The sequence below is a fragment of the Kitasatospora sp. NPDC089913 genome (genome assembly GCF_044748625.1).
Lineage (GTDB): Bacteria > Actinomycetota > Actinomycetes > Streptomycetales > Streptomycetaceae > Kitasatospora.
On sequence record NZ_JBIVGI010000004.1, the window covers coordinates 142,702 to 199,511 of the forward strand.

Annotated in this window: 48 protein-coding genes; 18 read left to right on the top strand and 30 right to left on the bottom strand. The window is 75.3% G+C overall.

The window, feature by feature from the left end; translation table 11 throughout:
• Positions 1–145 precede the first annotated feature (145 nt).
• The 12 genes from ACIPYS_RS08825 to ACIPYS_RS08880 form a co-directional block, all read right to left on the bottom strand.
• Positions 146–1,246, bottom strand: coding sequence for an LLM class flavin-dependent oxidoreductase (locus ACIPYS_RS08825; protein ID WP_400744890.1), 1,101 nt, complete (start codon positions 1,244–1,246; stop codon positions 146–148).
• Between the two features lie 6 nt (positions 1,247–1,252).
• Positions 1,253–1,807 (bottom strand): flavin reductase family protein, encoded by a 555-nt coding sequence (locus ACIPYS_RS08830; RefSeq protein WP_400744892.1) that lies wholly within the window; start codon positions 1,805–1,807, stop codon positions 1,253–1,255.
• Positions 1,804–2,670 (bottom strand): alpha/beta hydrolase, encoded by an 867-nt coding sequence (locus ACIPYS_RS08835; protein ID WP_400744894.1) that lies wholly within the window; start codon positions 2,668–2,670, stop codon positions 1,804–1,806. The genes ACIPYS_RS08830 and ACIPYS_RS08835 overlap by 4 nt, the downstream gene beginning before the upstream one ends.
• Positions 2,667–3,842 carry an LLM class flavin-dependent oxidoreductase gene (locus ACIPYS_RS08840; protein ID WP_400744896.1) on the bottom strand — a complete coding sequence of 392 codons (1,176 nt, stop codon included), beginning with the start codon at positions 3,840–3,842 and terminating at the stop codon, positions 2,667–2,669. Before ACIPYS_RS08840 ends, ACIPYS_RS08835 begins: the two co-directional genes overlap by 4 nt.
• Before the next feature lie 129 nt (positions 3,843–3,971).
• A complete protein-coding gene (locus ACIPYS_RS08845; RefSeq protein WP_400744898.1) occupies positions 3,972–5,162 on the bottom strand; it encodes an acyl-CoA dehydrogenase family protein in 1,191 nt (396 codons plus the stop codon).
• Entirely contained in the window at positions 5,159–6,238 is a 1,080-nt protein-coding gene (locus tag ACIPYS_RS08850; protein ID WP_400744900.1) for an ABC transporter ATP-binding protein, read from the bottom strand. The genes ACIPYS_RS08845 and ACIPYS_RS08850 overlap by 4 nt, the downstream gene beginning before the upstream one ends.
• Positions 6,235–7,326 (bottom strand): ABC transporter ATP-binding protein, encoded by a 1,092-nt coding sequence (locus ACIPYS_RS08855; RefSeq protein WP_093858376.1) that lies wholly within the window; start codon positions 7,324–7,326, stop codon positions 6,235–6,237. Before ACIPYS_RS08855 ends, ACIPYS_RS08850 begins: the two co-directional genes overlap by 4 nt.
• Positions 7,307–8,323: an ABC transporter permease gene (locus ACIPYS_RS08860; RefSeq protein WP_400744903.1), complete on the bottom strand. Its 1,017-nt coding sequence runs from the start codon at positions 8,321–8,323 to the stop codon at positions 7,307–7,309. The genes ACIPYS_RS08855 and ACIPYS_RS08860 overlap by 20 nt, the downstream gene beginning before the upstream one ends.
• A complete protein-coding gene (locus tag ACIPYS_RS08865) occupies positions 8,320–9,417 on the bottom strand; it encodes an ABC transporter permease (protein WP_400744905.1) in 1,098 nt (365 codons plus the stop codon). The genes ACIPYS_RS08860 and ACIPYS_RS08865 overlap by 4 nt, the downstream gene beginning before the upstream one ends.
• Positions 9,414–10,973, bottom strand: coding sequence for an ABC transporter substrate-binding protein (locus ACIPYS_RS08870; RefSeq protein WP_400744907.1), 1,560 nt, complete (start codon positions 10,971–10,973; stop codon positions 9,414–9,416). Before ACIPYS_RS08870 ends, ACIPYS_RS08865 begins: the two co-directional genes overlap by 4 nt.
• A 622-nt stretch (positions 10,974–11,595) precedes the next feature.
• Positions 11,596–12,459: a DsbA family protein gene (locus ACIPYS_RS08875; RefSeq protein WP_400745201.1), complete on the bottom strand. Its 864-nt coding sequence runs from the start codon at positions 12,457–12,459 to the stop codon at positions 11,596–11,598.
• Between the two features lie 89 nt (positions 12,460–12,548).
• Positions 12,549–12,968 carry an Rrf2 family transcriptional regulator gene (locus ACIPYS_RS08880; protein ID WP_093858374.1) on the bottom strand — a complete coding sequence of 140 codons (420 nt, stop codon included), beginning with the start codon at positions 12,966–12,968 and terminating at the stop codon, positions 12,549–12,551.
• Between the two features lie 204 nt (positions 12,969–13,172).
• Between ACIPYS_RS08880 and ACIPYS_RS08885 the strand changes: the two genes are divergently transcribed.
• Complete coding sequence (locus tag ACIPYS_RS08885; RefSeq protein WP_400744908.1) at positions 13,173–13,739, top strand: cupin domain-containing protein; 567 nt, start codon at positions 13,173–13,175, stop codon at positions 13,737–13,739.
• A 34-nt stretch (positions 13,740–13,773) separates the two neighbouring features.
• On the opposite strand, the gene ACIPYS_RS08890 is transcribed toward ACIPYS_RS08885, so the two are convergent.
• Positions 13,774–14,679: a TauD/TfdA family dioxygenase gene (locus tag ACIPYS_RS08890; protein ID WP_400744910.1), complete on the bottom strand. Its 906-nt coding sequence runs from the start codon at positions 14,677–14,679 to the stop codon at positions 13,774–13,776.
• A gap of 254 nt (positions 14,680–14,933) precedes the next feature.
• On the opposite strand from ACIPYS_RS08890, the gene ACIPYS_RS08895 reads away from it, so the two are divergent.
• The 3 genes from ACIPYS_RS08895 to ACIPYS_RS08905 all read left to right on the top strand — a co-directional run bounded on the left by ACIPYS_RS08895 (position 14,934) and on the right by ACIPYS_RS08905 (position 16,607).
• On the top strand, positions 14,934–15,116 hold the full coding sequence (locus tag ACIPYS_RS08895) for a hypothetical protein (RefSeq protein ID WP_159424721.1): 183 nt from the start codon (positions 14,934–14,936) through the stop codon (positions 15,114–15,116).
• A 352-nt stretch (positions 15,117–15,468) separates the two neighbouring features.
• Entirely contained in the window at positions 15,469–15,798 is a 330-nt protein-coding gene (locus ACIPYS_RS08900) for a UBP-type zinc finger domain-containing protein (RefSeq protein WP_400744911.1), read from the top strand.
• A gap of 80 nt (positions 15,799–15,878) precedes the next feature.
• Positions 15,879–16,607 carry an NDP-sugar synthase gene (locus ACIPYS_RS08905; RefSeq protein WP_400744912.1) on the top strand — a complete coding sequence of 243 codons (729 nt, stop codon included), beginning with the start codon at positions 15,879–15,881 and terminating at the stop codon, positions 16,605–16,607.
• Positions 16,608–16,728: 121 nt separating this feature from the next.
• On the opposite strand, the gene ACIPYS_RS08910 is transcribed toward ACIPYS_RS08905, so the two are convergent.
• Both ACIPYS_RS08910 and ACIPYS_RS08915 read right to left on the bottom strand, forming a co-directional pair.
• A complete protein-coding gene (locus ACIPYS_RS08910) occupies positions 16,729–17,250 on the bottom strand; it encodes a dihydrofolate reductase (RefSeq protein ID WP_400744914.1) in 522 nt (173 codons plus the stop codon).
• Positions 17,247–18,044, bottom strand: coding sequence for a thymidylate synthase (locus tag ACIPYS_RS08915; protein ID WP_400744916.1), 798 nt, complete (start codon positions 18,042–18,044; stop codon positions 17,247–17,249). The genes ACIPYS_RS08910 and ACIPYS_RS08915 overlap by 4 nt, the downstream gene beginning before the upstream one ends.
• Positions 18,045–19,113: 1,069 nt before the next feature.
• Here ACIPYS_RS08915 and rho point away from each other — a divergent pair.
• The 3 genes from rho to ACIPYS_RS08930 all read left to right on the top strand — a co-directional run bounded on the left by rho (position 19,114) and on the right by ACIPYS_RS08930 (position 26,235).
• Positions 19,114–20,610, top strand: a complete 1,497-nt coding sequence (gene rho / locus ACIPYS_RS08920; protein WP_400744918.1) for a transcription termination factor Rho — start codon at positions 19,114–19,116, stop codon at positions 20,608–20,610.
• A 72-nt stretch (positions 20,611–20,682) separates the two neighbouring features.
• On the top strand, positions 20,683–21,570 hold the full coding sequence (locus tag ACIPYS_RS08925) for a hypothetical protein (protein ID WP_400744920.1): 888 nt from the start codon (positions 20,683–20,685) through the stop codon (positions 21,568–21,570).
• 384 nt (positions 21,571–21,954) lie between these two features.
• Positions 21,955–26,235: a hypothetical protein gene (locus ACIPYS_RS08930; protein WP_400744922.1), complete on the top strand. Its 4,281-nt coding sequence runs from the start codon at positions 21,955–21,957 to the stop codon at positions 26,233–26,235.
• A 33-nt stretch (positions 26,236–26,268) separates the two neighbouring features.
• On the opposite strand, the gene ACIPYS_RS08935 is transcribed toward ACIPYS_RS08930, so the two are convergent.
• Genes ACIPYS_RS08935 through ACIPYS_RS08945 form a run of 3 tightly spaced genes read right to left on the bottom strand, consistent with a single transcriptional unit; the run spans position 26,269 to position 27,688 of the window.
• Positions 26,269–26,535 carry a DUF2610 domain-containing protein gene (locus tag ACIPYS_RS08935; protein ID WP_400744924.1) on the bottom strand — a complete coding sequence of 89 codons (267 nt, stop codon included), beginning with the start codon at positions 26,533–26,535 and terminating at the stop codon, positions 26,269–26,271.
• A gap of 2 nt (positions 26,536–26,537) precedes the next feature.
• Positions 26,538–27,341, bottom strand: coding sequence for a hypothetical protein (locus ACIPYS_RS08940; protein WP_400744926.1), 804 nt, complete (start codon positions 27,339–27,341; stop codon positions 26,538–26,540).
• Positions 27,338–27,688, bottom strand: coding sequence for a hypothetical protein (locus ACIPYS_RS08945; protein WP_400744928.1), 351 nt, complete (start codon positions 27,686–27,688; stop codon positions 27,338–27,340). The genes ACIPYS_RS08940 and ACIPYS_RS08945 overlap by 4 nt, the downstream gene beginning before the upstream one ends.
• 72 nt (positions 27,689–27,760) lie before the next feature.
• On the opposite strand from ACIPYS_RS08945, the gene ACIPYS_RS08950 reads away from it, so the two are divergent.
• Positions 27,761–31,585 (top strand): CHAT domain-containing protein, encoded by a 3,825-nt coding sequence (locus tag ACIPYS_RS08950; protein ID WP_400744930.1) that lies wholly within the window; start codon positions 27,761–27,763, stop codon positions 31,583–31,585.
• A 53-nt stretch (positions 31,586–31,638) separates the two neighbouring features.
• On the opposite strand, the gene ACIPYS_RS08955 is transcribed toward ACIPYS_RS08950, so the two are convergent.
• From ACIPYS_RS08955 to ACIPYS_RS08970, 4 genes are all read right to left on the bottom strand, one after another.
• On the bottom strand, positions 31,639–32,337 hold the full coding sequence (locus tag ACIPYS_RS08955; protein ID WP_400744932.1) for a hypothetical protein: 699 nt from the start codon (positions 32,335–32,337) through the stop codon (positions 31,639–31,641).
• Between the two features lie 113 nt (positions 32,338–32,450).
• Positions 32,451–33,044, bottom strand: coding sequence for a DUF6461 domain-containing protein (locus tag ACIPYS_RS08960; RefSeq protein WP_400744934.1), 594 nt, complete (start codon positions 33,042–33,044; stop codon positions 32,451–32,453).
• 118 nt (positions 33,045–33,162) lie between these two features.
• Positions 33,163–33,462: a hypothetical protein gene (locus ACIPYS_RS08965; protein WP_093858361.1), complete on the bottom strand. Its 300-nt coding sequence runs from the start codon at positions 33,460–33,462 to the stop codon at positions 33,163–33,165.
• Positions 33,463–33,716: 254 nt separating this feature from the next.
• On the bottom strand, positions 33,717–34,115 hold the full coding sequence (locus ACIPYS_RS08970) for a YidH family protein (protein WP_197698694.1): 399 nt from the start codon (positions 34,113–34,115) through the stop codon (positions 33,717–33,719).
• Between the two features lie 437 nt (positions 34,116–34,552).
• Here ACIPYS_RS08970 and ACIPYS_RS08975 point away from each other — a divergent pair, with 437 nt between their 5' ends.
• From ACIPYS_RS08975 to ACIPYS_RS08995, 5 genes are all read left to right on the top strand, one after another.
• Positions 34,553–35,815, top strand: a complete 1,263-nt coding sequence (locus ACIPYS_RS08975; protein WP_400745203.1) for an NAD(P)/FAD-dependent oxidoreductase — start codon at positions 34,553–34,555, stop codon at positions 35,813–35,815.
• Positions 35,816–35,973: 158 nt separating this feature from the next.
• Entirely contained in the window at positions 35,974–36,747 is a 774-nt protein-coding gene (locus tag ACIPYS_RS08980) for a DUF1365 domain-containing protein (protein ID WP_400744937.1), read from the top strand.
• Positions 36,744–38,099 carry a class I SAM-dependent methyltransferase gene (locus tag ACIPYS_RS08985; RefSeq protein WP_400744939.1) on the top strand — a complete coding sequence of 452 codons (1,356 nt, stop codon included), beginning with the start codon at positions 36,744–36,746 and terminating at the stop codon, positions 38,097–38,099. The genes ACIPYS_RS08980 and ACIPYS_RS08985 overlap by 4 nt, the downstream gene beginning before the upstream one ends.
• Positions 38,096–38,929, top strand: a complete 834-nt coding sequence (locus ACIPYS_RS08990) for a DUF1295 domain-containing protein (RefSeq protein ID WP_400744941.1) — start codon at positions 38,096–38,098, stop codon at positions 38,927–38,929. Before ACIPYS_RS08985 ends, ACIPYS_RS08990 begins: the two co-directional genes overlap by 4 nt.
• 343 nt (positions 38,930–39,272) lie before the next feature.
• Positions 39,273–40,388 (top strand): DNA gyrase subunit B, encoded by a 1,116-nt coding sequence (locus ACIPYS_RS08995; protein ID WP_400744943.1) that lies wholly within the window; start codon positions 39,273–39,275, stop codon positions 40,386–40,388.
• 136 nt (positions 40,389–40,524) lie between these two features.
• On the opposite strand, the gene ACIPYS_RS09000 is transcribed toward ACIPYS_RS08995, so the two are convergent.
• Positions 40,525–41,019, bottom strand: coding sequence for an SRPBCC family protein (locus ACIPYS_RS09000; protein ID WP_093858358.1), 495 nt, complete (start codon positions 41,017–41,019; stop codon positions 40,525–40,527).
• Between the two features lie 287 nt (positions 41,020–41,306).
• Between ACIPYS_RS09000 and ACIPYS_RS09005 the strand changes: the two genes are divergently transcribed.
• The 3 genes from ACIPYS_RS09005 to ACIPYS_RS09015 all read left to right on the top strand — a co-directional run bounded on the left by ACIPYS_RS09005 (position 41,307) and on the right by ACIPYS_RS09015 (position 44,016).
• On the top strand, positions 41,307–41,909 hold the full coding sequence (locus tag ACIPYS_RS09005) for a VOC family protein (protein ID WP_093864565.1): 603 nt from the start codon (positions 41,307–41,309) through the stop codon (positions 41,907–41,909).
• Positions 41,910–41,989: 80 nt separating this feature from the next.
• The gene (locus ACIPYS_RS09010) at positions 41,990–42,883 is read left to right on the top strand and encodes a LuxR C-terminal-related transcriptional regulator (RefSeq protein ID WP_400744945.1); all 894 of its coding nucleotides are present in this window, start codon (positions 41,990–41,992) and stop codon (positions 42,881–42,883) included.
• 95 nt (positions 42,884–42,978) lie between these two features.
• Positions 42,979–44,016, top strand: a complete 1,038-nt coding sequence (locus ACIPYS_RS09015) for an alpha/beta fold hydrolase (RefSeq protein WP_400744946.1) — start codon at positions 42,979–42,981, stop codon at positions 44,014–44,016.
• Here ACIPYS_RS09015 and ACIPYS_RS09020 read toward each other — a convergent pair.
• The 3 genes from ACIPYS_RS09020 to ACIPYS_RS09030 all read right to left on the bottom strand — a co-directional run bounded on the left by ACIPYS_RS09020 (position 43,994) and on the right by ACIPYS_RS09030 (position 47,928).
• Positions 43,994–44,179 (bottom strand): hypothetical protein, encoded by a 186-nt coding sequence (locus ACIPYS_RS09020; RefSeq protein WP_400744947.1) that lies wholly within the window; start codon positions 44,177–44,179, stop codon positions 43,994–43,996. The genes ACIPYS_RS09015 and ACIPYS_RS09020 overlap by 23 nt on opposite strands.
• 31 nt (positions 44,180–44,210) lie before the next feature.
• Positions 44,211–47,039 (bottom strand): AAA family ATPase, encoded by a 2,829-nt coding sequence (locus ACIPYS_RS09025; protein ID WP_400744948.1) that lies wholly within the window; start codon positions 47,037–47,039, stop codon positions 44,211–44,213.
• Positions 47,040–47,157: 118 nt separating this feature from the next.
• The gene (locus ACIPYS_RS09030) at positions 47,158–47,928 is read right to left on the bottom strand and encodes a glyoxalase (RefSeq protein WP_400744950.1); all 771 of its coding nucleotides are present in this window, start codon (positions 47,926–47,928) and stop codon (positions 47,158–47,160) included.
• A 419-nt stretch (positions 47,929–48,347) separates the two neighbouring features.
• On the opposite strand from ACIPYS_RS09030, the gene ACIPYS_RS09035 reads away from it, so the two are divergent.
• Complete coding sequence (locus ACIPYS_RS09035; protein WP_400744952.1) at positions 48,348–49,745, top strand: CARDB domain-containing protein; 1,398 nt, start codon at positions 48,348–48,350, stop codon at positions 49,743–49,745.
• Between the two features lie 58 nt (positions 49,746–49,803).
• Here the strand turns inward: ACIPYS_RS09035 and ACIPYS_RS09040 are convergent, their stop codons facing one another.
• From ACIPYS_RS09040 to ACIPYS_RS09050, 3 genes are all read right to left on the bottom strand, one after another.
• Positions 49,804–50,121 carry a hypothetical protein gene (locus tag ACIPYS_RS09040; protein WP_400744954.1) on the bottom strand — a complete coding sequence of 106 codons (318 nt, stop codon included), beginning with the start codon at positions 50,119–50,121 and terminating at the stop codon, positions 49,804–49,806.
• 131 nt (positions 50,122–50,252) lie between these two features.
• Complete coding sequence (locus ACIPYS_RS09045; protein ID WP_093858351.1) at positions 50,253–51,197, bottom strand: hypothetical protein; 945 nt, start codon at positions 51,195–51,197, stop codon at positions 50,253–50,255.
• A 118-nt stretch (positions 51,198–51,315) separates the two neighbouring features.
• Positions 51,316–52,194, bottom strand: coding sequence for an alpha/beta fold hydrolase (locus ACIPYS_RS09050; RefSeq protein ID WP_400744956.1), 879 nt, complete (start codon positions 52,192–52,194; stop codon positions 51,316–51,318).
• Between the two features lie 112 nt (positions 52,195–52,306).
• Here ACIPYS_RS09050 and ACIPYS_RS09055 point away from each other — a divergent pair, with 112 nt between their 5' ends.
• Complete coding sequence (locus tag ACIPYS_RS09055) at positions 52,307–54,244, top strand: BTAD domain-containing putative transcriptional regulator (RefSeq protein WP_400744957.1); 1,938 nt, start codon at positions 52,307–52,309, stop codon at positions 54,242–54,244.
• Positions 54,245–54,801: 557 nt separating this feature from the next.
• Here ACIPYS_RS09055 and ACIPYS_RS09060 read toward each other — a convergent pair.
• Positions 54,802–56,586, bottom strand: coding sequence for a penicillin-binding transpeptidase domain-containing protein (locus ACIPYS_RS09060; protein ID WP_400744959.1), 1,785 nt, complete (start codon positions 56,584–56,586; stop codon positions 54,802–54,804).
• Positions 56,587–56,810: the final 224 nt, after the last annotated feature.

Below are 56,810 nucleotides of genomic sequence, written 5' to 3' on the forward strand. Positions count from 1 at the left end.
CGGGGGGGGGGGGGGGGGGGGGGGGGGGGGGGGGGGGGGGGCGGGGGGGGGGCGCGGGGGGGGGGGGGGGGGGGGGGGGGGGGGGGGGGGGGCCCCCCCCCCCCCCCCCCGACCTGACCCGAGCGGACGCCTCCGGCGGCCGCCGTCAGGCCCCGCGCTTCCAGAGCCCCCGCTCGGCGAGGATCGGCAGCACGTTCTCCCCGACCCAGTACGCCTCCTCCAGGTGCGGGGCACCGGAGAGGACGAACTCGTCCACACCCAGCCGGTGGTACTCCTCGATCCGGTCGGCCACCTCGCGGTGGTCGCCGACGAGGGCGGTGCCCGCGCCGCCGCGCACCAGGCCGATGCCGGCCCACAGGTTGGGCGAGACCTCCAGCCGGTCGGTCGAGCCGCCGTGCAGCAGGCGCATCCGCCGCTGCCCCTCGGACTCGCTGCGGGCCAGTGCCGCCTGGGTCTCGGCGATCCGCGCCGGGTCCATGCCGGCGAGCAGCCGGTCGGCCTCCGCCCACGCCGCCCGCGCGGTGTCGCGGGTGATGACGTGCAGCCGGATGCCGAACCGCGGCGCGCGGCCGTGCCGGGCGGCGAGTTCGCGGACGTGCCGGATCTTCTCGGCGACCATGGCCGGGGGCTCGCCCCAGGTGAGGTAGACGTCGGCGTGCCGGGCGGCGACCTCGACGGCCTCCGGCGAGGAGCCGCCGAAGTACACCTCGGGCACCGGTTCCGGCAGCCGGGTCAGCCGGGCGCCCTCCACCCGGAGGTGGGTGCCGCGGTGGTCGACCTGTTCGCCGCGCCACAGCCGCCCGGTGACGGAGAGGAACTCCCCGGTGCGGGCGTAGCGGCCCGCCTTGTCGAGGAAGTCCCCGTACGCGCGCTGCTCGGCGGACTCGCCACCGGTGACGACGTTGAGCAGCAGGCGGCCGCCCGACTGGTTCTGGTAGCTGGTGGCCATCTGGGCGGCCAGCGTCGGGCTGAGCTGACCGGGGCGGAAGGCCACCAGGTACTTCAGGCGCTCGGTCTCCCGGGTGAGCATCGCGGTGGTCAGCCAGGCGTCCTCGCACCAGGCGCCGGTCGGCGTCAGCGCCCCGGTGAAGCCGAGCTGTTCCGCACTGCGCGCGATCTGGCCGAGGTAGGCGACGCTCGGCGGCCGGTCGGTGCCGGCGGTGCCGGGCGTCGAGCCGTGGCCGCCGCCGACGACGTGCCGGCTGTCCCCGGTGGTCGGCAGGAACCAGTGGGCGGTGAGCGTCATGGCGGCTCAGCTCTCCTGGAGCGGGGTGAACCCGCCGTAGCCGCCGTCGTGGTGGACCAGCGGCGGGCCGTCGGTGGTGTCGACGGCCAGTACCTCGCCGACGACCAGCAGGTGGTCGCCGACCGGCCGGAGCAGGAACGGGCGGGCCGTGAGCCGGGCGGCGGCGCCCGCGAGGACGGGTGTGCCGTACGGGCCGGTGTGCCACTCGGTACCGGCGAAGCGGTCGGTCCCGCTGCGGGCGAAGCGGTTCGCCAGCTCCCGCTGGTCCTCGCGCAGGATGTGCACGGTGAAGGCCTCGGCCTCCCGTACCGCGGGCGCGGCCGAGGCGGTGGCCGACAGGTAGAAGGACACCAGGGCGGGGTCCAGGCTCACCGAGGTGAACGAGGTGGCGGTGAAGCCGGCGGGGCCGCCGGGCCCGGCCGCGGTGATCACCGTGACACCGGCCGCGTGCCGGCGCAGGGCACGGCGGAGCAGGTCGGCACCGTGGGTGCCGCCGAGCGCGGACGGCCGGGCAGGTGCGGACGGCTGGGTGCGGACGGGCCGTTCGTCGAGGGTGGTCATGCGGGACTTCCTTCCGGGGCACGCGGGTGGGGGGTGCGTCCGCCCGCGTCGGTGGTGACGATCCGGGCGGGCAGGTGCGGGCCGCCCCGCAGGCGTTCCAGCCACTGGACGACGGCGGCGGCGACGCTGCGGTGGGCGGCGTCGTTGAGCGCGTCGTGACGGCCGTCGGCGACCAGGACGAGCCCGGCGGCGAGGCGGTCGGCGAAGCGCCGTGCGGTGGCGGGCGGCGACACCGGGTCGGCGGACCCGTGCACCACGAGGACCGGTACCCCTACGGAGCCGATCGCGGTGGCCGCGTCCTCGGCGGCGTGGGCGAGGGCGGCGGACACGTCCTGGGCGAGGGCACCGGACCGGAACTCCGGGTCGGTGGCCAGCAGGTCGCGGTGCATCGGGCAGGACGTCCGGGCGCCGAGCTCGTCCGTCCAGGTCTCGGCGGTGTCCGAAGCCCCGGTTGCGGCACCCGCGGTGGGCAGGCCGACGAGCAGCAGCCCGTCGGGCGCGGCCTGCCGGGCGGCGGCCAGGGCGAGCAGAGCGCCGGTGTCCGAGCCGGCCAGGACCACGGGCGTGCCGGACGGGGCACTCGCGCGGGCCTCGGTGACCTGACCGGCCAGGTCCGGCGGGACGGATCCCGCAGCGGGGACGGATCCCGCAGCGGGAACGGCCGGGACGGCCACCCGGTAGCCGTCGAAGGCCAGCCGCCGCCCGAAGCGGCCGTACACACCGGGGTGCTCACCCCGGCCGGGCAGCAGCAGGACGGTGCCGCGCACGGTGACGCCCACGGCGGGCTCCCAGACGGCGGGCTCCCGGAGGGCGGGGGACGGGCCGGCCAGTGGCACGGGGGCGGCCGCTGCGGTGGTGGTCATCGGGCGGCACCGGACACTGCGACGGCGGCCTGCTCGGACTGCCGCACCCGGGTCTCCGCAGCGTCCCGCGCAGCCAGGGCATCGCGGCGGGCGACCTCCTGGCGCACCAGCGGGATGAGCTCCTTTCCGTAGTCGAGCGCGTCGTCCAGCGGGTCGTAGCCGCGGATCAGCAGCGTGGTCGCGCCGAGGTCGACGTAGTCCAGCAGCGCCTGGGCGACCGTCTCCGGCGTGCCGACCAGCGCGGTCGAGTTCCCCGCGGCGCCGGTTGCCGCGGCGGGGGCCGTCCACAGCGCGCGGTCGTGCCGGTCGCCCTTGGCGGCGGCGGCCAGCAGGCGCTGGGAGCCGACGTTCTGCGGGGCGGCCCCGGGGCCGGTCGGCAGGATCCTGCGGCGGCCGCCGAAGACGTCGCCGCCCTGCTTGATGGTGGCCAGGACGCGGTGGGCGCGCTCCCAGGCCTCCTCCTCGGTGCGGCCGAGGATCGGGCGGAAGGACACGCTGATGCCCTGGACGTCGGTGCGCCCGGCGGCGGTGGCGGCGGCGCGGACGGAGGCGATCTGCTGGGCGGTCTCGGCGAGCGGCTCGCCCCACAGCGCGAAGGCGTCGGCGTGCCTGCCGCCGACCCGGTAGGCGGCCTCGGAGGAGCCGCCGAAGAACAGCGGGATGCGCGGCCGCTGGACCGGCAGCACCTCGGACTTGAAGTCGGCGAAGCGGTAGTACGGGCCCTCGTGGTCGAACGGTTCCTCGGCGGTCCAGGCCTTGGTGAGCACGGTCAGGTAGTCGTCGGTGCGTGCGTAGCGCTCGTCCTTGGTGAGGTAGTCGCCGTCGCGGCGCTGCTCGGCGTCGTGGCCGCCGGTGATGATGTGGACGGCGACCCGGCCGCCGGAGAACCGGTCCAGGGTCGCGAAGGTGCGAGCGGCGACGGTGGGTGCGACGAAGCCGGGGCGGTGCGCGATCAGCAGGCCCAGCCGCTCGGTGTTGGCGGCGGCGAAGGCGGCGACCTGGTTGGGGTCGGGGCTGGCCGAGGAGTGGGCGATCAGGATGCGGTCGAAACCGGCCTCCTCGTGGGCCCGGGCGAACCGGCGGGTGTAGTCGGGGTCGACCACCGGGCCGTGCGCGGGGCGGGTCTCGGAGACGTCGTGGGTGGAGATCATGCCGATGAACTCGACGGGCATGGCGGTCTGCCTTTCGTGGCGAGGGGACTTCTTGGCAACGGGACTTCTTGGCGAGGGGACTTCTTGGCAAGGGGACGGGGAGGAGCGCCGCGGACGGCGGGGCCGGTGGGAAGGGGAAGGAGCGAGCCGTCAGCCGACCGTCGGGCGGTGCAGGGCGGCCCGGCCCCGGGCGAGCAGGACGGTGTCGTCCTGCGGGGTGTGCACCCGGGCGCACAGCACGTCGCGCAGATGCCGCTGGAGCGGGTGGTGCCGGGTCAGGCCGTGGTTGCCGACCAGGGCGACGGCCCGTTGGACGGACTCCACGGCGGCGCGGGTGCCGAGCAGCTTCGCTCCGGGGGCCTCCTCGACGGCCGGCGGCTCGCCCGCGTCGACGGCCGCGGCCAGGGCGGCGACCAGCCGCTCGGCGCCGCCGAGTTCGACGTCGATCAGGCCGAGTTCGCTCTGGAAGCGGGGCAGGCTCGCCAGGGGCGCGCCCAGGGCGCTCGGGGTGCGCTCGTGCAGGAAGGCGGTGAGCCAGGACTGCGCCGCGCGGGCGACGCCCAGGTAGAGGGCGGCGAGGCCGAGCGAGTTCCAGGCGGCGCCGATCGGGTCCCGGCCGCCCTCCGGGGAGGGGGCGGCGAGGCGTGCGGTGTGGTCGAGCGGGACCCGTACCGCGTCCAGCAGCACGTCGTCGCTGCGGCTGGCCCGCAGGCCGAGGTGGTCCCAGGTCGGCTCGACGGTGATGCCGGGCAGGTCGCCGCGGACCAGGAACGAGCCGACCCGGGGTCCGGGCTCGTCGGTGCGGGCCCACACCAGCAGCCAGCGCAGCGCGGGCGCGCCGGTGGAGAAGATCTTGCGCCCGGTCAGTTCCCAGCTGTCGCCGCGCCGTCTGGCCACAGTCGCCGGCAGCCCGCCGCGTACGGGGGTGCCGAGCTCCGGTTCCACCCGGACGTGGTTGACCAGGGTGGGGCGCTCGGCCGACTCGGCGAGCAGCTGCGCCAGCGGACCGGCCGGCCAGTGGGCCTCGCGCGCCTCGGCTGCGTGGACGAACAGGGTCATCGCGGTGACCAGGGCGACCGCCGGGTCGCCCGCGCCGAGCGCGCGCAGGATCCGGACGGTGTCGGCGAGCCCTCGGCCGGGGCCGCCGTGCCGTTCGGCGACGGTCGCGGTGAGCAGACCGGCCCGGTGGACGAGCGCGATGCCTTCGGCGGGGAAGGTGGCGTCCCGGTCGTGTTCGGCGGCCCGCTCCGCCAGGGCGGCGGTCAGGGCGGGCAGCCCGTCGAGGTCGGGCGGTGGGGGCGCGGGTCGGGCGGGGGCGGCCGCTGCCGGTGCCGGGGTCATCGGGGCTGCTCCGAAACGGTGGTGGGGGCGGGGGCGCCGTGGGCGTTGCCCGGGTCGAGCCGGGCCCGCCAGTCCGGGCTGTGGTGGCAGGCGGCGGTGTGCGTGTGCTGACCGGTGCCGGGGACCGCGAGCGCCGGTCCGAGTTCCGGGACCGCCGCGCAGGCCGCGTCCGCGAACGGGCACCGGTGTGCGAACCCGCAGCCCCCGCCGGGGACGGCGGCCGCGGCGGGCGCCCGCAGGATCCGCAGCGCGGCCCGCCGGGAGGGGTCCGGGCCCGGTGCCGAGGCGGCCAGCAGCGCGCTGTACGGGTGCAGCGGCCGGTCCAGCACCGCCGGTGCCGGTCCCTGCTCGACGATCCGGCCCCGGTACAGCACGGCGATCCGGTCGGCGATCCCGGCCAGTGAGTCGAGGTCGTGCGAGATCACCACGACGGCCAGGCCCAGTTCGTGACGGAGCCGGTCCAGCAGGCGCAGGACGTGGTTGCGGTTGGAGGCGTCCAGGGCGCTGACCGGTTCGTCGGCCAGCAGCAGCCGGGGCCGTCCGACGATCGCCCGGGCCAGGGCGACCCGCTGGCGCTGGCCGCCCGACAGCGCGCCCGGGGTGCGGCCGGCGAGTGCGGCGTCCAGGCCGACCCGGTCGAGCGCCTCCCGCACCCTCGGCCCGCGCTCGGCGCGGGGGAGGCCGGCCACGGCGAGCGGTTCACCGACGAGGCGGGCGACCGTCAGATCGGGGTCGAGGGAACGCAGCGGGTCCTGGAACATGTACTGGACGGTCCCGGCCCGCCGCGCCGTCCGCAGGGCCCGGCCGCGCAGGACGGTGCGGTCGGCGCCGTCCACCGTGATCCGGCCGGAGGTGACGGGGGCGAGCCCGGCCACGGCCCTCGCGAGGGTGGTCTTCCCGGAGCCGGTCTCGCCGATGAGGCCCAGGATCTCTCCGGAGCGTGCCTCCAGGTCGACCCCGCCGAGCACGGTGCTGCGGCCGTAGCGGACCTCCAGGCGCTCGATCCGCAGGGCGGGGGACCCGGCGGCGGGCGCCGGCCCGTCCGCGATCGAAGAGGCGATGGCGGTGATGCTCATACCGGGACCTCCGTTCGTTCCGTGACGTCCGTCCGTTCGCGGACGCCGCTGAGGGCCAGTTCGGCGCTGCGCAGGCAGCGCGCCGCCCGGCGGCCGGTCCCGGGGACGGGCGTGAGCGGGACGGTCTGCTCGGCGCAGGCGGCGGTGGCGTACTCGCAGCGCGCGGCGAAGCGGCAGCCGGCCCCGGTGGTGCCGGGCTCGGGCGGCCGGCCGGGAATGACGGCGAGCTCCCGGCGGTCCCGGCGGCCCAGGCCGGCGACCCGCAGCAGCGCCTCGGTGTACGGGTGGGCCGGGGCGGCGGCCACCTCGGCGGTCGGGCCCTCCTCGACGACCTCGCCCGCGTAGAGCACCAGCACCCGGTCGCACACCTCGGCGACCACCGCCAGGTCGTGACTGACCAGCAGCAGTGCCAGCCCGTGCCGGTCGCGGAGCACGCCCAGCAGGTCCAGCACCTCGGCCTGGACGACGGTGTCCAGCGCGGTGGTGGCCTCGTCGGCGACCAGCAGCTGCGGGTCGCCGGAGATCGCGACCGCGATCAGGACCCGCTGGAGCATGCCGCCGGAGAGCTCGTGCGGGTAGCTGTCGTGGACCCGCTCCGGGTCGTGCAGGCCGACGGCCCCGAAGAGTTCCACTGCCCGTCGGCGGGCCTCGGCCCGGCCGAGTCCGCGCCGGCGCAGCGGTTCGCCGAGCTGGCGCCCGACGGTGAGGGTGGGGTTGAGGTACGAGCCCGGGTCCTGGAAGACGGCGCCGATCCGGGTGCCGCGCACCTGCTGCCACTGGCGGTCGGTCAGGCCGACGAGATCCGTGTCGGGGCTCCCCGGGCCGTTGCCCGCCGTGCCGCCGAGGACGATCCGGCCGGCGGACACGGCGACCCCGGGCGCGGGCAGGCCGAGCACCGAGCGGCAGGTGAGCGTCTTGCCGCTGCCGGACTCGCCGACGAGCCCGACGGCCTCGCCGGGGAGTACGTCGAACGAGACGTCGCGGACGGCCTCGGTGCGGCCGTGGCCGACGGTCACGTGCAGCCCCTCGACCCGCAGGGCGGCGGTGGTGCGAGCGGGAGGGCCGGGTTCAGGCGGGGTGCGGGACATGGTCGTGCTCCTTCCGGTCCGGCGCGGCCGGGGTTCCTGGCGCGGCCGGGGTTCCTGGCGCGGACGGGGTTCCTGGCACGGACGGGGTTCCTGGCACGGACGGGGATACCGGCCCGGACGTCACGCCCGACGCCGCGCGTCTCCTCGCGGCCCGGCGGGTGCGGGTGGCGGCCGGGGCGGCGCCGGTCCGGTCGCTGTCGGCGAGGACGTCGGCCAGCAGGTTCAGCGCCCCGACGGTGAGCATGATCAGCACGGCCGGCGGGACCGGTGCCCACGGCTGCTGGGCCAGGAAGCCGAGGTCGCTGGCGAGCATGCCGCCCCAGGTCGGCGCCGGCGGCTGCACGCCGATCCCCAGGAAGGTGAGCGAGGAGACCGTGAGCAGACCGGTGGCCAGCGCGTGCGCGGTGGTGACGGCGACGGTCGGAAGTACCTTGCGCCAGATGTGCACCCGCAGGATCCAGGACCGGGAGGCGCCCATCAGCTCGGCGGCCTCGACGTACTGGGCGCGGTCCAGTCCGAGCGCGGCGGCCCGGGTGACACGGAAGAACAGCGGCGCGAGCAGGACACCGAGCGCCAGCATCGCCTGGTGCAGCCCGTTGCCGAGCAGACCGACGGCGGCGATCGCGAAGAGGGTGAACGGCAGCGTCATCAGGGAGTCCACGGCGCGCAGGGCCAGCCAGGACGCGGCCGGGCCGAACCGCGCCGACAGCAGTCCGGGGACGACGCCGAGCAGGGCGGCGACGGCCACCGCCTCGACGGCGGCGAGCACGGAGAGCCCGGTGCCGGCCAGCAGTCGGCTCAGGACGTCGCGGCCCAGGTAGTCGGTGCCCAGCAGGTGCTCCGCGGAGGGCCCGCCCAGGATGTGGGCGGTGTCCTGGGCGAGCGGGTCCGCCGGGGCGATCCGTGCGCCGAACAGGGCCAGCAGCAGGACGAGGGCCAGCACGGCCAGCGCGGCGCGGGCGACGGGCACCCGCAGCGAGGCGCTCAGCGTGTTCACGTGTTCACTCCCACAGCCGGAGCCACAGCCGGAGCCGGAGCCGGAGCCGGCCCGCTCCGCTTCGTCGCGCGTCCCTCCGGCCGAGGCCCGCGCCGGGCCACCGGGTTGAGGGCGAACAGCACGGCGTCGACGGCCAGATTGGCCACGAGCACCACCGCGACGGTGACCAGCAGGGTGCCCTGGATCACCGGCACGTCGTGCTGCTCGGCCGCGCGGAGGGAGAGTTGGGCGATTCCCGGGAGGTTGAAGATCCGCTCGGTGACCACGGCGCCGCCGATGAGGACCGGCACGCTCATGCCGAGCACGGTGAAGGCCGGTCCGGCGGCGTTGCGCAGCCCGTGGCCGAACAGCACCCGGCGTCCGGAGAGTCCGCGCATCAGGGCACCGGTCGTGTAGTTGCGCCGCAGCTCCGCGACCAGCGAGGTCCGCAGCTGGCGGGCGATGCCGGCGGCGGCGTCCAGGCTGAGGGCCAGCGCCGGCAGCAGGGCGAACCGCAGCCACTCGCCCGGCTGCCGGGAGAACGGCACGTACCCGCCGGAGGGCAGCAGGCGCAGTTGGACGGCGACCAGGGTGATCAGGCCGATCGCGATGACGAAGGCGGGCAGGGTGCCGAGGAGGGTGCAGACGGCGGTGACCGCTCGGTCCAGCCGGCCGCCGTTGCTCAGCGCCGCCGCGATCCCGGCCGCGCCCCCCAGCAGCACGGCCAGCAGCAGGGCGAGGCCGGCGATGGAGAGGTCGACCGGGAGCGCGGTGGCGATCGAGTCGGCGACCGGCACGGTGGTGAACCAGGAGGTGCCGAGGTCGCCGCCGACCGCGTGGGACAGCCAGTCGCCGTACTGCGCGGGCAGCGGCCGGTCCAGGCCGAACTCGTGGTCCAGCCGGGCGATGTCGGCCGCGGTGGCGGTCTCGCCGAGGACGGCGGCGGCCGGGTTGGCGTCCGAGACGGCGCCGAGGCCGAAGGTCAGCAGCGAGGAGAGCAGGAAGACGGTGACGGTGCTCCCGAGCACCCGCCCCAGCGGGCGCGGGGCGCGCGCGGCCCGGCGGGCCAGGGGCCCCGCGCGCCAGGCGCCCGCACGGGGCAGGACGGCGCTCACGACGCGGTCACCCCCTCGAACCGCTGCACCGCCGTGAAGGCCGGGATCGGCGAGACGGACTTCCGCCGGGCCAGCAGCCGGGGGACGCTGTACAGGAAGGTGTTGGGCATCGTGCGCACCGCGAGCGCGGTGGCCGCCCGGAGGACGGCCGGGTACTCCGGCGAGTCCAGCGGGGTGCGCGAGACCTGCTCGACGGCCGCGGCCAGCTCCGGCGGGGTCCGCCGGCCCGGGTTCATCAGGCCCTGCTCGCCGAAGAGCACCTGGAAGGCCTGCGCGGCGGAGTCGCGGCCCGCGAACTGGTCGGTGAACAGGGCCTTGGTGTGCTGGATGTAGACGATCTGGGTGGCCTGCGCGGCCGGGACCACGTCGATGGTGGCCCGGATGCCGACCTCCTTCAGCTGCGCCTGGAGTTGCTCGGGCAGTCCCTGCGCGGCCGTGGTGGTCAGGGTGAGGTCGACGCCGTCGGGGTGGCCGGCCTCGGTGAGCAGCGCGCGGGCCTTGGCCGGGTCGTACCGGTAGAGGTCGGCCGAGGCGGGGTCGTAGCCGACGTAACCCTTGGGGAACGGCTGGTGGTTGACCTCGCCGTAGCCGAACAGCTGGGTCTTGAGCAGGGCGTCCCGGTCGATCGCGAACTTGAGCGCCTCGACCACCTTGGGGTTGTCGAACGGAGCCTTCTCGACGTTGACGTCCAGGACCGCCACCACCAGGGACGGGATCACCTGGACCTCCAGGCCCGCCGCCTTGGCCGCGGCCACCTGGCTGCCCGGGATCTGGGCCACGTCGAACTGGCCGGACTGGAGTCCGGCGACCACGGTGGCGGCGTCCGGGAGCGGATGGACCTCGAAGTTCTCCAGCTTGATCGCGGTCGCGTCCCAGTAGGCGGGGTTGCGGCGCAGCACGGCCTTGGCGTTCTGGGTGTACGAGGTGAGGGTGAACGGCCCGGCACCGGCCGGGCGGGTGGCCAGCCCGGCGGCGTCCGACTCGAAGGCCTTCGGGTTGACGATCATGCCGGTCTTCCCGGCCAGCAGGTTGGGGATCTGGTAGTCGGGCCGGGAGAGTTCGAGCAGCACGGTCTGCGGGTCGGGTGCGGACACCTCGCGGACGCTGGTGAGCTGCGGGGCGACCAGGGACTTGGGCTCGGTGCGGCCGCGGTCCAGGCTCTTCTTGACGGCGGCGGCGTCCAGCGGGCTGCCGTCGGAGAACGTCAGCCCGGGGCGCAGGGTGAAGGTGACCGAGGTGCCGTCGGCGCCGAACTTCCAGGCCGAGGCCAGGGCCGGTACGGCGGTGCCCTGTTCGTCGAGCTTGGTGAGGCCCGCGTAGACCAGCGACAGCGAGTGGACGTCCCAGCCCGCCGAGGAGAACACCGGGTCCCACGAAGTCGGCAGCGCCCAGCCCCACTTGAGGGTGCCGCCGACGGTGGACCCGCCCGCCCCGCCCGTCCCGGCCTGCCCGGGGTCGCCGCACGCGGCGAGGACGAACGAAGCGCCGAGGCCGAGGCCGAGGCCGAGCAGGGAACGTCTGCCGAGCAGCGGGCGGTCGTTGGAGGGGCTGGTCATGACGATCAGTCACCTTTCATGGGATGCACGACAGTTGTGACTTCGGTGCGGACGCAGGTGCGGGCACGGGCGGCGCGGGCCGAGACGATGGGTGGAGCAACGGCGCCTGGAGGCGGAGCCGGGAGGGTGCGGGGTGGGCGGTGCCGAGGGCCGGGGGCCGCCGGGGGGCGCCTGGGGGTGCAGGGGCCGCGGTCGGCCGGGGGAGGCCCGATCGACGGAGGGGTCGGGCGGCCTGGAGTCCGGGCCCGTGGTGCCGGGTTCAGGCCCTGTGCGAGCGGTTCGCCCGGGCGGGCCGGGGCACGGCGGCGTCGTGGCCGCCAGGTCCGGACGCGGTCAACAACAGCGGGCGCTGCTGGTGCGTCGGTGACTCTTCCGGCGGCGCACCGGGAGGGGGTGCGAGGAGGTCATGGACTCATCCTGGCCAGGTCAGCGGCCTGCTGTCAATGGACACCAAAAGGTGTCCCTTTGCTTCGCCGGGTGCCGCAACACGCCCTCAACACGCCGTTCACGCGCCACCTTTGCGACGTCCACGGAGCGCCGTTGCGGCGCCGGGAGCGGGCCGCCGCGCCGCGTGCGGGGCGGCGCCGTGTGACGTCTTGGTCCGGTCGGCGGGCGCGGGTCCTCAGCCGGCGGCGGGGGAGCGGCGGGCCGCGACGACGGCCGGGCCGGAGCGTTCCTGCGGATGGAGCACGACGTCCCCGTTCGCGGTCGGCACGCGCCGGGTGCCGGGCGGCAGCCCTCCCGCCGCTCCTGCCAGCTCGGGACCGGTCAGGCTCCGGTACCGCTCCAACAGCTCCCCGGCGGTGGGAACGCGGTCCGCCGGCACCAGCGGCGCGGGGGAGACCGCGGCCAGCGCCGCCCGGTACTCCTCCGCGCTCCGCCACCCCGGCACCACCCGGCGCCCGCCCGGCCCGGTGAACACCAAGGTCGGCAGCGCGTACCGGTGGCCGCCGTCCTCGGTCTCCTTCGCCGCCCCCGGGTGGGGCCCGTCCCCGCGCAGGCCGATCACCTCCGGCAGCGGCCGCCGGGCCTCGGCCCGGTCGCGGCGCACCCGCTCGCGGACGGCCGCGGAGGCCAGATCGGCCCGCAGCCGCGGCTCGTCGAGACCGGGCACCCCCGCCACCGCGGCGAGCACGCGCCCGGGGGTGTCGGCGGGCTCGCCGAGCACGAACACGCTCTCCCGCAGCCGGCGCAGCACCCGGTCGGCGACCAGCGGGCCCTGCGCCTCGGCGGCGGCCGCCGCCAGCGAGGACGGCCAGCTGCTCGCGGCCACCCAGCCCAGCCGGGCGGCCCTCGGTGCGCCCGCGTGGTCGGTGATCCGCTCGACGTACCCGGCGTACCAGGCCGTCTCGGCGGCCGGGTCCGGCGCGGGCTCCTCGTCCTCGTCGAACAGGACCCCGAAGACCCGCCGGTGCCCGCAGAAGCCCTCCGCCTCGCGCAGCAGTGCCCGCAGCCTCGGCTCGGCCGCCCAGGACCACGGGCACATCGGGTCGGTGTACTCCACCACCTCGACCTGGACCCGGACCCGGACCTCGGCGGCCGTGCCCTCGGCTCCGCCCTCGCCCTCGTCCCCGCTCACGCGGTCGCCACCCGGTCGCCGGACCGCACCAGTTGGGCCACGGTCGTGCCCGAGAGGATCTCCACGGCGCGCTCCTCGACGCTGCGCCAGACCGACGGAAGCCCCTGCGCGGGGCCCGGGTAGTCGAGTCCGGCCAGCGGCTCGCCGCGCAGTGTGATCACCTCGCCGTCCACCGCGCGCACCACGTCCAGCAGGGTGATCTCCTCGGCCGTCCGGCCGAGCCAGTAGCCGCCCTCGCAGCCGCGCTGGCTGCGGACCAGCCCGGCCCGCCGCAGTTCGCCCACCACGGACTTGAGGAACCGGAACGGGATGCCCTGGGAGGCGGCGATGGCCTCGCAGGTGAGGGGGCGCGACGTGTCGCAGGCGAGCTCGACCAGAGCCCGGGCGGCGTAGTCGGCCTTGGCGGATATGTGCATGCCCCCGAGTATCCCCCGGGCGGAGCGGTGCTCAAGTCCCTTGTCCGCCAAGGGCGGGCCCGGTCGGCGGGAAAAGACACCTCTTGACATCCTTTTGCCGCCGGGCCTAGCGTCCGGTGACATCCCGGGGCGTCGGGCGGGGCCGGGGGAGACGCCGGGCGACGCCGCCGCAACTGCCCTGCCAGCCCGCCGACGAGGAGCACCATGTCCGCCGAACCCCACTCCCACTCCCGCACCGCCGCGCCCGCCGGTGAGGGGGCGGCCGTCGTCACGGAGGCCGGCACCGGTTTCCACCCGCACCTGCACAGCACGGACGCCCCCGCCGGCACCGCCCTGCGGGCCCGGCTGCACCACGTCCGCGCGGGCGAACTCGACGACGGCACCGCCCAGACCGGCGGGATGCGGCGTTTCGCCGCGATCAGCGGACGGACGGTCGGCTCGGAGAAGCTCTGGATGGGACAGACCCACGTCGCCCCGGCCACCGCCTCCTCCGACCACCACCACGGCGAGTCCGAGACCGCCATCCACGTGGTCAGTGGGCACCCCGAGTTCGTCTTCGTCGACGACTCCTCCGGTACGCCCGAGGAGGTCCGCCTGCGCACCGGCCCGGGCGACTACATCTTCGTCCCGCCGTTCGTCCCGCACCGGGAGGAGAACCCGGACCCGGAGGAGGAGGCGGTGGTCGTCATCGCCCGCAGCACCCAGGAAGCCGTCGTGGTCAACCTCCCCGGCCTCTACGCCCTCGGCGACGGCGTGGGCGACCGGGCCTGAGGACGGCGACCTGGCCCGCCCCCGCCCCGGCTGCTCACCGGTCGGCGGGCCGGTCCGCCCAGACCCGGGCCAGACAGCGTCGCTCTCCCGGCCCGGCGGGATCGCTGAACCCGGTCCGTCCGTGCAGCACGGCCGTGTTGTCCAGGAGCAGGAGATCGCCCCGGCGCATCGGGACGCGCAGGACCGTCCCGGGGTCGGTGAGGACTCCGTGGAGGGTGTCCAGCGCCGCCAGCCGGCCCGGCGGGAACGGCCGGCCGGTCTCCCGCTGGCCGCGCTCGATCCAGTAGCGGTTGTACTGGACGTGCAGGCCGTGGCGGCGCTGCTGGAAGACCGGGGAGACGCGGTCGAAGTCCGGTCCGCGCCCGAAGTGGAAGTCCTGGTACAGGTGGTGCAGCGCGGACGGGTCCTGCTCCGCGAGACGGTCGTGGACGGCACGGGCGCTGACGAGCAACGACTCACCACCGGCCCGGGCCGGCCGGATGCACAGCAGACCCAGCAGCCACGGCGACTCCGGGCCGTGCGACCGGTCGGTGTGCGGGTCGAGCGTCCTGGCGTCGCCGTCGCGCTGCGCGGCCCGGGCGGCGGTCCCGTCGGTGGTCCGGTCGGTGGTCCGGTCGGTGGCCGGGAGCTCGACCGCCGGCGCGGTCTCGGCGGTGAGCAGGTCGTCCGCGGCCGGGCCCGCCGGGAGCGGCCGCACCGTGCCCAGCCGCGCCGCGAAACGCCGGCACAGCTCGGCGCACTCCGGATCGCCGAGCCCGTCCAGCGCCAGGCCGCGCACCAGGGCCAGGCCCGGTCCGTGGCGCAGGGCGTGGGCGACCCGCGCGACCGGATCCGATGTCCCGTCCGGTCTGTCCGGCGGCCACGGGACGACCCAGTCCTCCTCGTTCAAGGTGTCCGGGGTCCAGGCCCGGGGCCCCGCCCCTTCGGCACGTCCCGTCATCGGTGCTCCCCTTCCCTGCCGGGTGGCGCGCGCGGTCCGAGCGGGGCACCGTCCCGACGGCCACGTCCACGGCCGCACGAGCGGGAGTCCCGAGACCTTCTTCCCCGCCCCCGGGGCGGACAACCCCGCCCGACGGTCACCGGGCGGTCGGGACGGAGGTGACGGCGACGTAGGGTGTGCCACTCCGTCGTTCGTGACCGACCGGGCAACAAAGGTGTTGCTCCACCAGGGGATCCGCACGCTTGAATACGGCCATGGAAAACCCACTGTGGGGCGCGCTGCCCGCCGGAGTGCAGGACGAAGTGGATGCCCTGCTGGCGAAGGAGCACCGCGTCCGAGCGATCAAGGCCGTCCGCGACGCCTCCCCGCCGCCCGCGCCGGGTATCCCTGAGTGCTTGGACCTGATCATGGAACGCTCTGCCGTACTGGGTTTGTAGCGTCTGTCCCGGGTCCCGGCCGCGCCTCCGGACCTCGAGACACCGACCACCGAGGTGGCGGGGCTTCCCCGTCGGCCGGCCGCGATCGAGGCGGTGCGGGGTGCCGTTCCACTTCGAGAGCCCCGAGGTGCCCGACCGGCACCGCCTTGCGCTGGTGGGATCCACCCTGAGGAGCACCCGCCGGGGCCGCGGGCACCCGGCCGGCCTGCCACCTGGCGCGGGCCCGCCGCAGGGCCCGGGGGACCGCGAGCCCGGTGTCCGCCGCCGTCCGCCCGTCATGGACGACGGTCATGGATGCCCGTCACGGATGCCCGGCCTGCGTCACGGGGGCCGGGCTCGTAGGGTGTGCGCTGTGAACGATGGGTACGGATGGCGGGTCGCGCCCGATCCCGGCCGGGCGGTCCAGGCGACCTGCGACCACGCCGAGGGGCTGCACGAGGTCCCCGCGAACGCGGCCCCCGGCTGCGAGGACTGCCTACGGGACGGCCGCACCTGGGTGAACCTGCTGGCCTGCCTCAGCTGCGGGCACATCGGCTGCTGCGACAGCTCCCCGGGGCAGCACGCCTACCGCCACGCCCACGCCCACCCCGCCCACCACCTGGCCCGCTCGCTCCGGCCCGGCGCGGACTGGGCCTGGTGCTACACCGACGAGGTCTACCTGCACCGCACCCGGCCGGCCTGACCGGCGCGGAACGTCCACGGGGGTGGATCCGGGGCCCGAGGGGGATCGGTCGCGTACGGTGGGTCATCGTGGAGCGACTCATGGTCACGGCATCGGTCGAGGACGCCGAGCCCGGCACGGTACGCCAGGCGGTGGTCCTGGCCGGGGGCCTCGGCAGTCGCCTGCGGCCGCTGACACTGACCGTGCCCAAGCCCATGGTCGAGGTACGCGGCACACCGATCCTGCGCCACCAGCTCGACTGGCTCGCCGAATCGGGCGTGGAACAGGTCGTCGTCTCCGCCGGCCACCGGGCGCAAGTGATCGACGACTACCTCGCCTCCCACCGGATGCCGCTGCGCACGGACCTGGTGGTCGAGGACCGGCCCCTCGGCCGGGGCGGGGGACTCAAGCTGGCCGCCGCCGCGCTCGAGCGGCCCGGCGAACCCTGGCTGGCGCTCTACGGGGACATCTGGACCCGGTTCCCCCTCGCCGGGATGTTCGCCCACCACCGGCGGCACGGCGCGCTCGCCACGCTCGCGCTCACCCGGCCGTGGCTGCCCAGGGGCAGCGTCGACTGCGACGACCGGGGGCGGGTGACCGCACTGGTCTCGCAGGTGCCGCCGCCGCTACGGGTCAACGGAGGCGTGTTCGTCTTCGACCCGCAGATCGTGGACATGCTGCCCGACGAGGGCGACCACGAGCGAACCACCCTGCCCCGGCTCGTCCGCGCGCACCAGTTGATGGGCTACCCGGTGGACAGCCCTTGGCGAGCGATCAACACGCCGCACGACCTGGCCGACGTCGAATGCGGACTCGCCGGGCCGGGCTGAGCCGGGCGACCGAGGTCCGGTCCGGGTCGACCGGAACGACCGAGGTCCCATCCGGGTCGACCGGAACGACCGGGGCCCCGGCGGCGCGACCGCCGCCGGACCCCCGGCGGCGGGTCGAGGATCAGGCCTGGCCGCCGTCGCCGCGCGCGTAGGTCCGGATCCGGTAGCGCAAGCCCGACGTCGAGAGCTGCGGTCCGCCGTCCTCGGTGACGGTCCAGTCGGGGCCGACGGCGGGGGCGTAGGTGTCGCCCGGCACCGCGAGGTCGATCTCGGTGACCGACAGGGTCACGGCCCGGTCCACGGCCTGGCGGTACAGCTGCCCGCCGCCGATCACCCAGGTCTCGGCACCGTTGCCCCGCCCGGGTTCCCCGGCCGCGAGGCGCAGCGCCTCGTCGAGGGACCCGGCGCGGTCGGCGCCGTCCGCGGACCACTGCGCGTTGCGGGTCACCACGATGTTGCGCCGCCCGGGCAGCGGGCGGAAGCGCGGCGGGAGCGACTCCCAGGTGCGGCGGCCCATCACCACGGGGCGCCCGAAGGTGGTCGCCTTGAAGTGGGCGAGGTCCTCGGGCAGGTGCCACGGCATGGTGTTGTCCGCGCCGATCACCCCCTCCGGCGTCTGGGCCCAGATCAGTCCGATCCTCATACCGCGACCGGCGCCTTGATGGCGGGGTGGTGCTTGTAGTCCACCATCTGCACGTCGTCGAACGTGTACTCGAAGAGCGAATCGGCCTTCCGCAGCCGCAGCTCGGGGAAGTCGAACGGCGTCCGCGAGAGCTGCTCGGTCACCTGCTCCACGTGGTTGTCGTAGATGTGGCAGTCACCGCCGGTCCAGATGAAGTCCCCGGGCTCCAGGCCCACCTGCTGCGCGACCATGTGGGTGAGCAGGGCGTAACTGGCGATGTTGAACGGGACCCCGAGGAACAGGTCGGCGCTGCGCTGGTAGAGCTGGCAGGAGAGCCGGCCGTCGGCCACGTAGAACTGGAACAGGGCGTGGCACGGGGCGAGCGCCATGGCCTCCAGCTCCCCGACGTTCCAGGCCGAGACGATCATCCGGCGCGAGTCCGGGTCGTTGCGCAGCGTGTCCAGGACCTGGCTGATCTGGTCGATGTGCCGGCCGTCGGGGGTCGGCCAGCTGCGCCACTGGACGCCGTAGACGGGGCCGAGGTCGCCCTGCTGGTCGGCCCACTCGTCCCAGATGGTGACACCGTTCTCACGCAGCCACTTCACGTTGGACTCGCCGCGCAGGAACCACAGCAGCTCGTACACCACGGACTTCAGGTGCACCCTCTTGGTGGTGACCAGCGGGAACCCCTGCGAGAGGTCGTAGCGCAACTGGTGTCCGAACACGCTCCGGGTACCGGTGCCCGTCCGGTCGGCCTTGGCCGTCCCGGCGGTGAGCGTGTGCCTCAACAGGTCTTCGTACTGGGTGTCCGCCACGAGGGGAAAGTGTACGTGTCCGTCCGGTGCCCACGGTCCGCCGCCCCGGTCCCTCACCGCCCGGTGTCCGGCGCGCCCGGCGGGTCGAGCAGCCAGGTCACCGGTCGGGTGGGGTCCGGGTCGTAGCGGCAGGAGGCGCCGGTGTGCACCGTGTCGCGCAGCAGTCCGGCGGGCGGGCCGTCCCGTTCGGCGTCGTGCCCGCGAGGACGATGGTCTCACCGCCATGCAGGGCCTGGTGAGTGAGCGAACGATCGCGGAGCGGTGCGAGCGGCAACTCGTGACCGCTGCCCTCGGAGGCCCAGTGGCCGTAGACCTCCGATGCCTCGGCGGGGGACCGGTAGGAGGTCACCTTGAACAGCGGGGTGGTGGCGTCCTTCCTGGAGCCCAGGTACGACCGACCGCGGACGCCCGATCGTCCGGAGCGCTCATCGGAACAGTCCCCCCTGTGAACGATGACAGTCATGCCCATGGTTCTTGACGGTCCGTCGGCGGGGCGGAGAGACATCCAACCGAACCGTGGAGCGGCCGCTCGCGGACTCGGCTTCGACGGTGTACTGCCGCACGGGCTGTCCGGGCGGGCTGTGCGGACCGGGCCGGTCCCGGGCCTGCCGTCCGCCGCGGGTGACCGCCGCGCCCGGCGCCCCCCGGGCCCGGTCGATACTCCGAATTCCGAGGCGCCGCGTCCCCATGGTGCTACCCTTCATACAGGCGCTGCTGGAAGCCCACCCCTCCGGGTGCGGGAACCAGGCGCCGTTACCAGCCGAGTCCCTCGTCGGGGCAGGCTCTGACACCGGTGGACCGAAGACCTTCGAGGCTCCGTTCCCGGGACATCCGCAGGAGCCGGGAGCGCTCGCCCCCGGCACTGCCCGGCCGACCCGTGACAGGCGACGGCCGACGCCCACCGCGCGACCCTTCACGGCCGTGCCGAGGGCGCCTCGCCCGCCGTCCCGCGCATCCCGGCCGCTCGCGGCCATTCACGGCCGAACCGCGATCCCGTTCCGCGCGCCCGCCCGGCCACTCACGGCCGCCGCGCCACCACACCTTTCACACACCACAGGAGTACCTGCTCGTGACCACCACCATCGAACCGACCACCGCCCGACCGGCCACCACGGAGCCGGCCACCACCGAACCGACCACCACGGAGCCGACCGCCGCCGCCACCACGCAGCTGAACGCCCTGCTGAAGGCCGACCTGCACCAACTCGCCTCCTCCCTGGGCATCCAGGGCGCCGCCCGCCTGCGCAAGGGCGAACTCGTCGAGGCGATCACCGCCACGCGCTCCACCGTCCGCCCGCCGGCGCCGGCCGAAGCACCCCGGCCGGCTGCTGCGCCCGCCGAAGGCGGCGTTCGCCCCGCCCAGCGGGCCCGCGCCCGCTCCGACGGACCGGCGCGGGCGGACACCGGCCCCGAGAGCGACCTCCTCCCCGTCGCCGGAGTGCTGGACATCCGCGAGGGCAACGCCGAACTGCGCACCTCCGGCTACCTGCCCGGGCCCACCGACGTGCACCTGCCCGCCGGCCAGGTCCGCGCGCTCGGCCTGCGGACCGGCGACGTCCTGACCGGCGCGACCCGCCCCCGCGCGAGCGGCACGACCCGCCCCCGTGCGGGCGGTGCCCGGCCGCAGATGGCCCGGGTCGACACGGTCAACGGCAGCCCCGCCGAGGAGTCCCGGCCCCGCCCGGCGTTCCACGAACTGACCCCGCTGTACCCGCACCGGCAGCTGCGCCTGGAGACCGAGAGCGACCCGAGGCAGCTGACGGGCCGTGTCATCGACCTGGTGGCGCCGATCGGGAAGGGCCAGCGCGGCCTGATCGTGGCGCCGCCGAAGGCGGGCAAGACCCTCGTCCTGCAGTCCATCGCGGAGGCGATCGCCCGCAACCACCCGGAGGCGCACCTGATGGTCGTCCTGGTCGACGAGCGCCCGGAGGAGGTCACCGACATGCGCCGCTCGGTCAAGGGCGAGGTCATCGCCTCGACCTTCGACCGGCCCGCCCGCGAGCACATCGCGCTGGCCGAACTCGCCGTCGAGCGGGCCAAGCGCCTCGTCGAACTCGGCCACGACGTGGTCGTGCTGCTCGACTCCCTCACCCGCCTCGCCCGCGCCCACAACACCACCGCCCCCGCCCACGGACGGACCCTCAGCGGCGGCCTCGACGCGAGCGTGCTGCAGCACCCGAAGCGGCTCTTCGGTGCGGCGCGCAGCATCGAGAACGGTGGTTCGCTGACCATCCTGGCCACCGCCCTCGTCGACACCGGCTCCCGGATGGACGACCTGATCTTCGAGGAGTTCAAGAGCACCGGCAACATGGAGCTCCGCCTCGACCGCCGCCTCGCCGACCGGCGCGTCTTCCCGGCCGTCGACGTGAAGGCCTCCGGCACCCGCCGCGAGGAGCTCCTCCTCGGCCCGGTCCGCACCCCCGCGACCTGGGCGCTGCGCCGGGCCCTGGGCGGCCTCGACACCCAGCAGGCGACCGAACTCCTCCTGGACCGGGTGAAGCGCACCCGCACCAACGCCGACCTCCTGCGCCAGGTGGTGACCAGTTCCCCGTCCGGCGCGGCCTGACCCGGAGCAGCGGACTCCGGCACCGCGTCACCCTGTCCCGCCGCGCCGCGGCCGCACGGGTACCCTGCCGGAATGCCGTACGAGCTCAACGCCGTCATCGGACCCTTCGACCTGCTCAGGCGCCGTACCGCCGGGATCCGGGAAGCGGTGGTCGCCCCGCTCCGGCAGTCCATGGGGCTGGTGCCCGTCACTGAGGAACTCCTCGCGGAGCTGACCGGCGCAGCCACCGGCCATGACGGCCCGTCCACCCTTCATGACGGCGCACCCACCGGCGCCGACAGCACCGGGCCCGGGTGTCGACCCGTCAGGACGATGTCCCCGGCCTCCGAGCAGATCCTGGACGGGACGCTGGGGCGGACCTTGAGCGACTGGGCCGCGCACGCGCCGATCGCCCATGTGGAGGCCGACTTCCACGGCGGAGCCGGACACCAGACCGCTGTCGTGCGGGGACCCGGCACGGCGATGTGGGGGCCGGTCCACGCGGCGGAGTTCACCGGTCCGCGCGAGCAGTGGCCGATCAACGCCGCGCTCGCCCTGCTCGGTGTGGTCGAGGGGGGTGCCGAGGCCATCGACCACCAGGACCTGTTCCTGGCGGTGGGGCTCGGCGGGGAACAGGACACGGACGGCTGGCGGGCGGCGGGCCGGACGGCCCGCTGGGCGGCGAGCTACGACGAGTGGCACCACGAGCAGCTGGCGGAACGTGAGAGAGCCGCGCGTGCCGCCGCCGAGTTCGAGCGACGCCGACGGCTCCCGGACGTTCCGGCGGCCTTGGACGGCAGGGCGGTCATGGACCTGCTGGGCCTGCCCCCGGGCCCGCTGATCGGCGCGGCCACCCGTCACCTGCAGGAACTGCACCTCGAACGCGGCCCGCTGGCACCGGAGGAGGCCGCGGCGCTGCTACGGGCCTGGGCCCGCCACCAGGAGCGCCCCACAGGCGACGCGCGGACTCCTCCCCGGTGAGCCGGGCGGGGCCGACCGGCCGGGGCCGCCCACTGTTCTGCTGAACCGCCTGCCGGAGCCGTCGATTCACCTCTACGATCCGGGAGTCGAGCCGCGTACACCCGTGGACGCGGACATCCATCCGGACGGACTGTGGTCCAGGGCGACCGTCAGGTGCGGCTCACGGAGGCAGAGCTGACGATGTATTGGTGGAAGTGGAGCCGTCGGCGGTCGCACCGGGGTTCGGGCGTCGGGACAGCGGCCGGGGCGGTGACGAGGACCGGTTGTCCGCTTGTGGAGCAGGCATGTGGGCACGAGGCGGCGCTGCTGGCCGCCGCCCGCGGCCCGGCCAACAGAACAGCTGGCAGAACAACCGCCGGAACCGCAGACACCCGGGTTCCGTCCATGGTCGAGGCGGCGCTCGCCTGGCTGGCCCCGATCGTGCCGGTCGTCGGGGCGGAGGAGGCCGCTGAGGCGGCGGAGTACGCGGCGCGACTGCTCCTGTGCGCCGACGGGGCGGCCGCCGATCCGGCCGTGCTGGTGCCGGACCTGGCCGAAGCGATCGGCAGGGGACCGGAGCGAGCGGCCGCGGCGGCCGCGATCGCCGACGCGCTCGGTCTGCTGGACCCGGCCCTCGAAGCGGCGCTCGCACGGGCCCAGGAGTCGGATTCCCCCGCCACGCACTGGCTGGTCGACCAGGCCCTGAGGCGTGCGGCGGCGCGCAGGCAACGCCGCGCCGGACACTCCCACCTCTCGGCGGCCCAGGACGCTCCGACCGTGGCGCGCGGCGGCGCCGACCCGCGCACCGCCGTGCCGGTCCTCGCCCTGCCGCCCGGCTTCGCGGTGCTGCGCCCGGCCGGACCGGACGTCGACCCGGGGCCGGTGACGATCGACACGGCCGCCGCCCCACTGCGCGCCGCCCTCACCGTCGACCGCACCCTGTTCCGTACGATCTGCGCCGACCCGCGCTGGCAGCGACTGCTGTTGCTGCTGTACGGCGGCGCGCCGGTGCGGGACCTGCCGGACGCTGAGGCCCGGTCGGCGGCCGTGGTAGCCAGGCTGCGGACGCCGCTGCCCGGGGACCGACGGCTCGGCCTGGCGGCGGACGCCGACACGATCGCCGCCCGATCGGCTGCAACGGTCGGCGAGGACCCGGACCTAGCCGCGGTCACCGCCGACTCCCCGATCACCCCGCTGCTGCTCACCGTCCTGCGGACCGGCGGCTCGCCCGCCGACCTGGCGGCCGAACTGCTCCGGAGCGCCACGGACCCCTCCGCCGGACCGGCCGCCCGCGGTGACGCCGTGGTCGGCCTACTCGCCGTCGCCGAGGCTCCCCGCACCGACGAGGACCTGCTGCGGCTCCTCGACGACCCCGCAGTGCGCCGGCGCGCGCTGTGGCGGCTGACCCGGGCACGGGCGCAACTCGCGGACGTCGTCGCCGAACTGCGGCCGGGCACGGTGCAGAGCGCGTTCCGCGGCCGTCGGCCGACCGAGCCGGACCAGAAGGCCCGCGAACTCGCGGTGCTGCGGGTCCTCGCCGCTGCGGAGTCCGTGCACCGGGGCTGGGGCGAGGACATCGACGACGGCCTGCCGCTCTCCCTGCTCAGCATGACCGAGGCGGACGGGCCGGACGTCCCGTACAACCTCGCGGTGGCACTGGACACCGTGGGCCAACTGCTGGTGGAGGGCCGCGGCCGGGGCCTGGCACACACCCTTGCGACCCTGGCGGCGATCGGCGCGCCCCTCGCGGGCGAGCGCTGGCCGCTCGATCCCCTTGCCCCCGCGGCCGGGCACCCGCTCGCCGAGGCCCTGAGCACGCTGGCGGCGCTCAGCTCCGAACTCGCCTTCGTCCGGTGCTGGATGATCGACCGCCTCACGGCCGAGCTGGTCACGGCCGGATACCACGTGGAGGCGGGTTTTCTGGCACTCGCCGACCTCTCTGCCGACCCGGTGAGCGCCCGCCGGACCCTGGCCCGGCTCGCCGCCGCAGCCGGACTGCCCGGACTCCTGGGCGAGGAGCCGGACACCGCGCTGGTTGCGGCGCTGGTGGCAGATCCGGGGGGCGGCGCACCCGGCCGGGCCGCGCCCGAGGCCAGGGCGCGGGTACGGGCCGCCGCCGCGACGGGCGACCGGATCGACGGGGACCGCCTGATCGGCTGGGCCGGTCAGGTGCGCGACCCCTTGGACGCTCTGAGGCTGGTGGAACTCGCGATCGCCGAGCAGGTGGTGCCCGTGGACGGGGAACTCCTGAGCGCGGCGGTGGAGTTCGCCGACCGGCTGGCCTCCCCGACCGAACGGGCTCGGGCCCGGGCCAGGCTGGCCCGGCTCGGGGCCGGCACCTCCCCGGACCTCACCGGGCTGCCGGTGCGGGAGGCCGCGCTGCTGCTCGCGGCCCTGCCCGGGCGGGCGGAGCCGTCGCGTCCGCCGACGGCCGAGGATCCGTCGCGCTCGCCGATCGCCGAGGAGCCGACACCCGAACAGCCGACGTCCGAGGCGTTGGCCGAGCCCGAACTGCGGGAGGCCGTTTCCGGCCACCTGGCGGAACCACTGCTGCGTCAGGAGCGGTCCGCCCGGGCAGAGTTCGAGGCGCCGACGGCGCACGGTCTCTCCTGGGCCGTGCTCACCGCACTGGCCCTGTGCGACGACGCGCTCGCGGCGACCGGCACCGGAGTCCGCCGGGCGCGGGACGCCTGGCAGGCCCTGGCGGCCGAGGACCCCGATCGTGCCGCCCAGGCGCTGCGAGTGCTGCTCCGGGCCGGGCAGCACCGTGCCGTCGCCCTCGACACCGAGGGGTGCGAGGCGATCGACCGGCTGCTTGCCGCTGGACGGACGGAGCAGGTGCTCGCCCTGTTGCCGCTCGCCCGGTTCCACCGCCCGGCACCCGCGCTGGCGCGCTGGCGCACGTCGGCGGACGCCGAGGTGGCGGACCTGGCCACGATGCTGGCCCTGGATGTCGGAGCGCCGGACGAGGACGCGATCGGCCGGCTGCCGCGCCTGCTGGCACACCCCGACGAGCGAGTGTGGGCCCGGACCTGGGCGGCTTTCGAACGTCGTCCTGCGCACTTCCGCGCCGGCGTGCTCGGCGCGGCCCTGCTGGCGGGACTGGCCCGCGCCACGGCGGCCGCGGCGGAGCGAAGGACCCGCCTGGGGCTGCGCGCCGCGCTCTCGTCACTGCGCCACGACTCCCTGCCCGTCCTCGAACAGGCCCTCGCGGACCTCGCCGAGGAACCGTCCGCGCGGGCCGTCCTGCTGCGCCACCTGCACCGGCCGACCCCGGCCGTCGTCCGGGGCCTGGACGGCCCGCTGCGCCGGCTGGTCGGCGCGGACCGCGCGGATCTGCTCACCGCGCTCCTGAACGTCGCCGAAACCGATGCCCGGGCGGACCTGCGGCCGCTGGTGCCCGTGGTGCGCGACCTCGCCGCCGCCGACCCGGACGCGGCCGGCGAGGTCGCGGCGGCCCTGCTGGGCCTGATCGACCCTTCCGCCGGGACGGCCGCGTTCCTGGCCGCGGCGGCCGGGCCGCACTCGCCGGTCGCGGCCGGCGCGGTGCGCGGCCTCGGGTTTCTCCTCGGTGCGCCCGAGCTGCCTGCGGCGGTCCGGTCCGCTGCGGGCGAGGCGCTCGTCACGGCGGCGGGCAGGGGGGACGGTCCGGCCGTGCTCGCCGTGTACGCGCTCGGCCGGTCCGGCACGGCGACGGTGCGGGCACCCGAGGATCCGGTCGGCTGGCTCGACGTGTTCCTCTCGGCACCGCGCCCGGGCGTGGAGGAGGAGAGCCTCGTCGAGGAGGCGGGCTGGGCCGCCCCATTGCTCCTCAGTGGTTCCGGTCCCGCCGCGCACCGGATCGCCGAGGAGCTGGCACGCCGGGTCGCGCTTGCCGCCCCGGTGCGGCCGGGGGCGTCGCCGCTTGCCGCACCGACGCTGGCCCTCCTGCTCCTGCACCGGTTCGTACGGGAGCGTCCGGCCATGGGCCGTGTCCTCCTCAAGGCCGACCCGGCGTGCACCCGGGCGCTGCGCGCCCGGCTCACCCACGCCGACTGGGCGGTGCTCCAGCAGGCGGTGGCCGGGATCCTGCTGACCGTCGGCGCGTACACCCATGAGGTACTGGTCCAGTGCGCGCTGTCGCCGGCCCTGAGTGATGTCCTGGTCGACCTGGTGGCCGGGAGCGAGGCGCTGGACGAACGCGTGGCGGCGGCGCTGATCGCCGCCGTGACCGGCGAGCCCGGCGAGGGACGGGTCCCGGCCGCACGCGCGCTGTGCGCGGCTGCGGACCGCGGTCTCTCGGGTGCCTGGACGCACGACGCCGTGGCGGCGCTGCTGAGCGCGGCCCGACGGCCCGACGCCTCGGCGCCCGTCCTGCTGCCGGGGCGGGACCGGCCGGTCCCCGGCGGGTCCTTCGCCCGGTTGTGCCGGGGGACCGCGCTTGACCTGCTGGGCGTCCCCCAGCTGCCCCGGGACGTGGCGGGAAGCCTCACGGTTCCGCTCGGGTCCGGTGCGGGCGTGGTCCTGCCCCGGGGGGTGGCGACGGTCGACGGCATCCGGTGGCAGTTGGAGGTCTTGACGGAGGAACACGGCTGGCCTGCCATCGATCCGGTCCGCGGACTGCTGGCCGACTGGACCGCTGCGGCCGCCCGACTCGGCCGACCGCTGATCGAGCTGCTGGAGGAGGGTGTGGCCGGCGGCCACTGACCGGCGGTCCACCGGCCGCCGACCGTTGCCTCCTCACGGGCCGAAGCGGTGCTCCACTGTCTCGGCCTTGCCCATCGCCCAGACCACCAGTTCCTCCAGCGGGACCCGCTCGGCCAGGGCGATGGCGTGCAGATCGGCGAACCCGTCGGCCGCCGCGGCCGGCATCCGCCCGCCCCGCTCCCTCGCGAGGAAGGCGATCTGCTGCTCCAGCGGATGCGCGTCGTCCACCGGCCGGCCGATGTAGAACGGAAAGTCCGCGGTCTCGCCGCCGAACGAGCAACGAATTATGAACGGCCGCATGCTCAGAACCCCTTCACGATGCGGCTGTTGATCTGCCGGGCGTCGGCGGGGCGGACCACCCCGCCCCGGACCGCGAAGCCGAACATGGTGGCGATCCGCTCCTGCGAGGTGTCCACCACGGCCTCGACCAGCTCCGCGAGCGTGTCGGTGGCGGAGCGCGCCCGCCGCACACCGAGGAGGAACAGCACCGGGCCCAGCAGCGCGGCCGGCCACCAGATCCGCGCCGCCCCGGTCACCACCAGGCCCCACGCGGCCAAGACCGCGCTGCGCTCCAGGGCGCGCTGGGCCAGCGTCACCGGGACCCGCGCCCGATCGTCCGACGACACCCACAGCCGTGACCACAGCGGCCCGATCCGCAACGAGTACTCCGCGTCGAGCCGTTCGTCCAGGAGCCGCATCCGGTCGGCCATCCACGAGTGCCGGTCCGGCAGGTACCTCGTGGTCGCCCCGGCGGGCAGCCTGCGGCGCGCGGACCACCGCCGGACCGCGAGCAGCGGGTACAGCGGCAGCCGTGGCCAGTGGGCGAACCAGAACGCCAGCAGTGCCGCGCCGAACGAGCGTCCGAGGGTGCCGAGCAGACCCGCGAGGACGAGCAGGACCAGGATCCGGGCCGCCGCCTGCTGCGCCCCGAGCGCCGTCAGGTCGTGTTCGGCCGCCGTCCGTACCCGCCTCCAGTCCAGCGCGTGGCCGTTGCGCAGGGTCAGCGCCGTCCACAGGAACAGGAGGAACAGGGCGCCGGGGATCAGGAGTTCGCTGAGCCAGCGGTCGGCGAGCCGCTTGCCCAGCTCGGTCAGCAGGCCGCTCACCGGGTCGCCACCAGGGGAAGGTCGAACAGCTGGCACCAGGGCGGACGGCCCCGGTCGTCCCGCAGGTCGCTGCGCGAGCACCTGGTGCCGGGGCAGCCGAACCGTTCGGGGGCCGAGGAAGCCCCCGTCCTGATCCCCGGCAGGCCCGCGAACTGTCCGTCGGTCCCGTCCCGGGTACCCGTGGACGTCGGATACCCGACAGCCCGGCAGAGGTCGAGCAGGTCCGCGCTTCCCGCCCGGACCTCCTCCGTCAGCCGCACCAGCTCGCGTCTTCGGGTCTCGTCCAGCGAGGTTGCCAAGTCGGCGTATTCCTTGCACAGTTCGGCGAAAACGTCCTGGTCGCTCATCAAGGCCCCCCTCGATCCGGTCCCAGGGGCATCATAGGACCGCAGGAGGGGATGAAGGGGGTGTCGGAGGGAATGACCGAGGAGATCCGCCGCGCGGCGCTGCGGGAGTTCCGCGACCACGCGATCGCCTACGCCCGCGGCGCCCGTTTCGCGGACCTCACCGCCGCGTTCGCGGCCTACCGCCGCTCCGCGGGCGAGGACGACGGTGCCGCCGCCGACGCTGCGGAGGCCGCCGCGCTCGCCGGACTGCACGCCCTGGTGCGTACCGGCCGGCCGGGCTCTCCGGAGCACACCGCCCTGCGGCAGGTGCTTTACCCCACAGGGGAGGGGGAGCGAGGCGCCGAGCGGGCGATCGCCCTGGCGCAGCGGGCCGCCGGTCCGGTGCGGGCGCTCGCCGCCGCCTTCGGCACGGCCCCGCCCCCGTTGCCCGGAGCCTGGCTGGAGGAGATGGCCCAGGTCTTCCTGGCCGAGCCCGGTACAGAGGGCACGGCGGTCGCGGCGTCGGCGGCCCTGCTGTTCGTCGGACACCCGCGGACGCCCGCCGCCGGCCCCGGTGCCCTGGCCGCGGAGGGCACCGTCCTTCTCGACCGGTATCTGACGCTGGGCCACCGCAGCGACCTGGGGCGCGCCCTCACGGCGCTGGACAGTGCGTTCGCCCTGTTGCCGGACGGCCTGCGGGCGGACTGGCCGTACCTGACCGCCGCCGGGCGCGCCCACCTCCTGGCCGCCCGCTCCGGCGACACGGAACACCTTCCGACCGCCTTCCGCCTGCTCGGCGCGGCCGTCGCCCGGACACCCGGGGAGGTGAGCCCGGCCCTCGTGGCGTGGGCCGAGTCGGTGCACCGGCTGCTGGAGACCACGGACTCCCAATACGACGCAAAGCTCGTGCGGGACCGGGCCTTTCCCGTGCTGGAGGCCGTGCTGCGGGTCGGTGCCGACGGGGATGCGGCGGCCGCGCTGAACACCTCACTGGCAAGGGGCCTGCTCGCCCTGTACCGGCTCGACGGTGACCGGGCGGACCTCGAAGCCGCCCGGGGCCACGCCGCCCCGGCCGCGGCTGGCGGTTCGGCGGCCGCGCTGCTCGTGCTCGGCGACTGCACGCGTCTGCTCGGCCTGCTCGACCGGGACCCGGCCCGCCTCGACGAGGCGGTGGCCCTGTTCGACCGTCTCGCCGCCGTCGGCGTGTTCAGCACCATTGACGTCCCGGGCGGACCTGGCGGCCTCGGCGTCCCGGGACCGACGGCCGCGCTCCGGGCCGCCGAAACACTCGAGGACCGGCACGAACTCACCGGCGACCCCGCGGACCTCGCCGCCGCCCTGGAACGGATCGAAGCCCTCCTGACGACCCACAGCCGGTACGGTCCGACGGGGCGCGTCCTGGCCGGGGCGAAGGCCGCCGTGCTGGCCGCGCGCCATCGCTGGTACGGAGATCCGGGGGACTTCGAAGCCGCCGTCGAGCTGTCGGAACGTGCCGACCCGGACGGCCGGGAGTGGCTGCTCGCCCGCCTGTTCCTGGACCGGCACCACCGGACCGGAAGCCCGTTCGATCTTGAACGGACTGTCGACCTGCTGCGCCGAGCGGTTCCGGACGGCACGCCGCCGCCGCTCCTGCTGAGCGCTTTCCTCCTCGCTCTTCACCGGCGCCTCGGCGACCCGGAGGAACTCGCCGAGGCGCTGCGCATCCTGCGGGCCGACCACGTGCGGACCTCCGGCGGCTCCCACCCGGGCGGCGCGATCTGCGGCGCGCTGGCCGAAGCCCTGCTGACCCACGTCGACACAACCGGCGACGACACGCTCCTGGGTGCGGCACTGGCCTGCGCCCGGGCGAACCATGCCTGGTCCGGCGCTCCGACCGCGGCCATCGTGCTCGCCCGCGCGCTGACCCTTGCCGCCGCCGGTCCCGCAGCGACGTCTGGCCCGGGACCCGACAGTCGGGCCGTGGCACCGGACGACCCGGAGGGGCTGCTCCGCCAGGTCCTGGCGCGACCCTTGGCACCCGCGACCCGGGCGGCGGCGCTGGCGGCGTACGCCGACCTCCTCGACCGGGCCGGAGCCTCTGTCGCTACCGACTCCGCAACCCCGGCCGGCACCGGGTCCGGCCCGACCGGCGGCACCGGCCCCGCAACCTCCGCCGGCTGCCTGGACGAGGCCCGCACCCTGCTCCGCCCCGGCACCGCCGAACGCGACCTGATCGACCTGCGACTGGCGGAACTGCTCGCCGAACGCCACCGCCGCCTCGGCCACGACGAGGACCTCCGCCGTGCCGTGGAGCTGGCCGCCGGCGTGGTCGACGGCCGGGTCCTGCCCCCGCCCGCCAGGCTGCGCGCGGCCGTACTGCACGCCCGGCTGCGCAGCGGGCAGGGTGCCGCCGACCTCGCCGCGGCGCTGGCGGCGTTCCGGGTCGCGGTCGACCTGGTCGACGAAAGCGTCGGATCGCAGTTCACCGACACCGAACGCCGCCACCGGGCGTCCGACCTGAGCATGCTCGGCTCGGACGCTGCGGCCTGCGCCCTGGCGGCGGGCCGGGTCGAGGAAGCGGTCGAACTGCTCGAACAGGCCCGGTTCGTGGCCTGGGGCCCGATGGTCCGGGCCAACGCCGACCTGCTGGAGCTGCGCCGGGTGGATCCGACACTCGCCGCGCGGCTCGGGCGGCTAAGAACAAGGCTCGCCCGGGCCCTGACCGTCCGTCCGACGGACCAGGACCGCCGCTGGCGCGAGCGGGAAGAACGGAGCGGCGACCGGGCCAGCGAACGGGCCGGGATCAGGGCGGAGCTGGCGGAGCTCGAGGCCGAGGCGGGCCGGGCGCTCGGCCGTCCCGCGTTCGCGGCGGGACCGGGCCTCGACCGGCTTCGCGCCGCGACCCTCGGCGGCACGGCCGTGCTCGTGAACGTCGCCGACACCCGCAGCGACGCCGTCCTCGTCGACACCGACCGGGTACGCGCCCTGCACCTGCCGTCCCTGCGCCGGGCCGACGCCGAGGAACACGGCCGCCGCTGGGAAGAGGCCGCATACGCCTTCGCACGTGGCAGGGGCCTCACCCGGCTTCGGGCCGAGAACACCATGCGGGAAGTCCTCGCCTGGCTGTGGGACACCGTCGGCGAGCCCGTGACCGCAGAAGTGTGCCGAGAGGTGGAACCCTGGCCCCGGGTATGGTGGTGCCCGACCGGCCCGCTCACCCTGCTGCCGCTGCACGCGGCCGGGCGCGGCGCCGACGCCGTCCTGGAACGGGTCGTCTCCTCCTACACCGTCACACTCGGTCACCTCTGGCTGGCCCGGACCCGCGAGGACGCGGCGCCAGCGGGCCGGCCCCTGGTCGCTACGGTCTCGGAACTCCCCGAGCAGCCCGGGACCGCCCCGCTCGGCGGCCCGGCCCGGGACGCCGCCGATCTGGCCGCCCGGATCGTGCCGCCCCCGGTCCGGCTCGACGGCCGCGAGGTCACCCGGGACCGGGTGCTGCTGGCGCTGGCCGAACAGTCCGCCGTCCATCTGGCCTGCCACGGGATCCGCCGCGGTGACGCCCTGGACAGCGGCCTGCTGCTCCCGGACGGCGTCCTCACCTTCCAGGACATCGTCACCGAGCAGGCCGCCGCGCCGTTCGTGTTCCTCGCGGCCTGCCACACCGCGATCGGCGACCTGCACCAGGCGGATGAGGGGATCCACCTGGCCGCCGCCCTCCAGCTTGCGGGCGTACGCCAGGTCGTCGCGAGCCTGTGGCAGACCGTCGACGACGACCTGATGGGCACCGCCGTCCGGCTGATCTACGACGGCCTGGTCGTCGACGGCACCCTGCGACCGGACCGCGCCGCCCGGGCTGTCCACGAAGCTCTGCGCACCCTGCGCGCGCAGAATCCGGACCGCCCCATGCTCTGGGCGCCCTACGTCCACTTCGGCGACTGAGCCGACCGCGGTGGGCGGCCGCTGCCTCACTCGCCGCACTGGCCCCGCCTGCCTCACTGCAGGATGTTGATCGCCCGGGCGACCACCAGTGTCGCCACGATCAGGGAGGTGGCGGCCTCGATCATCATGAGCAGTTTGGCCCACCGCTTGATCGCGGAGACGTCGGTCGGACTGAACGCGGTCGCCGTCCAGAAGGACAGCGACAAGTAGTCGGCGAAGCGCGGTATCCAGTCCGCCGGTGCGTACTCGGTGTGCTGCATCTCGGGGAAGACGAACGCCGGCTCCGTGGCCGGCCGGTGGGCCCGGGCGGCGGCGCCGCCGCGATCCAGGTCCCAGTACCAGAGCGCGAAGGCGATCACGTTCGTCGCCCAGGTCACTCCACCGGTCGCCAGCAGACCGGTGGCGTTGTCGGCGAACAGCTTGTTGTTGGTGAGGATGTCCGACACCAGGTGGATCCCGGCGTACAGGTTCGAGGCGGTGATGAAGGCGATCACGGTCTCGGTGACCACCCGCAGCCAGGTCTTGCGGCGGTCGATCCGCCCCGGGTCGCCGACGACCAGCACCACCAGCAGGGCGAACAGCACCACCGGAACCACCCACACCGGGTCCACCCGGTACGACACGGGCAGCACCACGTGCAACAGCCCGGCACTCACCACCGCCGACGCGACCGGCCACCAGTGCTCACCGCGCTCATCGGCCCGACCTGGCACCACCGGGGACGGCCCGGCCGGGCCGGGGCTTGCTCGCATGCCTCATTCTGGCCTCCCCGACGGGCATCCGCCGCGCGCCCCGGCCCGCGACACGCGGCCGGCCGATCAGGTGGCGCACGATCGTCCCGGCCCGCACCCGTGCTCCGCTGTGATCAGCGGACCCTGAGGAATCCGCAGGTGAACGCGGTAGTGCCGAGTAGCTCCGGCGTAGGGCGGACTCCGGTCATGGTCTCCGCGAGGGCGAAGGCCGCAGCCACCGACCGGTCGACGTCCGGTGCGTCGGTGCCGAAGTGGAAGCCGACCCGGTGCATCGCGCTCAGCTGGTCGTCGGGGGTGCTGCCCCAACGGGAATCGGGGAGTACCGGCTCGAACGCCGAGCGGACCCCGCCGTCCTCGGCCCAGAGGAACGAGCCCAGGCCGTTGACGTTGCAGAAGTGCAAGATCCACGTGGTTCCCGCCGAAGCCGGCAGTGCCCGCTCCTCGTCGACGCCGAGGTGGCCGTTCGGCTCGATCATCAGTGTCCACGGGCCGACGCGGGCCATCGCGACGAGCTGCTGCGAGTCGCCCAGGCGGTAGGCGGCTTTGACCACCGCTGCCGCTCCGGTCAGTACCGGGCCCTCTTCCCCGTCGAGGCGTCGCAGCAGATCGGCCGACGCGAGGTCCTTCACCAGTGTGAGGCAGTACGCCTCGGCGAGGTCCGGGAACGTGTCCTCGAACCACGAGTAGTCATCAGCGGTCACCGTCATGACGCCGATTCTCGGCCGTGCCACTGACAGTGCCGGGCCGGAACAGGCCGTGACGAGGTGAATGCCGCCTCGCACACGGTCCCGCCCGGGCCCGGCGTCGTTCGGACCGCTCCGACCGTCAGGCGCGGTGCCGGAACCAGAGGTTCACGGCCTGCTCGCCGTGCGCGAACTGCCCGGGGGCGCAGTAGTAGTACACCTGCGGGTCCAGGTTCCCGGACCGGTCGAGGATGCCGTTCTGCGCCCGCTTGCTGCTGTTGCACTCGTTCCAGTTGGCGCCGCTGTCGCCGCTGGCGAAGGTGTACGTGAGCGAGTTGGCGTAGCCGGCCGCCGAGGCGGTTCCGGCGCTCACGGCGAGCATGCCGGTCGCCGCGGCTCCTGCGAGGAGCAGTGCGGCCGTGGTCCGTGCCGTGCGCTTCATGAAGGCGATCTCCCTTGTTCGGTCGGATGGCCGGCCGCGCGGGCTGTGCGGTGCGGGTCGGCCGCCGAGCGGTCGCTCCCCGGATCGGGGGCGCCGTCCTGCCCGGCGAGACCGACTCTGGCCGACCCGGAGCCGGCGGGCATCGGTCATCTGACTGCGAGGGGCCGAAGGCGCCGCGGATTACGACACGGCCACCGCCGCGACGGCGCGCGCCGGGCAGAGCAGGGCAGGGCAGAGCGGGGCAGAGCAGGGCGTCAGTGCGGGCCGACGGCCACGGCGGCGACCACGATTCCCGCCAGGACCAGGAACGCGAGCCCCACCATCGCGTTCACCGTGCTGTGGCCCAGTGGCTCGCGGAGCCGCATCCGCCGCTGCCGCACCCGCCACTGCCAGTACCCCGAGACCGTCGCCGCCACCGCGAGGAGGATCAGGTAGCAGGCCAGCCCGAGCCGTACGCCGTACGGGCCCACCTGCCCCAGCCCCAGGACCGCCAGCGCCCCGGCCAGCAGTGCCAGCGCCGTACGGGACCAGGCCAGGAACGTCCGCTCGTTGGCCATCGTCGCCCGGTAGTCCGGCTCCTCGCCCTCCTCCCACCACCGAGCGGGGGACTCCGGCCCGCGCTCCCCGTCCTGCCGCGAACCGTCCACAGTCACCGGCTGCTCCTCGGGTTCCGTCGGCCCAGTCTCCCCGGCCGCGCGCGGGCGGCGTCGGAGCGACGCGCCCCTTGGTCGGCCCGGGTCGCGGAGGCTCCGGTAGGTGCCGACACCGGCCGGAGCGGACCGCGGCGCCCACGGGCCGGGAAGCCGACGCGCGGAATCGATGCGGCACCGTGTCCCTGCTCCCGGGGCGTGCGGTGCCGGGCCAATCCGTTCCCCGGTCTGTTCCGAACACCTGGTGCAACGACCATGCGGGCCCTGTCGCGGCCCCGACCGGAGGGGCCCTCGTGACCACGTTCGACACCGTCCCCGCCGCCCGAACCGACGCCGCCGCGGTCCGTACCGTCACGGTCAGTAACGCCGTCAGCGCTGCCGCCGTCCCGGCTCCCGCGCGGGTCGGGCCGCGTCCCGGCGGGGGCCCGCGTCCGCGCACGGTGGCGGTGGTCGGGTCCGGCGTCGCCGGGCTCACCGCCGCGTACGAGCTCACCCGGGCCGGGGTGGAGGTCGAGCTGTTCGAGGCCGACGGGCGCCTCGGCGGCCACGCGCACACCCAGGACGCCGTCGACCGCGCCGGGCGGGCACTCGCGCTGGACACCGGGTTCCTGGTGCACAACGCCCGCACCTACCCACACCTGGTGCGCCTGTTCGCGGAACTCGGGGTCCGCACCCAGGAGAGCGAGATGAGCATGTCCGTACGCTGCGACGGCTGCGGCCTGGAGTACGCGGGCGCGCGGGGACCGGTGGGACTGCTCGGCCGCCCCGACGTGGTGGTCCGGGGCCGGTACCTGCGCATGCTCGCCGAGGTGCCCCGGTTCCACCGGCGCGCCCGCCGGCTGCTGGCCGACCCGGACGCGGGGGAGCCGAGCCTGCGGGAGTTCCTCGCCGCCGGCCGGTTCGGACCCTACTTCGTGAGCCACTTCATGACCCCGGTCGTCTCCTCGGTGTGGTCCTGCGCCCCCGACCTGGCGGGGGACTACCCGGCCCGCTACCTCTTCACCTTCCTGCGCAACCACGGCCTGCTCGGCGTGGGCGGCTCACCGACCTGGCACACCGTCGTCGGCGGATCGCGCACCTACGTCGAGCGGATCGCCGAGCGGCTCACCACCGTCCACCGGTCCGCGCCCGTGCGCGCGGTGCGCCGGCATCCGGACGGGGTCACCGTGGTCCGCGCGGACGGCCGCAGCACCGAGGCCGACGCCGTGGTGGTCGCCACGCACGCAGACCAGGCGCTCCGGCTGCTCGCCGACCCGAGCGACGACGAGCGCGCCGTCCTCGGCGCCTTCCGCTACTCGCGCAACCCGACGGTGCTGCACCGCGACCCGACGGTCCTTCCCGCCGCGGCCTCGGCGCGTGGATCGTGGAACTACCGGATGCCCCACTGCACCGCGCCCTCCGACCGGGTCCGGGTCAGCTACCACCTCAACCGGCTGCTGCGCCTGGACACCGAGGCCGACTACCTGGTCACCCTGAACGAGGACCGGCAGCGGCCGATCCCCGAGGAGCGGGTGCTCTCCCGCACCGTCTACGAACACCCCGTGTACACCGCGCGCACGGTCGCGGCCCAGCGCCGGCTGCCCGGCCTCGCCACCGCCCGCACCGCGTTCGCCGGCGCCTACCACGGCTGGGGCTTCCACGAGGACGGCTGCCGCTCCGGCGTCCAGGCCGCGCACTCCCTGCTGGGGGTGAGCGCGCCGTGACCGCCTCGCCCGGACCGTGCCCGCCCGCCCCGAACCTGCCTGAACCGAACCTGCCTGAACCGAACCCGACCGGACCGAACCCGCCCGCATCCGGCCCGCCCGCCCCGAACCTGCCCGGACCGTGGCGCGCGGTCCTCTACGACACCGTCACCACGCACGTGCGCACCGCACCCCGGAGACGGGCGTTCCGGCACGCCGGCTACCTGTGGCTGGTGGACCTCGACGACCTGCCGGTGCTGCCGCGCCCGCTGCGGCCACTGGCCCGCTTCCTGCCGCGCGACCACGCCCTCGCGGCCGCCGACGACCCGCCGACGGTCCGGCACGACCTGGAGCGCTACCTCCTCGGTCACGGTGTCCGGCTCGGCCGCGGAAGGGTCCTGATGCTGACCCAGGCCCGCTCGCTCGGACACGTGTTCAACCCGCTGACCGTGTACTGGTGCCGGGACGCGGAGGGCCGCCCGCTGTGCACCGTCGCCGAGGTCCACAACACCTACGGCGGTCGCCACCGCTACCTGCTGGCGCCCGACCCCGAGGGCCGCGGCGAGTGCGACAAGGACTTCTACGTGTCACCGTTCTTTCCCGTCGACGGCCGCTACCGCATGGTGCTGCCCGAACCGGGGGACCAGCTCCGGCTGGCGGTCCACCTGGAGCGCCGGGGCGAGCCGGCCTTCACCGCCACCGTGCGCGGCGCCGCACGACCGGCCGGCCCGGCGGCCCTGCTGCGGGTCGCGCTCACCCATCCGTTCGCCACCTGGGCCGTCAGCCTCCACATCCGCTACCGGGGGATCCGGCTGTGGCTCAGCGGCCTGCCGGTCCGTCCCCGGCCGGCCGACACCACCGACCGCTCCGCCGCCACCCCTGCCTGCCCCGCGGCCGCCGCGCCCCGGCCCGACGACCGGCCCGCTCCCACGGAAGAGGTACCCGCCCCATGACGACCACGGTCCCCCCGGCCGCGACGCCGACACCCTCCGTCGACCCCGCGCGCTGGCCGGACGTCGCCCGAGTGCCGGACGTGCCGCTGCGGGCCGCCGTCGCCGCGCGCCTGCTGCGCCGGGCGGCCTCGCGGCGTGGCCTGCGCGTCGAACTCCCGGGCGGCCGAGTCCTGCGACCCGCGCCGGCCGGGGCGCCGGTCCTGCGCCTGCACCGCCCCCGGGCCTTCCTCCACCGGGTCGGCGAGGGCGGCCTGATCGGCTTCGGCGAGTCCTACCAGGCCGGGGACTGGGACAGCCCCGACCTGGTCGCACTGCTCACCGCGCTCGCCACCGCCCCCGAGACCCTCGTGCCGACCGGCACGCGGTGGCTGCGCCGGCTCTACGTCCAGCGGCCGCCGGACGAGGAACTCTCCACCGCGGCGAACACACGACGCAACGTCGGCCGCCACTACGACCTGTCGAACGACCTGTTCGCGCTGTTCCTCGACCCGACGATGAGCTACTCCGCCGCCCTCTTCCCGACCGGCGCCGCCCACGCGCCGCTCGCCACCCACGACGATCTGGCCGCAGCCCAGCACCGCAAGATCGACCGGCTGCTCGACCTGGCCCGCGTCGGTCCCGGCACCCGGATGCTGGAGATCGGCACCGGCTGGGGCGAACTGGCCCTGCGCGCCGCCGGGCGCGGCGCCCACGTCGTCAGCCTGACCCTCTCGGAGCAGCAGCTCGTTCTCGCCCGGCAGCGGATCGCCGCGGCCGGGCAGGCGGACCGGGCGGAGGTCCGGCTGTGCGACTACCGCGCCGCCGAAGGCCAGTACGACGCCGTGGTCAGCGTCGAGATGATCGAAGCCGTCGGCCGGCCCTTCTGGCCCGACTACTTCGCCACCCTCGACCGGGTCCTGGCACCCGGCGGACGTGTCGCCCTCCAGGCGATCACCATGCCCCACGGCCGGATGGTGGCCAGCAGCCGCACCTACACCTGGATCCTCAAGTACATCTTCCCCGGCGGCCAGATCCCCTCCGTACGGGCGATCGAGGAGAGCGCCACCCGTCACACCCGGCTGCGCCTCACCCGTGCCGACGCGTACGGACCGCACTACGCCGAGACGCTGCGCCTGTGGCGCGAACGCTTCACCGAACGCTCGCCGCAGGTCGCGGCCCTCGGCTTCGACGAGGTGTTCCGGCGGATGTGGGAGCTCTACCTCGCCCACTCCGAGGCCGGGTTCCGCACCGGCTATCTCGACCTCCACCAGCTCCTCCTCACCCGCGACGGGGCGACGGACGCACCGGTGCCGACCTCCCCCTCCCGGCGGGAGGAGCAGCGGCCGTTCGGCGGGAAGGAGGAGCGGCCGTGAACGCCACCGCCTTCGCACTCAACCTCGCCGTCACCGCCGCCGTCGCCCTCGCCGTCCTCCTCGCCGCGTTCGCGGTGGGGGTGCGCACCGGGCGCCACCGGGGCGTGGACGTCGCCTGGGGGCTGGCGTTCACCGCCGTGGCGCTGAGCGGCCTCGCGCTCTCGCAGGGCCACGGGGACCAGGGGCGCCGGCTGCTGGCCACCCTGCTCGTCACCGTCTGGGGCCTTCGGCTCTCCGCCCACCTGTGGTGGCGCGCCCGCGGCGCCCCGGAGGACCCGCGCTACGCCCGGATGCTCTCCCGGGCCCCCGAGGGACCGGCCCGCACCTGGTACGCCCTGCGGATCGTCTACCTGCTCCAGGCCGCTCTGGTGTGGTTCGTCTCGCTGCCCGTCCAGGCCGCCCAGTACCTTCCCCACCCGCCCGGCGCGCTCGCCTGGGCGGGCACCGCGCTGTGGACGGTCGGCCTGCTCTTCGAGGCGGTCGGGGACCGGCAGCTCGCCCGCTTCAAGGCGGACCCCGCCAACCGCGGCCGGATCATGGACCGCGGCCTGTGGAGCTGGACCAGGCACCCCAACTACTTCGGCGACGCCTGCGTCTGGTGGGGCCTGTTCCTGCTCGCCGCGGACAGCCCGGTCGGCTGGGCCTTCGTCCTCAGCCCCGTCCTGATGACCTACCTGCTCGCGTTCGGCAGCGGCAAACCGATGCTGGAACGCCGGCTCGGTGCGGAGCGGCCCGGCTGGGCCGAGTACGCCGCGCGCACCAGCGGCTTCCTGCCCCTGCCACCGCGTCGGACGGCCTCGCCCGCAGGACCGCCGCGGCCCCACCTCTGACCGCCGCCGCGGCCGTGCCCGGCCTCCGCGACAGCCGCGGGCCGGGCACGGGAAATTCTCTTCGGACTCCCGGTCCCGCGGCCGCCGGGAAGGGCGCCTCCCAGGGCCGTGAGCGGCTCGCGGCGGCTCTGCCGCGACGGTCCGGGCCCCTCCCGGCCGACCGCCCCCGATCGTCCGTCAGGCGCCCGTCCACGGCCGTGCCGCACTGCCGCTGACCTGGTGTTCTCCTGAAAATTCCCTAGGCTGGAGAGCTCTGTCGGAGACTCTCGGAGGGGGCGGCGTGAGCGAGGGAACGGGCGAGGGAGCAAGCGAGGGAGCAAGCGAGGGAACGGGCGAGGAGCCCGTGACGTACGACGCCGGCATGATCGTGGTCCTGGAGGGCCTGGAGGCGGTTCGGGCGCGGCCCTGGATGCACATCGGACCGGTCGACGAGCGAGCACTGCACCAGCTGGTGCTCGACGCCGCCGAGCCGGCGCTGGACGAGGCGCTGAACGGCACGGCCGGTCGGATCGGGATCACCCTCACCGCGGACGGCGGCGTCACGGTCGCCGACGACGGCAGGGGCCACCCGGTCGGACACGCCGGACACCACGACGGCCGCGCGCTGGAGGAATGCCTGTCCGTGCTCTGCAGCGGGGTCCCGTTCGTCGGCCGGCGCTCGCCGGCCGGCAGCAGGTTCGCTGCGGAGCTGTCGGTCGTCAACGCCCTGTCCAGCCGCCTGACGGCCGAGGTTCGGCGCGACGGCTCCCGTTGGGTGCTGGAGTACGAGCGGGGAGTGCGGGTCGGGGCGCCCGTCCGGACCGGTGCGGACGGGGGCAGCGGGACGGCGATCTCCTTCCGCCCCGATCCCGGGATCTTCGGGGCACTGACGCTCTCGTTCGACACACTGGCCGACCGCTTCAGGGAACTGGCCTTCCTGAACCGTGACTTGGACATCACCCTGACCGACGACCGGCACCCCGGCCGGCCCCGTTCCGTCCGTTTCCGCTACCCCGGGGGAGTGCGCGACCGCCTCGCCGAACAGGGCGCCCCGCCCCACCCGGAGGTGCTCGCCTTCGAACGCGAGTGCCCGGACATGGAGGGAACCGTGGAAGTGGCCCTGTGCTGGGCCGACTCCCACGAGGAACAGGTCACCGGCTACGCCAACAGCCGGCCGACCACCGACGGCGGAACCCACCAACTCGGCTTCCGCGACGGCCTGGCAGCCGCGCTCACCGCCGTCGCCGGGGGCCAGTACGTACCCACCCCGGCCCGGCTCGGCCCCGGCCTGACGGCGATCGTGTCGGTGAAGCTCGACCGGCCCGAGTTCGAGGGCGCCGCCCGCGCGCGGCTGAGCAACGGCCCCGTCCGCACCTGCGTCGCCGACGCCGTCCGGGAGCACGCGACCGCCTGGCTCCGCGCCGACCCGGCCCGCGCGGCCGCCGTCCTCGCCCGGCTCCCGGCCACCACCCGGGACTGACACAGCCGCACCGCCGGGTCTCCCGGTCCGGCGCGACGTCCGGACCGGGACCGGGGCGGCGCAGACCGCGAGCCCGACCGGATCCGCTCGGTGGCGCCTGCTCCCCACCTCGACGGCTCCGGGTTCCGGGCTCCGGTCAGCGGGTGTGCGGGGCGTTCGGGGTGTCGGGGGCGGGGCGGTCGTGGGGCGGGAGGGAGCGGGCCTCGACGGCCCTGGCCGTGTTCCTCAGGGCCTTCGCGAGCACGCCCTTGCCGACGCTGCCCAGGAGCAGGCCGGTGAGTCGTCCCCGGAGGTTCTTGCCCTCGCGCACCACCACGGCGTCCAGCCGTGTGGTGCCGTCCGGCAGCGGTGTGAAGGTGTACGTGTGTCCGGAGGCGCCGCCCCAGATGTTGGAGTCGACGGTGGTCATCACCACTCGGTGCGGGTCGGACCAGTCGTAGTGCAGCCGCTCCCAGACACCGCCCGAGCCCTCGGTGACATCGGCTCGGTCGGTGCCCCGGGTGTGGACCTTCAGGTACTCGTCCGCGCTGTTGCCGAACAGTTCCCGGCGGCCCGGGCCGAAGTCGGTGAGGCAGGCCACGAACTGTTCCGGTGTCGCGTGCGTCCGCTCGGTGAGGTGGATGGTGGCCATGGTGTGTTCTCGTGCTCCTCGGGTCGGGGCGGGCCGGACGGTCCGCGTCGGGCGGTCGGGCCGGGTCGGGCCGGTGATCGCTGGACCCAGGTTGCCGGTCGGTGCGCTCCCGTCGAGCCCGTGTCCAACCCTGGTCCACCCGCCCCGGGGCCCTGGCCGGGGACCCGGGGACACCCGGGCCAGGGTCTCCACCAGGGTCCGTCCCTGGGGCGACGGGGCGGCGCTCCCGGGATCGTTGTCGGCGGGTGCCCTCCCGGTACCCGTCGACGCAGAAGGAGCAGATGACGGTGGATCTCAAGCTCGAGGTCGTGGTCGTGCCGGTCTCGGACGTGGACCGGGCCAAGGAGTTCTGGACGCGGATCGGTTTCCGCGAGGACGTCGACTTCTCCGGCCCCGGGGGCTTCCGGGTCGTGCACCTGACGCCGCCGGGCTCGGCCGCGTCGATCATCGTCGGCAGTGGCGTGACCGACGCGGCGCCGGGTTCGGAACGGGGCGTGCACCTGGTCGTGGACGACGTCGTCGCGGCCCGCGCCGAGTTGGTGGCCCGCGGTGTCGACGTCGGCGAGGTGTTCCACGACGCCGGCGGTGTGTTCCACCACGCCGGCTCGACCGGCCGGGTCACGGGGCCGCATCCGAGCCGGCAGTCCTACGGCTCGTTCGTGACGTTCGCCGACCCGGACGGCAACACCTTCGTCCTGCAGGAGGTGACGACGCGGCGGCCCGGTCGGATCACCCAGGTGGTCTACCGCTCGGCGGCGGAGGTCGAGCAGGCGCTGCGCGAGGCGGCGCTCGCCCACGGAGAGTACGAGGCCCGGCTCGGTCACCACGATCCGGACTGGCCGTCGTGGTACGCCGCGTACATGGCCCGCGCGGCCGGTGTCGGCGACTGACGCCCGGTGGCGCGGTCCGGCCACCGGGGCGTGCGGGCGAGATCCGATCGACGGCGGACGGCGGACGGCGGAGGGAACCGATGCCGACGGAGAACGTGAACGAGGACGAGAACGTGAACGAGCGGAACGGTGCGGGCCGGCTGCCGGTGGCGCGGGAGCGTGCGCACGCCGAACTCGCGGCGCTGGCGCGGAGCACGGTGGGCCGGGCCCTCGTGCTCCGCGCGCTGCCGGGAGTCGACCGGACGTCCCTGCTGGGTCGCGCCGCCGTCACGGCGGAGCGGGAGGGGCACCGCGTCGTGCGGGTGACCGGGGTCGAGGCGGAGGCCCGGCTGCCCCACGCCGGACTGCACCAGTTGCTCCATCCGCTGCTCGGTGAGGTCGCGCGGTCGGACGAGGCGACCCGGGCCGTGCTCGACGGTGTCTTCGGCCGGGCCGAGGACGACCGGCCGTCGGTCGTGCGACTGGGCACAGCCGTCCTCCGGCTGCTGTCCCGGGCGGCGGTGCGGCAGCCGCTGGTGTTGGTCGTGGACGACGGGCAGTGGCTGGACGATCCCAGTGCCGAGGTGCTCGGCTTCGTGGGGCGGCGCCTGGCCGGGAGCCGGGTGCGGCTGCTGATCGCGGTCCGCGCCGAAGTGGCGTCGCGGTTCGACTCCGCCGCCCTGCCCGGGTGGACCGTCGCCGTCCGCTCGGGAACCGTCCCCCGGGGAACCGTCCTCGCCGACGCGCACTCGGCGCACCGGCCGGACCGTGCCGCAGTGCCGGTCCTCACCCCGCTGACCTGGCAGGAACGCCGGGTCGCGGACCTGGCAGCCGCAGGGCTGACCAACAAGGAGATCGGCCGGCGCATGCACCTCTCGCCGCGCACGGTCGCCTCGCATCTCTACCGCGTCTTCCCGAAGCTCGGCATCACCACCAGGGCGGCGCTGCGCGACGCCCTGAACCGAACCGCGGGCGTGGGTCGGCTCCAGCCGTGAGCCGGGCCTCGGCGCATCAGAACGTCAGAACGTCAGAACGTCAGAACGTCAGAACGTCATCAGCTTCCGGATCAGCTTCCAGGAAAGGATCGAACATGATCAACAGGCGTACGTTCTCCAAGGCGGTCGGTCTGGGCATGGGTGCCGTGGCCGTGCCCACCGGGGCCACCGCCGCCGCGAGCACCGCCGCCGTCGCCGACGACCGCTCCCGCCGCACCGCCCCGGCCCCCACGTTCGGCGGCCTGAAGCAGGTCCGCGCCGGCGTGCTCGACATCGGCTACGCCGAGGCGGGACCGGCCCGCGGGCCCGTGGCCGTCTGCCTGCACGGCTGGCCGTACGACATCCACAGCTACGTCGACGTGGCCCCGCTGCTGGCCGAGGCCGGCTACCGCGTGATCGTCCCGTACCTGCGCGGCCACGGCAGCACCACCTTCCGGTCGCCCACCGAGGTCCGCAACGCGCAGCAGTCCGCGGTGGCGCTCGACGTCGTCGCCCTCCTGGACGCGCTGGGGATCCGCAGGGCGGTCCTGGCCGGGTTCGACTGGGGCGCGCGGACCGCCGACGTCGTCGCGGCGCTGTGGCCGGAGCGGGTCAGGGCCCTGGTGTCGGTGAACGGGTACCTCGTCACCGACGTCCGGGCGCAGCAGAACCCCCTGCCGCCGAAGGCCGAGCACACCTGGTGGTACCAGTACTACTTCGCCACGGACCGCGGCCGGCGGGCGCTGGAGAACCCGCAGTACCGCCGGGAGCTGTGCCGGGCGGTGTGGGAGGAGGCCTCGCCGACCTGGGAGTTCGACGACGCGACGTTCGAACGCACCGCCGCCGCCTTCGACAATCCCGACTACGCCGCGATCGTCACCCACAACTACCGGTGGCGGCTGGGGCTCGCGGCCGGCGAACCCTGCTACGACCGCTACGAGCAGCGGCTCGCGGACCGGCCCACGATCGGTGTTCCGACCATCACCCTGGATCCCGGGCTCGATCCCTTCCTGGCCTCCACCGACGGCCTCGGGTACCGGAAGTTCTTCACCGGCCCGTACGAGCACCGGGTCCTCGCCGGCGTCGGGCACAACGCTCCCCAGGAGGCCTCGGCGGCGTTCGCCCGGGCGGTCATGGACGCCGACCGGCTCTGACCACGCGGTCCGGATCGCGAGGCCGGCCGGGCGGGGACACCGGCCGCAGGGGGACGCCGACCACGCCGACCACGCCGGCCAGGCCGACCACGCCGGCCAGGCCGACCACGCCGGCCAGGCCGACCACGCCGGCCAGGCCGGCCAGGCCGGTCACGCCGGTCACGGCGGACGTCCCGGCGGCGCCCGACGCGTGGTCACAGGCCGCCCGACAGCGCCCCGTCCAGCTCCCGACGGGAGGCGATCCCCAGCCTGACGAAGACCTTGCGCAGGTGCCACTCGACCGTCCGGGGGCTGATGAACAGCTGGGCCCCGATCTCCGCGTTCGAGTGCCCGGCCACCACGAGCCGGGCGATCTGGGTCTCCTGCGGCGTCAGGGCCGGCGCGTCGACGGTCCGACGGCGGACGGTCTCGCCGGTGGCGAGCAGCTCCCGCCGGGCCCGCTCCGCGAACGCCTCCATGCCCATCGCCGCGGCGGCGTCGTGCGCCGTCCGCAGCTCGGCGCGGGCCTCGGCCCGCCGGTTGCGGCGGCGCAGCCACTCGCCGTACAGGAGCCGGGCCCGTGCCCCGAACACCGGCAGCCCGCCCCGGTCGTAGTGTTCGACCGCGTCCCGGTAGCGCTCCTCGGCGTGCTCCTCGGGCCCGGTCAGGGCGTCGGCGACCGCCGCCGCGCCGCGTGCCCAGGGGGTGCCGGTCAGGCTGCGGTCGGCCAGCCGCTCCCGCGCCTCGCGCGCCTCTGCCGGCGCGTCGGGGCCGCCGGTGCGGGTGGCCGCCTCGACCAGTTCCAGGCAGGTCCAGTGGTGCACGGCGAGGTCCTGGTGCTCCAGGCCGCGCCGTGCGGCCTCCAGCGCGAGCGGATAGTTGCCCAGACCGTTGTGGAGCACCGCCCGCGCGTACGCGGCCACGGCGATCGAGCGGCCCAGGCCGCGTCGCTCGCCCTCCCGCTCCAGCGTCTCCAGCGCCTCCAGGGCCGCGCGCTCCCGCCCCCGGTGGGCGCTCAGAAGGCCGGTCGCGGCCAGGCGCGCCGCCGCCCCGGCGGGCTCCTCGGTGTTCGCTCCCTCGGCCAGCAGGTCCCAGGCCTCCGTGAAGCGCCCCGCCAGGCCCAGTGCGGTCGCCCGGTGGGGGAGCGCCGTGGAGAGGACCGACAGGGCGCCCGTCGTCCGGGCGAACCGCACCGCCCGGTCCGTGACGGCCAGCCACGCCGCCAGGTCGCCCAGTTCCCCGGCGGAGTCCACGGCCGGCTCCAGGACCGCCGGGACCGCCCGGTCGTCCCCGTCGGTGACGGCGCGCAGCGCCCGCGCCAGCGGGGGGAAGGCCTTGACCGGTCCGTCCTCGGTCCAGACGGCCAGGGCGTGCAGGAACGCTCCGGCGGCCCCGTCGCCGTCCGTCCGGTCCCCGTCGCCCACCTCCCCGTCGCCCGCCGACCCGCCGCCCACTTCCCCGTCTCCCGTGGACCCGCCGCCCGCCGACCCACCGGCCGCGAGGCCGCGGGCGGCCTCCGCCACCTGCCGCAGGCCGTCCCCGTCGAGCCGTCCGGCCCGCACGGCCGCCCCGAACGCGGCGAGGCAGGTCTCGCGCGCGGTGGCCGGGTCGAGCTCCCCGAGCGTCACGGCCGCCGCGATCAGCGGCCGTATCGCGCCCGGCCCGGGGTCGGCCATGGCGGCCGCCCCCGCCCGCAGTCGGCCCGCCCCGGCCCGTTGCAGCCGGTCCAGCGGCCCGAGTTCGGCGGCGGCCAGCAGGTCCGGGACCCGGTCGGCCGCGCCCGCCGCGAGATGCGCCCCGGCCGAGGCCAGCGCCCGCCGGGCCCGCTGCGCCGGGTCGGGGCTGAGCGCGGCGGCACGTTCCAGGAACGAGGCCGCGGCCGCCCGGCCGCCGCGCGCCAGCGCCCGGTCCGCCGAGCGTTCCAACGCGGCGGCGACCGGCTCGTTCGGACCGACCGCCGCGTGGGCGAGGTGCCAGGCCCGCCGGTCGGGGTCGCGTTCGGCGTCGGTGGCGTCGGCGAGGGCGGCGTGCACCGCCCGGAGGTCCGCGGCGTCGGCGCGGCGCCAGACCGCCGAGCGCACCAGCGGGTGCCGGAACCGCACCGGAGCGCCCAGCTTGAGCAGCCCGGCGGCCTCGGCGGGCGCCGCGGCCCCGGGCCCGATGCCCAGGGGGCCGAGGGCGCGCCACAGCAACAGCTCGTTGCCGACCGGCTCGACCGCCGCGAGCAGCAGCAGGGCCCGGGTGTCGGCGGGCAGCGCGTCGACACGCCGGCGGAAGCCCTCCTCGACCCGGTTCGGCACGGGGGCGGGGCCGTGTCCGCCGAAGCCGAAGGCCAGTTCGGCCGCCGACAGCCCCTGCGGCAGCTCGAGCAGGGCCAGCGGGTTCCCGCCGGTCTCGGCGACGATCCGGTCCCGCACCCGGGGGTCCACCGGCCCCGGCAGCACCGAACCGAGCAGGGTCCGGGCGTCCGCGTCGGCCAGCCCCCGCAGGGGCAGGACCGGCAGATCGGCGAGCTCGCCCTCCCCGTCGGCGAGCCGTTCGGCGAAGACCAGCGCCACCGACTCGGCGTCCAGCCGACGGCCGACGAACCCCAGGATCCGCAGCGACATCAGGTCCAGCCACTGCGCGTCGTCGACCAGGCACACCAGCGGGCTCGTAGCGGCCGCCTCGGCGAAGAGCCCCAGCACCGCCATTCCGACCAGCAGCAGTTCGGGCGCGGGCCCGCCGCTGAGGCCGAACGCCACCCTCAGCGCGTCCTGCTGGACCGGCGGCAGCCCGTCCAGGTGCGACAGCAGCGGGGCGCAGAGCCGCTGCAGGCCCGAGTAGGCGAACTCCGACTCGGCCTCGACGCCCTCCGTGCGCACGACCCGCATCCCCGTCGCCCGGGCGGCCGCGTGGTCGAGCAGCACGGACTTGCCGATCCCCGCCTCACCGCGCAGCACCACCACCCGGCTTCGCCCGTCACGCACTTCGCGCAGCAGCCGGTCGAGCTCCTCCGACTCCCGGTGCCGTCCGAGCAGCTGATGCGTCGTGCCCTGCTCCATCACGCTTCCTCCGCCGCGTCCGCCCTGGCAGAGCCCCCTTTCCCCAGGAGCTTCGCCCCATCCTACGAACCCCCCGCGTCGGCCGGCGCGGTGGTGACCGACCCCGTGCGCCGGAACGTCAGGGTGTGCCGACTGTTCCTGTGTCCGGGTCCGCGCCGTCGTGCCACAGCCGGAGCGCCTCGGCGTCGCGGAGCCCGGCGGCGGCCCGGTGACGTTCGGCCTCGGTGAGGTCGAGCGCGTTCAGCCGACGGCGCCACTCGTCGACACCGTCGGTCTCCTCCAGCGCGGTGGCGAGCTCGACCAGGGTGGCCAGCGTCCGGGCGACCTCCAACGGCGCGGCGGTGTCCCCGTGCCGGCGCAGGGCCGTCGCCAGGACCCGCAGTGCGGCACGGTCGTCGTTCTTGAACTCGCTGAGGACACGGGCGTTGTCGAGGGCCTTGGCCAGGCCGGTGAGGTCCTTGGAGCCGCCGTACTCCAGCTCCGCGGGCTCGTCCCGCTGGATGAAGATGATCGAGTTCCCGGACGGGTCGACGAGGGTGAAGCGGCTCGCCCCCGGCCTGAACCGGGTGATGCGCGGTCGGCCCTTGGACAGCGTCCGCCCGTACGCGGCGCGCAGGGCCCGGGTGAACTCGGCGTGGTACGGCGCGACTTCGTCGACGAGTACCAGGCAGCCGCCGCCGTCCTCGTGGCTCGGCTCGATGTTCCTGGGGGGAGTCCCGAAGTGCAGCGCGAACCCGCTCCACTCCAGTGCCAGGTAGACGTAGGGGCGGGTCTGCTTGTAGGTGACCTCGAACCCGAGGGCCTGGTAGAACTCCAGCGTCTCGTCGACCGAGACGCACGGCAGCACCGGCACCGTGGTCTCATTGGCGCGCACCGTCGGTCCTGGCATGTCCGCCACCTCTTCCCCTCCTGTTCCGGTCCGAACCTCGGACCCGAAGACCGGGCCCGAACCCCGGACCCGAATCCCCGAGCCTGCCGCAGAATCGGCCCCGGCGCCCATGAGTTCTCCGCGCGGCGTGCAGAAGTCCGCGCCGAGGACGAAGGAGCGCGGGCCGGTGCCGAAGGCGTTGCCCTTCCTGTTCACGACGGCCGGTGCCCCCGGTGCAGGTCTGGGCTGCCTCTGCGGGCGGGAAGCGCCGGGACGGTGAACCGCGCGGCGGTCGCGGCGGGGCGGGGCGCGATCCGGCGCGGTTCGCGCTCGTCCGTGCTCCGGGAGCCGGTCCCCGCGCTCTCGTCCGTACAAGAACCATTGCCGCACCCTGAACCCGGATGCCGCCGGTGTGCGGCACCGGAACGAAGGGGAAGAACGTGACCACTCCCGCCCCGTCCCGCATCACCCTCGTCAACGGCAGCTTCGAGCAGCCCGCCGTCCCCGCCGGCAGCAACGCGCTGCTGCCCGACGCCTCCCAGACCCAGAGCCCGAACCGCGTCCCGGGCTGGCTGACCACCGCCACCGACCACCTCATCGAGCTCTGGCACGACGGCTTCAACGGCGTCCCCTCCGCCGACGGCACCCAGTTCGCCGAACTCAACGCCAACCAGGTCTCCACCCTCTACCAGGACCTGCCCACCACCCCCGGCGCCACCCTGTACTGGCGGCTCTACCACCGCGGGCGGCTCGGCCAGGACACCATGGCCCTGGACATCGGCCGCCCCGGCGCGGTCGTCCAGCAGCGCCAGTTCACCGACGGCACCACCGCCTGGGGCTTCTACTCCGGCACCTACACCGTGCCCGCCGGGCAGACCGTCACCCGCTTCGCCTTCCGCTCGGTCGCCTCCGCGGGCGGCAACCAGTCGGTCGGCAACTTCCTCGACGGCATCTTCTTCGGCACCGCCCCCGCCGTCACCCTCACCAAGTCCGCCGTCCCCGACGGGCCCCTCCAGGTGGGCGACGTCATCACCTACCGGATCGTCGCCAGGAACGAGGGCGGCGGCAACGCCGAAGCCCTCCTCCTGACCGACACCGTGCCGGACGGCACCACCTACCTGCCCGGGACCCTGCGCATCGTCGACGGCCCCAACACCGGGGCGAAGACCGACCGGCCGGGCGACGACCAGGCCTCCTACGACCCGGTGGGCAACCGGGTGACGTTCGCCCTCGGAAACGGCGCCACCGCGGGCCACGGCGGCAGCCTGCCCAACACCGACACCCTGCCGAACGGCACCACCGTCGAGTACCGGGTCACCATCGACGAGGACAGTGCCGGCGGGCACGTCACCAACACCGCCACCGCCACCTACGAGAACCGGCTCGGCCCCACCCCCGAACCCCTCACCACCACCTCCGGCCCGGCCGACACCGCAGTCCTCCCGGCGGCCGACCTGAGCGTCACCAAGTCCGCCGACGAGACGACCGTCACCGTCGGCCAGACCGTCACCTACCGGATCACCGTCCGCAACGCCGGACCCAACACCGCCACCGGCGTCACCGTCACCGACCCCCTCCCGGACGGCCTGGTGTTCCTCTCCGCCGAGACGGGAACCGGCAGCTACGACCCCGGCAGCGGCGAGTGGAGCGTCCGCACGCTCGCCCCCGACGCCTCCGTCACCCTCACCCTCCGGGCCAAGGCCACCGCCCCGGGCACCGTCACCAACACGGCGACGGTGCACGCCACCGAGACGGACCTCCACCGCGCCGACAACACCGACTCCGTCACCGTTTGCGTCAAGGCCGCCCCCGCCTGCCCGCCCCCCGGCTGCTGCTGACCCCGCGGACGCCGCGGGCACCGTCCCTCCCCGGCGGTGCCCGCGGCTCCCGGGCCCGCTACTCGCCCGCCTCCCTGACCAGTTGGTAGGCGGCGGTGAGGGAGAGCCCGGGCCGGGCTGTCCGCAACGCCTTCACCGCCCCGACCTGGTCGCGGACATCGGCGCCCGACGCGTGGAGCACCTCCCGCACCCACCGCCGGCGCACCCCGGCATCGGGCGCCGACACCGTCTCCATGACGATCCGCAGGGCTCTCTCGAGCCCCGCCCGCTCGCCCGCCTCGGCGGTCTCCAGGGCCCGCCGCAGGTCCGCCTCCACCTGCCGGGAGTCACGGACGACGATGACGGGCTCCTCCTGGGCCTTGCCGGACTTGAACACTGCACCACTCCTCGGGTCGGACGACAGGACGTGCGGCCACGGCGGAACCCCGGTCCGCGAAGGGGACAACGTTCGTACCGATGACTTCGACTCCGCCGCCGGCCGGCCCCCTACCGCGCGGGGAGGGCGGGCTACGAATCGGTCCAGCGCACCGGGTGTCCGGACGGGTCCGTGGTGAGCCAGGTGCCGTCCCCGAGGGGGTGGATGTCGTAGGGGTCCTCCCCACGTGCGTCGAACTCCGCGTGGACCCGGCCGGAGCGGGCGTCGACGCGGTAGTGGCGGAACCATTCCTCCCCGTCCTCGGATTCGCCGACGACGGTGACGACGACGGTGTCCGGGCTCAGATGCCCACCGGACCACTCCACCCAGGCCTCGTCGGGGTTGTGCCCGAAGGCGTCCACCGGGAGGGTGAACACCGCCTCGCCGCCGGGATACGCATGGATGGTGATGTCCCCCTGGTCGTGGTTGACGGTCATGAACCGGTGGCCGTCGGGCGACAGGTCGATGAGGCATCGGTCGTCCCAGGGGTACTGGAAGAGATCCATCCCGGCCTCGGTGAGCGAGGCGCGGTAGACGGCCGTGCCGTCCTGTCCTTCCCCCACGTTGAGGAGGATCTGGCCGCTCGGTCGGTGCGGCAGCTGCACTCCGCCGTGCCCGGCGGTCCGCAGGTCCGCCTGCGCGACGACCGCCCCGGAGCGGGCGTCCAGGGCGACCCACTGGTCGGGGCGGTCACGGCCCGCCATGGCGTCGGGGCGGTAGACCCAGAGCACGCGTTCGTCCGGCGACAGCACGCAGCCGGGCGCGTGTCCGTACCGACCGGACGACTCCGGTTCGAGCCCGGACCTCCAGACCTCGACGCCGTCCGGTGTCACGCACACGACCGCGTTCTGCGTCGTGTAGTAGACCCGCTGAAGGTCGGCGGCAACGGCGTGGCCGACGATGTCGTCCCCGGGAGCCGGTGGGCGGACCAGGACGGGTGACAGCGGACCGCGCTCCTCGCCGGCCAGGTCGTAGGCGCAGACGCCTCCGTCCACGAGCCGCGTGATGATCCGGTGGGGGTGCCGCGCTTCAGCCATGCCCGGAGGCTAGCGCCCCCCGGCCAGCCCGGGGTGGTCCGGGTCCGCCGGGGTGGTTCGGGTCGGCCCGGGGGTGGTCCGGACCCGCCCGGATCGGGACCGCCGCCGCGCGGTGGGCTCAGCGGGCCAGCAGGTCCCGGACCGCCGCCGCGATCTCGTCGGGTGCCTCCTCGGCCATGAAGTGCCCGGCGCGGGTCAGCCGGTGGTCCAGGTCCGGTGCCCACGCCCTCCACACCCCGGCGGCGTCGAAGCCCAGCTGCGCGCCCCAGTCCTGCTGGACCACCGTCACGGGCATGGCCAGTTGCGACCCGGCGTCCAGGTCCGCCTGGTCGTGCGTGACGTCGATGTCCGACGAGGCCCGGTAGTCCGCGACGATCGACGTCACCGCCGCGGCGCTCGCGCGCAGGTACTCGGCACGCACGTCCTCGGGCACGGCGGCCGGGTCGGCGGCCCAGGCGTCGAGGAACGAGCCGAAGAACGCGTCCGCGCTGGCCGCGATCATCGCCTCCGGCAGGCCCGGCGGCTGAGCCATCAGGAAGAGGTGGTAACCGACCGCGGCCGGGACGCCGCGCAGGACGTTCCACATGTCGAGCGTCGGCACCACATCGAGGATGCCCAGGTGGGTGACGGTCTCGGGGTGGTCCAACCCCGCCCGGAAGGCGACCAGGGCGCCCCGGTCGTGGCCGACCAGGGCAAAGCGCTCGTGGCCGAGCGCCGCCGCCAGGGCCACGACATCGGCGGCCATGGTGCGCTTGGCGTACACATCGGGGTCGGTGGCCGCGGGCTTGTCACTCGCACCGTAGCCGCGCAGGTCGGGACAGATCACCGTGTGCTCGTCGCGGAGCCGCTCCGCGACGTGCCGCCACATCAGGTGGGTCTGCGGAAAGCCGTGCAGCAGCACGACCGGGCTGCCACTGCCGTCTACGGCCGCGGCCAGCTCCACACCGTCCGCACCGGGCAGGCGAACGTGATCGAAACCGGGAAGGGTGAGCGTCATGAGGGACCGCACTTTCGGGTCGGGGACTTGACCGGACCAGCTTGGGCGACGGCGATCAGCAACCGATCAGTACGGTCGGGCGCGGCCGGTCCCCGGCACGGAGGATGGGGGCATGCGAATCGACGTGCTCGGCGTGGTGCGGGCCCTCGGCGACGACGGCGGCCCCGTCGACCTGGGCGGACCCCGCCATCGTGAGGTCCTCGCCCGGCTCGTCGCCGCCGAGGCACGGACGGTCACCACCGACACCCTTGTCCAGGACCTGTGGACCGATCCGCCGGCCCGCGCGGTCGGTGCGCTGCGGACGTTCGTCGCCGCGCTGCGCCGTGCCCTCGAACCCGACCGGCCGCCCCGCACCCCGCCGCGCGTACTCGTCACCGAAGGCCCCGGCTACGCACTGCGCCTGCCGCGCGAGGACGTGGACGTCCACCGGTTCGAGGACACCCTGGCCCGGGCCCGCCGCAGCCCCGACGCGGTCACCGACCTCGGCGCGGCACTCGCGAGCTGGCGCGGTCCCGCCTACGCCGATGTGACCGGCTCGGCATGGGCGCAGCGCGAGCGGACCAGGCTGGAGGAACTGAGGCTGGACGGGGTGGAACTGCGCGCCCGCTTCCTCCTCGACTCCGGGGAAGGGGCCGACCTCGTCGCCGGCCTGGGTGCCCACGTCGCCGAACACCCGTGGCGCGAGCCGGCCTGGCAGCTGCTCGCCCGCGCGCTGTACCGCGCGGGCCGCCAGGCCGACGCGCTCGCCACCCTCCGCCGTGCCCGCGCGATGCTCGTCGACCAGCTCGGACTCGACCCCGGTGCCGAGCTCCGGCGTCTGGAGACGGACATCCTCAACGGGACCGCGCCCCCGGACGCCGTACGTGCCGCGTGGACCGGCCCCGGTGTCCGGCTCGGCCCGCGCACCACCGTGGACCTGGCCCGCACCCTCGCGCTGGCGGGCGGCGACGCCCTCGTCCACTCCCGGCGCGACCGCCTCGCCGCCGTCCGTGCGGCGGAACGCGCGGGGGACCTCGCGCTGACCGCCCGGATCATCGGCGCCTACGACGTGCCCGCCCTCTGGAGCCGGGCCGACGACGCCGAGCAGTCCCGCGCCGTCGTCGCGGCCGCCGAACGCACCCTCACCGGGCTCGGCCCGGACGGCCCCGCCGACCTGCGCGCCCGCCTGCTGGCCACGGTCGCCGTCGAGAGCCGCAGCGCCGATCTGTCCGGGACCGAACGGAGGCACGCGGAGCAGGCGGCCCGGGAAGCGGAGCAGCTGGCACGGCGGCTGGCCGATCCCGCCCTGCTGGCCTTCGCCCTCAACGGGGTGTTCCTGCAGTCCTTCGCCCGCCCCGGGCTCGCGGCGGCACGGGACAGGACCGGCGCCGAGATCCTCGACCTGGCCACCCGGTACGAGCTGCCGAACTTCGCCGTCCTCGGCCGGCTCGTCCGCCTGCAGTCGGCCTCGGCCCTCGGCGACCTCGACGCCGCCACCTCGCACGCGGACGCGGCCGACCGGCTCGCCGCCACCACCGAGGCGTCCCTCGTCCCCGTCCTCACCGCGTGGTTCAGGGCCCGGGCCACCGCCGCCCGCAGCACCGAACCCGGCGGACCGACCGCCGCCACGGCGGCGGCGCAGTACCGCCGCGCCGAGGACGCCCTCCGGACGGCCGGAATGCCGGGGCTGCACCGCGGCCTGTTCCCGCTCGCCCTGTTGGGACTGCGCCTGCTGCACGACCGGCCGGCGCCCACCGACCCGCACCTCGACTGGGGCCCGTACCGGCCCTGGACTCGCCCCCTGGTGCTGCTCGCCCAGGACCGGGCCGAGGAGGCCCGTACCGCCCTCGCCGCGGCACCCGAACCACCGCGCGACCACCTCCAGGAGGCCCTGTGGTGCCTGACCGCCCGCGCCGCCGTACGCCTCGACGAGCCCGGCACCGCCGCGCACGCGGCGGCCGCCCTGCGTGACGCCGCCGCGGAACACGCCGGCGCCGCCAGCGGACTGCTGACCCTGGGCCCGGTGGCGCGCTACCTCGCAGAGGCGCAGGCCTGTGCCTCCGCGAGGTAGCGCGACCGCGATCCGCCGTCGGCATCCCGCACTCGAACTCGCCCGACAGGCGGCCGCGAACGTGACGGTGCTGAGGGCGACGTTCCCGGCTCTGCCGGACGTCGCCCGATGTCTGACGTCCAGGCCGATGCGCCGGGGCTTCCTCTCGGACGGCTTCGACGCCGGGATCGCAGCCGCACTCGGCGGTGATCCGGACACGGCCCGCGAACACTTCGAGCGAGTCCTTCGAGAGGACCCGCTGGCGCCGTGGATGGTCGAAGCTCGGGAGAAGGCGTACGAGCTGCACGCGATCGCCGCCGATCACGACGCCGTGACCGCCTGGCTCACCCGGGCCGTCGACTCGTGCCGGAGCAAGCTGGGTCTGGACCCTGTGCCGCTCGCGACCCGTTGGCCGCGTGTACGTGAAGCGGTTCTGACTCGACCTCCGCAGCCTGCGCAAGGAAGTTGAGCCAGAACCCACTCTCGCGAACACTGCTGCCGGGGGAGGCGGAAATCGGCGTACAGGCCGACGACGTCCGTCCGGCCCGGGTGGGTGGCGGGCTCCGGGGTGGGGGCCGTCAGCCCTTGCCGCCGGCCTTGAGGACCTGGGCGGCGGCCACGCCCGCCGCGGCGAAGCCGTGGCCGCCGCCGTCGACCTCGGCGGCGACGGCGAGGTCGCCGCGGTAGGCGATGAACCAGCTGTTGGTGGCCGTGCCGCCGGATTCGGCGGTGCCGGTCTTGGCGCCGATCTGGCCGGTGAGGCCGGCCATCGGGGTGCGGGCGGTGCCCTGGGTGGCGGTTCTGGCCATCATGGCGCGCAGGTCCTTGGCGACGCCGGCGGGCAGCGAGCCCGGGGCGGTGACGCGCTTGGCGTCCGCCCGCAGGACGGGCTGGCGGAACGTGCCGCTCTGCACGGTGGCGGCGACCGAGGCCATCGCGAGCGAGTTGACCTGGATCGTGCCCTGGCCGATGTACTCGGCGGCGGCCTCGTCATCGGTGCGCGGCACCGGGATCGTGGCGTCCCGGCTGTCGATGCCGATGTGCCACTCCAGGCCGAGGCCGAACTGGTCGCGGGCCACCTTGGCGAGCGTTCCGGGCTGCAGCTTCTCCAGGCCCTTGTCGATGAAGCCGGTGTTGCAGGAGTGGCTGAAGTCGTCGGCGAGCGTGTACGATGGGAAGTCGCCGCGTTCGTCGTTGTGCCACTGCCGGGGCGAGTTGGTGGTGTCCTTGCAGGGCACCACGGTGTCCGGGGTCACCCCGGCCTCCAGCAGGGCCGCCGAGGTGATCACCTTCATCGTGGAGCCGGGAGCCTGGCCGGCCGAGACCGCGCGGTTGTGCCCGCTCGGCGAGTAGGCCATCGCCAGGATGTGGCCGGTGCTCGGCTGGATCGCCACCAGCGAAGCCGGCTTGCCGCCCGCGGCCTGCTGCTTGATCGCCTCCTCGGCGACCCGCTGCAGCTCGGCGTCCAGCGTCAGCTTCACCTGTGGCGCGCTCGGTGGGGTGAGCACGTACAACTGCTCGGGCTCCTTGCCGGCCGCGGAGAGCACCACGGCCCGCCCGCCGACGACGGTCCCGCCGTCGGCCGGTGTGATCCTGGGCAGTACGGCGGCCAGCGAGGGGAAGCCCTCCAGCGGCTTGCCGTTGCGGTCGGTCGGCTTGGAGACCGGGTCGGGCAGTGCCTTCACGGCGATCGTCCCGCCCTGGGCGAGGTGCGGGTGGAGCACCGCCGGCGTCCAGTGCACGAGGGCCTTGCCGCTCCCGCCCCGGACGACGCCGAGCGTGCTGTCGTACTCCCAGGCACCGGTCGCGCCCTCGAACTCGGCCTTCACCCGGAAGCCGACGACGGGTTCCCCGTCCGTGCCGCCCGCCGTGCCGCCCGCCGCGCCGCCCGCCGGTCCCGTCGCGGTCAGCGCCAGCGTGCGGGCCGGCACGTTCTCCTGGAAGGCGGCCAGCGCCGCGCGGGCCGCCTCCGGCCGGCTGGTCAGCGCCGAGGCGGCCGTGACGTCCCCGCGGCCCCAGGCCGCCAGGAAGTCCGTGGTCACCGCGGCGGCCTCCTCGGCGGTCGCCGGTGCCTGCGGGGTCTGCGTCGCGCTCCCGGACGCCTGGCTCCCGCCGCTGCCGCCGCTCGAGGACCCGCCCTGCACGGTGGTCACGATGGTGTGCAGGCCGTACCCGCCGACCGCCAGCAGTGCGGCGAACACTCCGCCGACGGTGGCCAGGACGGCCTTCCGGGCACCGGAGCGGCGCGGTGCGCCCGGATCGCCGCCCGCATCGCCCCCGCCCCCGTCCTCGAAGTCGTACCCGTCGAGCTCGGTGTGCCCGGCGTACCCCTGGTAGTCCTCGGGTTCCTGTCGGTCCCGCATGTCCTCGTCCCCCTGCGTATGCGTGTCCCGCGGACCTGCCCCCTCCGGCATCCCGGCCCGTGGCCCGTCCGGTCGTCCGTCTGTCCGTCCGTTCGAGCACGGATCAGCATATGCGGAGGGCGTCGGGAGGTCGACGGAGGGCGGGGCCGCCGAGCAGGTGGGCACCGGGAGGATCGAAGCCCAGGGGACTCCATTGCCGAAGGACGGTGTAAGTACTGAATCGT

Bases quoted from the DNA above. Each gene is read 5' to 3' on its own strand.
- ACIPYS_RS08855 (WP_093858376.1), bottom strand. From the start codon at position 7,326: ATGTCCCGCACCCCGCCTGAACCCGGCCCTCCCGCTCGCACCACCGCC.
- ACIPYS_RS08870 (WP_400744907.1), bottom strand. From the start codon at position 10,973: ATGACCAGCCCCTCCAACGACCGCCCGCTGCTCGGCAGACGTTCCCTG.
- ACIPYS_RS08910 (WP_400744914.1), bottom strand. From the start codon at position 17,250: ATGAGGATCGGACTGATCTGGGCCCAGACGCCGGAGGGGGTGATCGGC.
- ACIPYS_RS08935 (WP_400744924.1), bottom strand. From the start codon at position 26,535: ATGCGGCCGTTCATAATTCGTTGCTCGTTCGGCGGCGAGACCGCGGAC.
- ACIPYS_RS08945 (WP_400744928.1), bottom strand. From the start codon at position 27,688: ATGAGCGACCAGGACGTTTTCGCCGAACTGTGCAAGGAATACGCCGAC.
- ACIPYS_RS08845 (WP_400744898.1), bottom strand. From the start codon at position 5,162: ATGACCCCGGCACCGGCAGCGGCCGCCCCCGCCCGACCCGCGCCCCCA.
- ACIPYS_RS09010 (WP_400744945.1), top strand. From the start codon at position 41,990: ATGCCGACGGAGAACGTGAACGAGGACGAGAACGTGAACGAGCGGAAC.
- ACIPYS_RS08905 (WP_400744912.1), top strand. From the start codon at position 15,879: ATGGTCACGGCATCGGTCGAGGACGCCGAGCCCGGCACGGTACGCCAG.
- ACIPYS_RS09060 (WP_400744959.1), bottom strand. From the start codon at position 56,586: ATGCGGGACCGACAGGAACCCGAGGACTACCAGGGGTACGCCGGGCAC.
- ACIPYS_RS08880 (WP_093858374.1), bottom strand. From the start codon at position 12,968: ATGCACATATCCGCCAAGGCCGACTACGCCGCCCGGGCTCTGGTCGAG.
- ACIPYS_RS08985 (WP_400744939.1), top strand. From the start codon at position 36,744: ATGACGACCACGGTCCCCCCGGCCGCGACGCCGACACCCTCCGTCGAC.
- ACIPYS_RS08925 (WP_400744920.1), top strand. From the start codon at position 20,683: ATGCCGTACGAGCTCAACGCCGTCATCGGACCCTTCGACCTGCTCAGG.
- ACIPYS_RS08830 (WP_400744892.1), bottom strand. From the start codon at position 1,807: ATGACCACCCTCGACGAACGGCCCGTCCGCACCCAGCCGTCCGCACCT.
- ACIPYS_RS09055 (WP_400744957.1), top strand. From the start codon at position 52,307: ATGCGAATCGACGTGCTCGGCGTGGTGCGGGCCCTCGGCGACGACGGC.
- ACIPYS_RS09045 (WP_093858351.1), bottom strand. From the start codon at position 51,197: ATGGCTGAAGCGCGGCACCCCCACCGGATCATCACGCGGCTCGTGGAC.
- ACIPYS_RS08835 (WP_400744894.1), bottom strand. From the start codon at position 2,670: ATGACCACCACCGCAGCGGCCGCCCCCGTGCCACTGGCCGGCCCGTCC.
- ACIPYS_RS09000 (WP_093858358.1), bottom strand. From the start codon at position 41,019: ATGGCCACCATCCACCTCACCGAGCGGACGCACGCGACACCGGAACAG.
- ACIPYS_RS08825 (WP_400744890.1), bottom strand. From the start codon at position 1,246: ATGACGCTCACCGCCCACTGGTTCCTGCCGACCACCGGGGACAGCCGG.
- ACIPYS_RS08840 (WP_400744896.1), bottom strand. From the start codon at position 3,842: ATGCCCGTCGAGTTCATCGGCATGATCTCCACCCACGACGTCTCCGAG.
- ACIPYS_RS08930 (WP_400744922.1), top strand. From the start codon at position 21,955: ATGGTCGAGGCGGCGCTCGCCTGGCTGGCCCCGATCGTGCCGGTCGTC.
- ACIPYS_RS08875 (WP_400745201.1), bottom strand. From the start codon at position 12,459: ATGTGCCCGTGGTCCTGGGCGGCCGAGCCGAGGCTGCGGGCACTGCTG.
- ACIPYS_RS08950 (WP_400744930.1), top strand. From the start codon at position 27,761: ATGACCGAGGAGATCCGCCGCGCGGCGCTGCGGGAGTTCCGCGACCAC.
- ACIPYS_RS08890 (WP_400744910.1), bottom strand. From the start codon at position 14,679: ATGACGGGACGTGCCGAAGGGGCGGGGCCCCGGGCCTGGACCCCGGAC.
- ACIPYS_RS09015 (WP_400744946.1), top strand. From the start codon at position 42,979: ATGATCAACAGGCGTACGTTCTCCAAGGCGGTCGGTCTGGGCATGGGT.
- ACIPYS_RS09030 (WP_400744950.1), bottom strand. From the start codon at position 47,928: ATGCCAGGACCGACGGTGCGCGCCAATGAGACCACGGTGCCGGTGCTG.
- ACIPYS_RS08885 (WP_400744908.1), top strand. From the start codon at position 13,173: ATGTCCGCCGAACCCCACTCCCACTCCCGCACCGCCGCGCCCGCCGGT.
- ACIPYS_RS08850 (WP_400744900.1), bottom strand. From the start codon at position 6,238: ATGAGCATCACCGCCATCGCCTCTTCGATCGCGGACGGGCCGGCGCCC.
- ACIPYS_RS08895 (WP_159424721.1), top strand. From the start codon at position 14,934: ATGGAAAACCCACTGTGGGGCGCGCTGCCCGCCGGAGTGCAGGACGAA.
- ACIPYS_RS08955 (WP_400744932.1), bottom strand. From the start codon at position 32,337: ATGCGAGCAAGCCCCGGCCCGGCCGGGCCGTCCCCGGTGGTGCCAGGT.
- ACIPYS_RS09050 (WP_400744956.1), bottom strand. From the start codon at position 52,194: ATGACGCTCACCCTTCCCGGTTTCGATCACGTTCGCCTGCCCGGTGCG.
- ACIPYS_RS09025 (WP_400744948.1), bottom strand. From the start codon at position 47,039: ATGGAGCAGGGCACGACGCATCAGCTGCTCGGACGGCACCGGGAGTCG.
- ACIPYS_RS08965 (WP_093858361.1), bottom strand. From the start codon at position 33,462: ATGAAGCGCACGGCACGGACCACGGCCGCACTGCTCCTCGCAGGAGCC.
- ACIPYS_RS08960 (WP_400744934.1), bottom strand. From the start codon at position 33,044: ATGACGGTGACCGCTGATGACTACTCGTGGTTCGAGGACACGTTCCCG.